Genomic DNA, 57,671 nt, shown 5'->3' with positions numbered 1-57,671 from the left:
ATTTTCATTCCGCAAAAAAAGGACACAAAAATGATGCCATAAAAAAAGACAGTAAAGTTTCCTTTACTGTTGTGGACCAAGATGAAATTGTACCTGAAAAATTTACTACGTATTTTCGCTCTGTTATTGGCTTCGGGAAAGCAAGACTCTTAGAGGGAGAGGAGCTTTATCATGCCTTGGATATTTTAGGAGAAAAATATTGGCCAGGACATATAGAGGAGCGAAAGGAAGAAATCAAAGGATCTCTAGATGCGGTGGCTTGTTATGAAATATCCTTTGATCATATTATGGGAAAAGAAGCCATCGAATTGGTTCGAATGGCTGAGCCTAAGGGAGAATAGATAAAATGTGGGAGAGAATTTTTTCTCCTACGGGGATTCCTGTGGCTTGTTGAAATCCTAGATAGCTTAGGTTGGAGTTGACTTCACAAACGAGAGGGCCTTGTTCTCCGTATAATAAATCCACACCAGAAAATTGGAGACCAAGGGCTCTATGGGCTTCTAAGGCTACGGATTTTTGTTCTTCGGTAAGGACAATGGGAGAAGAGGTTCCTCCCAAGGCAATATTGGCACGAAAATCTTTAGGATTTCTTCGTTCAATGGCCCCGAGAATTTCATCTCCCACAAGAACGACACGAATGTCTCGTCCAAAACTATGGGAAATATTCTCTTGAAATAAATAGGGACGGCCATTTATTTTAGAAAGAACGGCGTTCATTTCTTCGTAAGAGGAAATCGAATAGACTTGCTCTCCAAAAGAACCTTGGGCCTCTTTCAAAATAAAAGGAGAGCCAAGAGTAGAGACAACTTGATCATAAAATGGGCGAGAGAGAGGATAGAAGGAATATTGCATAGGACCAGGCAAAGTTTTTGCCATAGGAGAAATGGTTTTTAAGGCCTGCCAAGTGAGCAATTTGTTATCACAAATTTCAATGGCAGAGGGAGAGTTAAAAATGGGATAACCCATAGCTTCTAATCCCCTTGCTAAAACCAAGTCTTTGTCTAGAAATAAAACAAAATCGGGTTGGATTTTTTCCAAAATGGGATAGGAAACTTCCTTGTCTTTGTAATCGAGAACAAAATCTCCGTTCCCAATGGGTATACACTCTGTAGAAGCTTTTTTTCCCGCTTCCACTAAATTTTCTACGACGCCATAAAGGTTTTTGACCTTTTTCATGCCACTATTGTAAACGATAATTCCTTTTTTCATAAACTCGCCTCCTGTATTTATTGTAAGAAAGGCGAGGGAAAAAGTAAATAAGGAGAGCCTATGAACTTAGAAGAAGCAAGAAAAGAAATCAATGCAATTAATGATCAGATGTTAGAACTTTTTATTCGCCGATTGGAACTTTCAGAAAAAATTGGGGAAGACAAAAGAAAAAGAGGAATTGCTATTTTAGATGAAAACAGAGAAAAAGAAATCTTAGAAAAGATGAAGGGAAAATCGGAAAATTTTTCCAAAGAGGTGGAAGAATTTTTCCAGTTTCTTTTTAAGATATCAAAGAAACGGCAAACAAAAGGATAATAAGCCTGATTATATGCATATTTTGCTAAAAATGACGTATAGTAAATATATAGAAACGTAGAAATAAAAAACGAAATATTTTGAACGATTTTAATGAAATGTTTTAATGAAGTATTTTAAGGAGGATTTATGAAAAAATTAATACCGGTATTAGGATTAGGATTGATGCTTGTAGCGTGTACGCAAGGAGAACAACCGGCTGCAAATAATGCAGAAGTAACAAACAACGCACCAGCGGTAGAGACGACAAATAACGCAGCGACAAACAACGCGACAGTAAACACAAGTTTGACAGAAAATAACGCTTCAACAACAGAGGTGGCTATAAGCGGAGAGATGACCAATGGGAAATTGGCAGAAATTTTCTTAGGAGAATATCCCAATGCACAAATCACAGGAATTTCTTACGATTTCGATGACGGAAGAGATGAGTTCCAAATTGATGGAATTCAAGATGGGAAAGAAGTAGACTTGGAGATTGATGCAAAAACGGGAGAAATTATTAAAAAGGATACAGAGGATGACGATCGTACCAACGATACTCCATTGGATTTAGCGCAAGTAAAACCATGGGCTGAAGCCGTAGAAAAAGCAAAAGCAGAAGTAAACGGTGGACGCTTAGAAAGTTTTGACTTAGATGTAGAAAATGGAAAAGCGGAATACGAAGTGGAATTTGAAGGAAACGATCAAGAAGTTATTTTGGATGCAAACACTTTGGAAATTTTGCGTGTAGATCGATAAGAAAAAAAGAAAGGCTGGCGAGGGAGCCAGTCTTTTTTTGTGGACAAATGGGAAGAAAGAACCCCTTTTACCTTTCTTTCCATGATTTTTTTTGAATTGTGGTATAATAAGGCAAAGAAGAGGAGGGAACTTCATGAAAATATTGATTGTTGATGATGAAGCGGCCATTGCTGAAATCATTTCTTATAACCTAAAAAATGAAGGATTCGAAACGCAAGTTGCCTCAGACGGGGTGGAATGTTTAGAAGTACTAGATACTTTTTCTCCAGATTTGGTAATTTTAGATATTATGATGCCTAGAATGGATGGATTTGAAACATTACAAGAAATACGGAAGAAAAGCCGTTTGCCAGTTATTATGTTAACGGCCAAGGAGTCGGAAGCAGATAGAGTCCGTGGCTTAGAGCTAGGGGCGGACGACTATGTAGTAAAACCTTTTAGTGTAAAGGAATTGATTGCACGGGTGAAAGCCAATTTCCGTAGACAAGATTATGAAAACGAAGGCTACTTGCCTGATGAAGTCATAGAAGAAGCGGATTTATTTATTGATCCGGTAAAATATGAAGTGAGAAAACGCGGAAAAACCGTAGAGTTAACTTTACGGGAATTTGAGTTGTTGAAATTTTTAGCACAGACGCCTGGAACGGTTTATAGTCGAGAAGAGCTTTTGGAGCAAGTTTGGGGCTATGAATATTACGGGGATATTCGTACAGTAGACGTTACGGTTCGAAGATTGCGAGAAAAAATTGAAGATGAAGGAAAAGATTTTACCTACATTATGACCAAACGAGGAGTTGGATATTATTTTGGGGGCTAAATTCTTTTCAAGTATAAAATGGAGATTTATCGTTATTTATTTCCTATTGGTAATGGCCGTAATGGCGATTATTGGTGGATTTATTGTGAATCGCTTGGAAGATGCGCAATTGGAAAAAGTAAAACTCGATGTGGAGGAAACCTTAAATTCAATTGTAAATTCTTCTACTTATTTAACCGATGGAAATTGGGATGAAAGCAAAGAGCGGATTCAGAATACTTTGAATGAATGGCGATTTGGTAGTGAAGAGGCCGTATATGTGATTGGGAATGGAGAAGTCCCCCGTATTACGGCCTCTAGTGTTAATACTCGTGATTTAATTACGGGAGAAAATGCCTTAACCTATAAGGAGTTAAGCCCTAAATTGGTTTTAGCTGCCCTAGAAGGGGAGTCCACTTCTGCTTTGCGAGAAGACCCAGGAACGGGGGCAAGATATTATCATTACGTTATGCCTGTTCGATCTCAAGATGGGACCGTTCATGGAGTGTTTTATATGATCGTAAATTTGATGATGATTTATAGCGTAATAGAAGATGCGCAGATTATTTTAACCTACGCAACGGTAATCGCCCTTATTATCACATCTATTTTAGGATATTTTTTGGCCCAATCCATCACTGGGCCTATTCATGATGTAACAAAACAAGCGAGAGAAATGGCTGGAGGAAATTTCAATCAACGCGTTGTGGTAAAAAGTGACGATGAAATTGGCCAATTGGGAAGTATGTTTAACTTTTTGACAACGGAACTAGAAGAAACCATTGGGCGAATGGATACAGAACGTTCAAAATTAGAGACCATTTTTAGTTATATGGCAGAGGGCGTTATAGCCGTAGATCGCCGAGGACATTTGATTCATGCCAATCCAGTAGCTCGCGAAATTTTGGATCTAGGGGAAGAAGAAATGAGTGAAGATAAATATTGGGATTTGAAGAAACTCAATATTTTAGGGATCAATTATTTTGAAAAGTCTTCCCTTTCTGGAACCAGCCAAATTGAAATCAAAGAAGGGTTTTACAATGTTCGCTACGCTCCTTATAAAAACGAATTTGGAGGAGATATTGGGATTATCGTTGTATTGCAAGATATTACCCAAGAACATAATTTGGATATTTTACGAAAGGATTTTGTTGCCAATGTAGGGCATGAATTGAAAACACCAATTACAACGATAAAATCCTATACAGAAACTTTAATGAGTGCCAATATGGAACGAAGCACCGCCTTACGATTCTTAGAAATTATCAATCGAGAAAGCGACCGAATGAACCGACTGGTAACGGATTTGTTGCAACTATCCAATATGGATGCCAAACGTACCCGTTGGGAAATTAAGTCTTTGGACCCTTACGATGCCGTAACAACGGCAATGGAATCGGTTCAGCCTTTAATAAAGGAAAAACACCATCGTGTAATTTTGGATATTCCAGAAGATGTTCGTCCTTTTTTAGGAGACAGTCACGGAACCAATCAAGTAATCTTAAATATTCTATCCAATGCAGCAAAATATACCTCTTATGGAGGAAAAATTACCGTAAAAGCAAAGAATTTTGGAAGCCGTGTCCACATTGAGGTGGAAGATACGGGAATTGGGATTCCGAAACGGGATTTGGAACGAATTTTTGAGCGTTTTTATCGAGTAGAGAAAGGAAGAAGTCGCGCCAAAGGAGGAACCGGATTGGGTCTTGCCATTGCCAAGGATGTAATGGAATCTATGGATGGACGGATTCGAATCCGCAGTGAATTTGGCGTCGGGACAACGGTGCTTTTAAGCTTCCCAATGGATAAGGAGGCTCTATGAAAGAACATATAAAAACCGTAGTATTGGCGATGCTAGTTGCCTTGACTTTGTATATGGCCAATGTAGTATGGTTAAAAGCGCCTCCAGAAACAGAAATTCTGCTTTCTCCAGAAAGGGAAAGTCAAGGGATTTCTCAAGAATTAGAGGAGAGCATTAAGCCTTATAAGACCTTAATCAATTTTGGGGGAAAAGAGCACGCCATTGTATATCAAGTTGAAAATATGTGGCCCTTTTACCAAAATATGTTGAAGCAATCTTTCCCTGAAAATCGAGGAACTTCCATTGTTTGGAAGGAAATTTCTTCCAAAGAATACATTCGAATGCACCAAGAACCTTCCATTGTATTTGATTTTGGGAATGAGGTTTACTCCAATTTGTTTAAGGAAATTTATCATTTGGACAATAGCCAAGGAAAAGTAGGAAACGAAATTCAAGAAATTTATTTTTCGGCCAATGGTTCTTCTGTGGTGCTTGTTACAGAGGAAGGATATTTTCAAAATACTTTGTCAGATGTAAGTGTTCAAGGGGTGGAACGATATTTTCAAAGCTTAAAAGAAGAGCAGAAATACGTGCCCTATCGAAGTACCAATGAATTGTATGGTAGCGAAAATTTGGTGTATTTGCCTCAAGGACCTTTGCCTTTTACTTTGCGAAGAGTGTATGAAAATGGGATAAAAACCATGGAACCCAACAATGTAAATGAGATGGTGGAACGATTTTTAGGAAGTTCCTTTGACGAAATTCACGTAATTGAGGAAGAAAATTCTACTTTATATGTAAATGGGCAAAAGACGTTGCGAATTACAAATAATGGAGTCGTTATTTACCGAGACGAAAGCGAAAAAAGAAGCGTAGACACAAAGGGAATCGAAGCCATTGAAATTGCAAAGAATTTTATGGAGAGCAAAACAGGAATTACCAAAGAACTCTATTTGGATTCTCTAAAGGAAATCCGACGAAACGATAAACAAGGATATCGCGTGCGTTTTAATTATTTAGAAAACAATTATGTGGTATATCCTGTGGGAGAAGAGTCTGTGAAATCTTTTATAGAAGTGCAAGTGGTAGACAATTCTGTTGTCCAATTGATTTACGTTTTGCGAGGAAGTGTAAAGCTTGAAAATCAGCCCATTGACGTTCAGGCTTATAAGTCCATTCAGGAAATTATAGAGCAAAATCAAGAGGAAATCGGATTGCGTATTGGAAAACCGGGATCGGATGTAGAAGATATTTATAGAGAACTAAAAGGTTGGGATCTTTGTCTAATGGACGAATACCAAGAAGATGAATTTCCTTTAACCTATGTGTATTGTGTAGAGTTTGAAGGGATAACTTTTTATTATCATGGAATTACAGGAGAGTTGGTGATGATAAGATAGATGGATTGGTCAAAAGCAAAAAGTATTTTAATTATAATTTTGATTCTTTGTAATGCGGTAATGGCTGGCTCCTATTTCTTCGGACAGAGGATAATTCAACACGATGATTTTTCTGAAGATGCCAAGATGATTTTAGAGAATCAAGGAATTCAAGTCAAAACGGAAATTCCCTCAAGGAATGTAGAAATTCCTACGTTAAAAGTGGGATTCGAATCCAAACCAACGGCACAATGGAACGAAAAATTTTTCCATGGAGAAGGGGAGTTAATGGAAGACACGCTTTCTTCTGTGGTACTTGTAAGAGGGGAAGAAGAACTTACGATTACAGACAATAGCCGCCTAATGTATTCTTATACGGGAGAAATACCAGAAAAAAATCAGACCAAAGAGGAAGCCTTAGCCATTGGAGAAGAGTTTTTGCAAAAGCATGATTTTTCTTTAGAAGATATGGAATTGGTTCAAGCAATTCAAGAGGGGAAGGAATGGAAGATTTCCTATACCATGGTCTATAAAGATCGATATTTAGAAAGTACTTCTACCTATTTGTCCATTGAGGGAGACCAGGTGAAAATTATGGATCGTCAATGGCTCTATGTATTGGAAGAGGAAGAAATCGGAGAGGTTTTACTGCCTGCTTCAAAGGCGATTTTGGAATTGATGAATCATTCTCGCCTAAAGGGGAGAGCAATTGTAGAAATGGAACCAGCTTATTATTTTAATTGGGATGAACAATTGTTGTCGGAAGAATATTCTGGATTTTCACAGGGAAGGACCAAGGCGGCCTGGCGCGTTGTCATGGACGATGGAGAGGAAATTTTTCTTTCCAACTAAGGAGGCGCAATGAACCGAGAGGAATTAAAATTAGGGAAAATAGATGGAATGGATTTGAAAGAGTTGGCCAAAGAGTTTGGCACGCCTTTGTATATTTATTCCAAAAAACAATTGGAAGAAAATGTTCTAGCCTATCAAAAGGGATTTTTGGATCCTTATGAAAGAACCAGGGTGGCTTTTGCTTCGAAAGCTTTTTCTTGTAAAGCCCTTTACCAATTGATGGCTCAGAGAGGAATTGGCTTAGATGTTGTATCGGGAGGAGAAATCTTTACAGCAAAACAAGCAAAAATTCCCATGGAAACCTTGGAATTTAATGGAAACAATAAAGAAAAATGGGAGATCGAGTTGGCTTTGGAAGAGGGAATTGGACTATTTATTGTGGATTCTTTAGAAGAACTCTATTTTCTTGAAAAAATAGCCAAAGAAAAAGGGAAAGTAGCCAAAATCTTATTTCGTCTAAAACCCAATGTAGAAACCGATACCCACGCTCATATGTCCACGGGCCATAGCCGTTCTAAATTTGGGATTTCTAGGAAGGATTTTTTGAAAGCTTGGGAGTTTTCGCAAAAATCAAAAGAAATGGAATTTCGAGGAATCCATATTCACGTAGGTTCTCAGTTAAAAGAAAATACAAGTGTATTGGCGGGATTAAAAAACATTTTTTCCCTTTTGGAAGAAGGGGGAGAAAAAGTTCTATCCTCCATAAAAGAAATCAATTTAGGAGGCGGCTTAGGAATTTCCTATGTAGAGGGAGAAAAATCTATTTCTGTGGAAGAATTTTATAAAGAGCCCATGAAACAGATCGAAGAATTTTTCCAAAAGCACAAAAAAATTCGCCCATGGATTTCCATAGAACCCGGACGAAGCCTTGTGGGAGAGGCAGGAATCACCCTTTATGAAGTGGGAACGATAAAAGAAGAGGAATCCCAGACTTTTATGGCTGTAAATGGAGGAATGAGCGATAATCTTCGTGTGGCTTTGTATGGAGCAAAATACGAAGCCCTAGCCGTAAACAAATCGGGGGAAGAAAAAACCGTACAAATTGTAGGAAAGTGTTGCGAAACGGGAGACGTTTTAATTCAAAAGGCAAAGTTACCGGAAATGGAACGAGGAGATTTGTTGGTGATTTTGGCTACAGGAGCCTATCATTATTCCATGGCCAACAATTACAATAAAAATCCCATTCCTCCCGTTATTTGTGTCGAAGATGGTAAAGCAGAAATTTGGGTAAAAGGGCAGACAATGGAAGAATTGATTCAAAGAGAACAATAAAAAAGCCTCGGCTCTATGCCGAGGTTTTTCTTATTCTGATTTATTTTTTCCACCGTGTTTTGCCAATAAATCATCTTTCATCTTCCAAAGAGGATAGGACAAATCAACCACATATTCTTGAGGATTGCTAAGACGTTTTACCTCGTCCCAAAGGCTATCCAATTCTCTTACGGTATTTTCGCGGATGGATTCCAAAGAAGGTACATCGTAAACCAAATTTCCTTTGTCGTAAATTCGTTTTAACAACGGACGAACTTCGTAGTTGGAAATGGTCTTTCTCTTCCATGTAAATACAGGATGGAACAATTCGTATTCATCCTTAGGAATTTCTTCGTCATGTAAAGTAATTACATCGGCAATGGCTTTTCCGTGGTCTTTATCGTAGAAACGGAAGACATTTTTGAAGCCAGGCGTTGTAATTTTCGATACATTTTCTGAGATTTTAATGGTAGGGATAACTTCCCCTTCTCGCTCTGTGGCAACCAATTTATAGACGCCGCCAAAAACGGGATGGCTTTTAGAAGTAATTAAACGTTCCCCAACGCCAAAACTATCAATTTTGGCCCCTTGATTTAATAAATCTTCAATGACGTATTCATCCAAAGAATTAGAAGCCATAATGGTAACATCAGGGAAGCCGGCTTCATCTAGCATTTGTCTTGCTTTTTTAGAAAGATAAGCAATGTCGCCAGAATCAATGCGAACGCCTCTTCCTTCGTATCCCTGTTCTCTCAACTCCTTAAAGACTCGAATGGCATTAGGAATCCCTTGTTTCAACGTATCGTAGGTATCAATCAAAAGGAAACATTGGTCGGGATAAACTTTTGCATAGGCGCGGAAAGCTTCCAACTCCGTAGGAAACATTTGAACCCAACTGTGAGCCATAGTTCCCAAGGCAGGAACGCCATAGGAAAAATCAGCTAAAGTATTGGCTGTTCCGTTACATCCACCAATGTAGGCAGCTCTTGCCCCTAAATTGGCCCCAGAATATCCTTGGGCACGACGAGAACCAAATTCCGTAACGGGACGTCCTTCGGCAGAAGTAACAATACGGTTGGCTTTTGTGGCAATCATCGATTGATGGTTGATGGTTAATAGAACCATCGTTTCAATAAGCTGAGCTTGAATAACGGGTCCGCGAACCGTAACCAAAGGTTGTTGTGGAAAGACAACGGTCCCTTCAGGCATAGCCCAAACATCGCATTCAAATTTGAAATTTCGTAAATATTCTAAGAATTTTTCGCTAAAGATTCCCTTTCCTCGTAAAAATTCAATGTCTTCATCTGTAAAAGATAAAGTTTCTAGGTATTCAATCAGTTGTTCCAAACCGGCTAAGATGGCAAAAGAAGCCTCATCTGGAACCGTACGATAGAACATATCGAAATAGACAATTTGTTCTCCCATACCGTTTTCCAAATACCCATTCCCCATGGTAAATTCATAAAAATCCGCCAAAAGAGTATAATTGTTTTTTTCTCTAATATCCATTTTTCTCTCTTTCTCTTTCAAAGTATTTTTATTATTATATCATTTTCTTAGGAAAACGTATAATTATGTATTGGTATTCCTACCCATAAAGAAGGTTTACCAAAAATGTTCTGTGGCTCTTTTTAATAAAGGAAAAATCAAACCAGCAACGACAGCCCCAAAAATTCCTTGGATTCCATTAGGGATGATGGCTGCAATCGCCGCCGGATAATCGTATAGAATTAAATCGTATAAAAAATATCCCAAAGGCATAACAAAAGAAGCTAAGAAAAATGCCAAAATTCCAGGCAAATTTACTTTCTTATAAAGGACGGTAGCCAATAAGGCTTCCAAACTTTTTACGACCAATGTAGCAGGGGCATAAAAACTATAGCCCAATAAAAGATCTGCAATGGCGCATCCAAATCCACCGGCAAAAACGCCCAAAAAACCCGGAAGCAAACCAACAGACAAAAAGATAGCCGCCTCAGACGGATTCACAAAACCCTTTGTCCCAGGAATCGGGATGGCAATTACCATAGTAGAAACAACGACAATGGCCATACAAAGAGCGGTACGAGTTAAATTTTTAGTATTCATTCCAACCTCCTTGCCTATATTATAGTACAAATAAAAGAGGAAAAGCCCTTTTCCTAAAATTTCACATAAATAAGATAAAATAGGGTAAAATGGAAGTAACAGAAATTCAGGAGGGAAATATGGAAAAATACCAATGGGATCTAAGTCCTTTGTATAAAGGTACAGATGATGAAACGTTAATCAAAGACATAGAAAAAATGGAAAATTTGGTAAAAGGAAGCCAAGTTTTTTTTGATAAAGAAAAAGAAGAAGAAAAAATTTTAAGAGAAGGAATTTCTCTTATGGAAGAAATAGTAGAATTGGTAGAAAAGACCTTTGCCTATTTGCAATTTGTTTTGGCAGCAGATACATCCAATGGAAAGGCCTTGGGCCTATTGAATCGTGGTCGAAAAGTGTTGGCGAAATTCAATGGATTTGAAGTAAAATTCTCCCGAGTGTTAGGAGAAATGAATTTGGATTCTTATTTGGAAAAGGAAGAATTCAAACCCTATAGCTTTGTTCTAAAAGAAATGCAAGAAGGAGGAAAACATCTCCTTTCCGAAGCAGAAGAAGAAATTTTAGCCGAAGTGTCCATTTACGGAACCAATGCTTGGGAAAATTTATTTGACCAATTGACCTCAAAAGCATCGGCAGAATATCGAGGAGAAGAAAAAAATCTAACCGAACTTCGAAACCTTGCCTATGATCCAGATCCAAAAGTTCGAAAAGAGGCCTACGAAGCAGAATTAAAGGTCTATCCAAAAATTGAAGACTCTTTGGCTGTAGCTTTAACTTCCATTAAAGGCCATGTAAATACCATTGCCAGAAAAAGAGGATACAAAGACGCCATAGAGGAAACGTTGGACAAAAGTCGCATGGACCGGAAAACTTTGGACGCTTTAATCCAAGCCATGGAAGAAAACTTAGATATTTTCCATCGCTATTTTAAGGCAAAAGCCAAAGGATTGGGCAAGGAAAAATTGCCTTGGGAAGACTTGTTTGCCCCTATGGGAAAAGTCCCAGCGGGTTATTCCGTTCCCCTATCTCAACGAGCTTTAGTAGAAAGTTTTGAGGCCATTCATCCGCCCATTGCAAAATTAATGGACCAAGCCTATAACGACAATTGGATTGATTTCTTCCCAAGAAAAGGAAAAGTCGGCGGAGCTTTTTGTGAAAATTTAGGATCCATAAAACAAAGTCGTATCTTAACCAATTTTGATGGATCTTTTAACGCCGTTGATACCTTGGCCCACGAGTTGGGACACGCTTATCATGGCTATTTGATTGAGGACAAATCTCCCTTAAATCGCTCCTATTCCATGCCCGTAGCAGAAACGGCTTCAACTTTTAACGAATTCCATTTCTTGTTGGACACTTTGGAAAAAGCGAAAAATGAGGAAGATTATTTGGGATTGATTGAATCTTTCTTAATGGGAAACGCCCAAACCATTTGCGATATTCTAAGCCGCTATTTATTTGAAAAAGAAGTATTTGAGCGAGTAGATGATGAAATTTTATCGGCCAAAGAACTTTGCGACATTATGCATCGAGCGCAAGTAAAAGCCTATGGAGAAGGAGTCGAGGAGGAATCTTTGCATCCTTATATGTGGGCTTGTAAAGGCCATTATTATTCAGCGGCCCTTAGTTACTACAATTTCCCTTACGCCTTTGGCAGTCTCTATGCCATGGCTCTTTACACAGAAGCCAAGGAAAAAGGACCAGAATTTATGGAAAAATATGACGCCATGTTATCAGCAACTACGACCTCCACAGTAGAAGACGTAGGAGCCGTTGTAGATATGGATTTACGCAATCCAGAATTTTGGAAAAACGCCATGAAAACATTTGAACCCTATGTAAAGGAATTTGAAAAATTGGTAAAATAAAAAAAGCCGCCATTAAGGGCGGCTTTTTTTCTTGTCTTTATTTAATTCGCAACAATCCAAAGGCCCGGAGCCGAAAGAATCTTTATTGGCTTTTGAGATTTTTTCAATAAAATTTTCGTATTTATCCTTTAGACTTTTCTTTTTCTTCTTCATCCTTCTCATCTCCTAGAAGAATTTCTCTCCACTTGCTCAGTTGTTCCTTTTCTCCCTTTGGAAGTTCTGGGAATTGAGGATCCAATTCTTCCATAATTTCTAAAACAATTTCTGAAATTAAGTAACGTCCAAACCATTTTTTATCTGCCGGAATCACATACCAAGGGGCCTCTTTTGTAGAGGTGTTTTCTAACAAATCCTCATAGGCCTTTTGGTATTCATCCCAATATTCTCTTTCACTAATATCAGAACTTGAGAATTTCCAATTTTTATCTTCTCGATCAATTCGCTCCAATAAGCGTTCCTTTTGCTCATCTTTAGAAACGTGTAAGAAGAATTTTACTACTTTGATTCCGTTGTTGCCTAAATATTTTTCGAAACTAGAAATTTCCTTAAATCTCTGTTCCCAAATATCGTCAGAAACCAAAGATTGGGGAATTTGTTGCAAAGGCAAAAGGTTATGAACCCTTGTAACCAAAACGTCTTCATAGTGAGAGCGGTTAAAAATTCCGATATTTCCTCGAGCCGGCAAAGCCTTAGCGATACGCCATAAATAATCGTGATCCAGTTCCTCTGAAGAAGGCTGCTTAAAAGAGGTAACTTGTGTTCCCTGAGGGTTTAGGGCCGTAAAGACGTGTTTAATGATGCCGTCTTTTCCTGCCGCGTCCATGGCTTGCAAAACGATTAAAAGGCCCCGCTGATTTTCGGCATAAAACTTTTCTTGATACTCGGCCATTTTTCTTAAATTCTTTGGCAAAAGGGTTTCATATACTTCTTCTTTTGTTAAGTCACCGTCGTAGGTGGTTGAAAAATCTTTTAGATTTACTTTTTTCTGTGGTTCTACTTTATAGGATTTTGTATTCATAAAATCTCCCTTCCTTTCTAAAATGATTCCCTAAAATGGTTAGAATAATCAAAGAGTTTTGGAAAAAACATACAAAAAAAACTTTGGAATGGTACAATAAAAAGAAATGTAGAAAGAAAAGGAGAAAACTATGAATAGAAAATTACACAGAAGTAGTACCGATCGCGTAATTGCTGGCGTATGTGGTGGAATTGGAGAATATTTTGATATAGATCCAACATTGGTTCGTTTTGCCTGGGTGTTGTTTAGTTTGGCAGGGGGTTCTGGATTGTTATTATATATAATTGCGGCCCTGATTATGCCAGAAGCCTAATTGGAATGGATAATGAAGAATATTAAATATCTTATTGGAGGAGTTTGGGTTCTTGCCCTTGTATTTGTGGGGATGTATTTTAGTGGAGTGGATCTTTTCCAAGAAGAAAAAATACAAGAAAAAAAGATTCAAGAAGAGAAACAAGAGCCCATTACGGTGGATTTGGTTGCTTTTGGAGACTTTATGCTCCATCAACCCCAACTGAATGTAGGAAAAACCGAAGAGGGATATGACTTTAAGCCTGTTTTCCGCTATTTACAAGAAAATCATATTGAAAAAGCGGATTTGGCTTTGATCAATTTAGAAACAACCTTAACCGATGGATCTAGGGGATATACAACTTTTCCGGTTTTTACTTCTCCCAAAGAAGTGGCAAAAAATTTGAAAGACGTTGGATTCGACATTATATCCACTGCCAACAATCATTCTTTTGACGGAGGGTTATCTGGTGTGGAATTTACCATTGATGCCTTAAAAGAGCAAGGATTGGATGTAATCGGGTCTCAAAAAGAAGAGCCTCAACCCTTTGTAAAAGAAGTTAAGGGGATGAAAATAGGATTCTTGTCCTATACTTACGGGCTCAATGGTTTTGATCAAACCATGTTAAATGGCGAAAAACCTTATGCCGTTAATTTAATTAGCGATGAGAGAGTGGTTGAAGATACAAAAAAATTAAAGGATTTAGGCGTCGATGCCATGGTCGCTTTTGTTCATTGGGGGGAAGAATATCATCAAGCTCCAACAGAAGCCCAAGTTCACTATTTTAATCTTTTGGCAGACAATGGCGTAATTTTAACTTTAGGATCCCATCCCCATATTTCTCAAGGGGTGAGCTCCAAAAAAGTGGGGCAAGAAAATCATTTTGTGGCCTATTCCATGGGAAATTTCGTATCCAATCAACGAAGAGAATATATGAACAATCGTAGACCGGAATCTGGATTGATGGTGAAAGCGAGGTTGGAAAAAGGAATCGATGGAAAGACGAGAGTAACAGGATTTGATCCATCTCCAACCTATGTAGATAAATATTCTGACGGAAATGGACTACATTTTGAGGTAATTCCTGTGGAAGATGTATTAAATGGAGAAATTGAATTTCCAAGAAAAGAGTCCATTCAACAGCGGTTGGAAGAATCCATGGGAGATTTTCGAGAATTGATTCCCCCTGAAATGGTATTAGAAATGTAAAAAAACTATTGCTTTTTTGCTTTAGCGTAGTAAAATAGAGAAATAGTTTTATTTGGGAATCCTTCCCAAATCCCTCAATGAAAATTGAGAAAAAAATAAAGACAAAGGAGGAAATGCAATGAGAAAACTGGAGCATCTAGCCAATGCCATAGGAAAAACGCCTTTAGCAGAAATTCACATTCGCTACAAAGACGAACCTATGGTTATCTATGGAAAAGTGGAGTATTATAATTTATCCGGCAGCGTAAAAGATCGCATGGCTTATGGCGTGCTAAAAGACGCCTATGAGAAAGGTGAAATCCAATCGGGCGACACCATTGTAGAAGCCACAAGTGGAAATACAGGCATTGCATTTTGTGCCTTGGGAGCGTACTTAAATCATCCAGTGGTTATTTATATGCCAGATTGGATGAGCGAAGAGAGAAAAAAACTCATCGCCTCTTATGGAGCGGAAATCCGTTTGGTTTCTGCAGAAGAAGGTGGATTTTTAGGTAGTATTGCCAAAGCGGAAGAACTAGGAGCAGGGAAAGGATATTTCTTGCCAAAACAATTTGAAAATCCTGCCAATGCAAAGGGACAATATGAAAGCTTTGGAAAAGAATTGATAGAAGATTTGAAAAAATTAGGAAAGACTTGCGACGGATTTGTTGCCGGTGTAGGAACAGGCGGAGTTGTAATGGGAGCGAAAATGGCCATAAAAGAAGCCAATCCAGAAGCAAAAGTATACCCATTGGAACCAGAAGAATCTCCTACATTAAGTACAGGAAACAAAGTAGGCAAACATAGAATTGCTGGAATCAGCGATGAATTTATTCCAGACTTGTGCAAATTGGAAGAGCTAGACGAAGTGATTGGCGTAGCTGATGGAGATAGCATTATTATGGCACAAAAATTAGCAAAGGCAGGACTTGGAGTAGGAATTAGTTCTGGCGGAAACTTTATTGGCGCCGTAAAAGCCCAGTTAAAACAAGGAAAAGACGCAACCATCGCAACGGTATTTTCTGACGATAGCAAAAAATATCTCTCTACGGATTTAATGAAAGAAGAACCCGTAAAAGAAAGCTACTTAAGCAAAGACATAGAAATTGAAGAAATTATCATTCACAGATAATAAAAAGGCCATCCAAAAAGGATGGTCTTTTTTTAATTAAGATATAGCTCGAAGCTCAGATTCTTGGATGATACGCTCAGGGATGGGGTGTTCTAATTCCCAAATAAATTCAATAGGTTTTTCTCCTTTATGGGAGTGATATTTTGCATTTCCTAAGAAAATATAAGGAGAGGTTCCTCCTTCTGTTTTCTTGTAATCGCGGACAAATAATAAAATTTTGTGGGAATGGGAACGGTCTTCGATATACCTTCTACCCGTAGCGGAGTTTTGGGAAGTGATGCTTTGACTTTCCCAATTGAATAGATAATCATTTATGGCAAAATCCTTGTACATAGTAGAAGGCAAGTAATCTTTTTCGTTTTTGTGAATGGTGATAAAAAATAGATCTGTATTGAAATCAGAAATATAGTAGACGCCTTCCCGAATTTTTAATAATTTTTCTTCATTTGATAGTCCAAAAGCAGAAAAAATTTGACTTTGAGTATATTGGGCATGAATTTCTAAAGGAACATTTTCTCCTTCATAAGGAATGGTTAAATTTTTTGTCTTAGATAGATTCATTTCAATCAAATCTAACAATTCGTCGCGAATAGAAGTGTTCTTTAAGAGCAATTGTTTTCTAGAATCAGAAAAAGAAATAGAGGGGACTTCATCCCAAATAGTGTAATAGATCATAGATTCTAGCCGTTTTTCTCTCGGAGAAAGACAGGAAGGATCAAAATTGTCTTGTAAGTATTTATGAGCAAATAGAAGGAGTTCGCGAGAATCCATTTGACTAAAACGAAAGAGAGCGAGTTTAATTTTTTTATAATCCTCGGCAATATATTCTGAGAGCATTCCGCATTGGAAAAGCAAATTGCGAAAAGATTGAATACTTTGGGATAAATAAAATTTGCCCAAAGAAATCTCATAAATTTCTAAGAAATTTTTCAAGTTCAGATCCAAATCATGAAGTGTATTCCAAGTGAGAATATATTTTTTTAGTTTCTTTGCATTAAATTGACTAGAGGGGAGGTTTCTTAGTACGTGCTCCATGGCTTTTTTCTCTAAGCGGATGGAAGAGCCCAAGGGAAGTATCCAACGCTCTTCTTCGATTGTTTTTTTGATGGATTCTTTTGTTTTCCCAATAATGCCGCGGAATTTTTTGGAAAAATCATATTCGCTATTGGCAGCGCCAATAAAATCCAATACAGTAAGAGCGCTTTTATCTTTATATTTTCTAAGGCCACGACCCAATTGTTGTAAAAAAATAGTAGCAGATTCAGTTGGACGTAAAAATAGCACTGTATTTACCTCTGGAATATCCACTCCTTCATTGAATAAATCCACGGTAAAGATACACTTTACTTCTCCTGCGGCCAACTGGTTTCTTGCATTTTCTCTTTCTTCTTCAGTACTCTTAGAATGAAGCGCTATGGATGGAATGCCCATCTTTTGGAAAGATTCCGCCATTTCTTCTGCATGAGAAATGGAAGCGCAAAAACCCAAAGCTTTCATATCCTCCAGGTTGGTGATATATCGTTCCAATTTTGCTCCTATCATATTCATGCGAAGCTTTCCTGCAGGCGAATGTATAGAATAGACTTCTTCCAATTCTCTGATGGCGTATTTTCCTTTTGTAAAAGTAATTTTTGAAATATCCACATTATCAGCAATACCGTAATAATGGAAGGGACAGAGCAATTGTTCGTTAATGGCGTCAATCAAACGTATTTCCGAAGCCATTCGATAATTGAAAAATTCTAAAATATTACGTCCATCCATCCGCTCGGGAGTAGCAGTTAGTCCTAATAGAATCTGGGGATCAAAATATTGTAAAATGTTGTCGTAGGATTGTGCAGAACTATGGTGGCATTCGTCGAGAATAATATAATCAAAATAATCTTTTTCAAACTCTTTGTATTTTTCTCCGGAATTCATACTTTGGACTGAGGCAAATACATGATTCCAATCGGTAGGGGAATAGCCTCCTACAAATAGTTCTCCAAAGTTGGCATCGCGTAAAACTTGTTGGAAGCTCTGTAAAGATTGTTCCAGGATTTCTTTTCGATGAGCCAAGAATAACAAGCGAGGGCGATGGCCTTTTTCGCGACAAAATCTTTCATAATCAAAGGCGGATAAAAGAGTTTTTCCTGTTCCTGTGGCAGCAACAACTAAGTTGCGATAAGAGTTATGGATTTTCCGTTCCACTTCCAAATCCTCAAGAATCATTTTTTGATGCTCAAAAGGTTCTAAAGTATAGAAATTAGTAGGAGTTATTCTTTGAAAGGAATGTTTTTTCAAAGACTCTTTTAATTTTTTATTTTCTTCCGGAGTATTTGTATAATATTCAAAAGAGGAATGATTCCAATAACTTTTGAAAGCATTATCCATTTGGATAAAAATGTCTTTGGAAGTTTGTTCGGTAATTTTCAGATTCCATTCTAGCCCCGTATCTAAAGCCGGTTTGGATAGATTGGAAGATCCAATATAAGCGGTGGAAAAACCAGAATTCCGTTTGAAAATATAAGCCTTAGCGTGGAGGCGCGTAGTATCTTTATCGTAAGAAACTTTAATCTCTGTGTTATTTAACTGGGAAAGAAGTTCGACAGCTTTGGCATCTGTAGCGCCTACATAAGTGGTAGTAATAATTTTTAATGGTTTAGATGCTGTGAAATATTCCAAATCCTCATAAAGACTAAGAATAACGGGATGTTTAATGAAGGAAACTAACAATTGAATTTCGTCCGCCGTACGAATTTCTCTACGAATTTCATCCATCATTCGGTGTTCGCTAGAGCCTCCAATAAAAAGCGTACTAGAAGAAAGAGAAGTTCTAGGACGAAAATGTTCATACATGTATAAGTCCTCAGAGTTTTTGCCCAGTGCCAAAAGCTCGAGAAGGTCCCATTCAGAAGGTTCGTTGGAAGTGGTGGCAAAATTTTCTACCCCAAGAATTTCATTTAGCTTGGAGAGAAGGGGCCATTTTTCTTCTTTAGAAATAGAATTTAATTTTCTTCGAATAAGAGACTCATAGGCCAAGGAAACTTTCAAATCCAAATCGCTAGAATCTACTTTTCGGATTTTTTTATTTTTGAAGCGCTCTAATTCGCAAAGTTCGGAAATTTGTAAAATTTTTTCATGCAATCCTTTTTTCATAATTCACCTTTTTTTTTCATTATATCCAAAGGGAAAAATGAGATCCAGTAAGAAATTCTAATTCCCAAATAAAAATAGCCGTAGGTTTCCCTAGGGCTATTTCATTGCGTTTAATATTTCTTCTCGTAAGGTGAGAGCTTCTTCGTCATCTGGATAAATATCGATAAATTCTTCAATTTGTCCTAGGGCTCTGTAATATTCTCCTTCTTCTATTTGCGTCTTAATTTTTTTTAAGAATTCCTCTCGTAAAGTGGAGATCATAACTTGTGCGTTGTAATAATTTTCATGGTCGTCTGATAGAACCCGGGAGAAAGAACGGATAGCGGGCATATCTTTGCCTGCTATGGCAAGGGCGATTCCTTGGCTATAGTTATCTACCGATTGGATCAGCGTTTTTGTGTCTTGAATTTTTAGAGTAAGATCAATGTTTTCAATATTGGTAGGTAAATTTTCATAAATTTCTAAGGCTCTTTCGTATTCGCCTTGATCGATATAGAGTTGCGCTTGTTGCAATTGTTTTTCGTTAGAAAATTGGTTGTAAATAAATCGACCGATTTGAAAGAGAGCAAGAAACAATAGAATAAGTCCGACAACATAGAAAATCATTTTTTTTCGATTGATTTCAGGGCGGAGTTCCGTGTTTTCTTCTTCATTTCTTCGATGGCGTTCGTGTTCAGAAAGGGCCTGCCCCCTTCGAGAAACTTGGTGATGAAAAAGGGAAGGATCTAGCTCTTCTTCGGATTTTTTGTAAAGAGGTTTTAGGGTTTCGTTGATTTTGCTTTCGGTAAGGGTCGTCAATACAAAATCTTTGTTTCTAGCACAGTATTGGCAGGTAGGGAGGTCTTTTGGATTGAGGGCTCCACATACGCAGCGCCAAGCGTCTTTGCGCTTTCCTCCATAAGTAATCACATCAGAACCGAAGGTGTTTCGCAAAAGGGCTCGTTTTTTGTTGCTTACAATAGGTAGGACGTAGATATTTTCTTTTCGTTCGCTAAAATATTTTCTGGTTCCATCTTCAAAATGGATTTCAGCGACACGAATCAAAAGGCTTCGGGCCGTGTGATGCCTTTCGTCTAATTCCCAAGGTTCTAAATAATAGAGAGTATTAGGAGGAATGGATAAATCGATATATCGATGGCTAAAGGCGGTTTTATCGAAGATAAATTTTCCAAAGGAGTTAATAAAATATACGTCAAATTTTATAGCGTTAATATTTTGGTTGTATAGATTTAGAAAGTCTATGGTTAAAGCTAGACCAAGGTCGTTTTCTAATTCTACAAGAGTGGCATTTACAATTTGTCCTTTGGATTCAGGGTCCATAGAAACTCGTGTGGATTTATACATAGGGTTCCTCCTTTCTGTTCTTATTTCTATGCTTATTATATCGATTGGCCTATGGTTTTACAAGAAGAGGGGATTCTTTGTTTTTCTTCATGTTATAATAGATGGGAATTGAGGTGTTCTATGAAGGGAAGAAAAAATAAAATAGTACTATTTTTAGTGTCGGTTGTTATTGGCGGCTCACTAGGGGTTTTTTTGGGATTTTTATCCGATGTATTTCAAATGGAATCGACCTTGGATCGTGGGGTTGTATCTGTGATTCTTTTGCTGTTGGGCATGGGAATTTCAATTCCTTTGCATATTATTCTCCATGAATTGGGGCATTTGATTTTGGGAAAAATTAGCGGATTTGATTTTATTTCTTATCGTGTGGGAAGTTTTCACTTTCAAAAAGAAGAGGGAAAGTTGGTCCGTAAAAAGATTTCCATTCCAGGAACAGGAGGACAATGTATTATGAATCCGCCAGCGGATTGGGAACGTCCTCATTATCTTTTGTATTTGATTGGTGGAGGATTGTTTAATCTAATAACCGCTTTTGTGTTTTTGCTAATTACGTTTCTTCTAAAAGAGGGAAGAGGTTGGGAATTTTTCCTTGGGGCGGCCATTACGGGAATTTTTCTAGGAATTAGCAATTTAATGCCTTTGACTCTCAGTGGAGTTCCTACAGACGGGAAAAATGTGCAACAAATTCTAAAAGATCCTTTAGCCAAACGTGCTCTTTGGCTTCAGTTAAAATTGGCAGCGGAACTTTCTATGGGGAAATCTTGGGAAGATTTGCCAGAGGAATATTTTTATGATTTCGGGGAACGGTTTGGCTCAAAAGATTTGTATCGAGACGCGGGGGTCATGTCTGTAAGTTATTGGTTGGCGAAAGATCAAGTTTTCCGGGGAGAAAAAATTTTAATTAACCTTCGAAATTTTAAGGGTCGTTACCAAGGCGTTGGATTGGTCAATTATTATTTGGCGGAGTTGGAGCTTTTGGCTTATAAGGAAGATTGGGAAAATTTTGGTATTTTATATAAGGAAGTGCGTCCTACGCTAAAACTTATTTCTTCTTTAGAAGACGGAATTTATATGCGATATCTTTACCGAAAATATGTTTTGAAAAATGAAGAAAAAGCAGAAAAATCTTGGAATCTTTTGTTGGAAAAAGAAAAAACAACACCCTATAGTGGATTGATTGAGAGTATAATAAAAAAAGAGGAAATTCGTAGAAAATCCAGTATACATTAGGGAGAGACTATGAAAAAAATAAAAATCAATGAAAAAGAGACCATAGCTTATCGAGAGTTAGGAGAGGGAAAAAATCTTTTGCTCTTACATGGAAATCTTTCCTCCTCTTTTTTTATGGAACACATTATGGAATCTTTATCCGAATCTTTCTATGTGGTGGCTCCGGATATGCGTGGTTTTGGAGAAAGTACCTATGAACAAGAGGCAGACGATGTCCGATCTTATGCAGAGGATATGGTTGCTTTTATGGACAAGATGGGAATGGAAGAAGCGTATGTTATGGGTTGGTCCTTTGGAGGCGCTGTAACCTTGGAAATGTGCCGTATAGTAGGAGAGCGAATTCCTAAGGCCTTTTTGTTGTCTTCTGTGGGAATTCGAGGAACCAATTTTCAAGGAATCCAAGAGATTCTTTCGGACTTGGAAGAACAGGCAAAAAATGTGGTGGAATCTCCTTTAGACTATGTGAAAAATCGTTTGGGAGAGTTGGCCCATCGTTTCCGTGAAGGACAAGAGGACAAAGAAAAACAAGAGGAGCTAAAGGCGGAGATTCTTTGGGAAAAATACCGGGGAGAGAGCCCTGAGGGGGAAGATAAGAAACAGTATCTTTTGGAAATTATGAAACAGAGAAATCTTCTAGAAATTGCCCGTTCTTTGATCCGATACAATATTTCACCAGAGAAAATATTGGGAATTCAAGGGGATAATGGAATTGTAGAAATTCATCAACCAATATGTATTTGTCATGGGGAAGATGATTTGGTAATTCCCATTGAAGAGATAGAATATATTGCCCAATGTTTAGGAGAAAAAGCGATCTTTGAGAGAGTGGGAGAAACAGGGCATTTTATGTTGCTGGATAAACCAGAAAAAGTCGTTTCCTGTATTAAGGAATTTTTTGAAGCATAAAAAAAATACCAGCGCAGCTTTTCCGAGTTAGCGTTGGTATATTTTTTGGGGAAAATATGGTTTTAGTATTTTTTGGATAAAATATCCTATAATAAGGCCGATAAAATAGAGAAAAACATCATCAATATCGGCGGTTCTTCCAATAAAGAATTGGATGGTTTCGATTATAAGAGAGAGAATTCCCATCCATAGATAAAGGGGAAGGGGATTTTGAAATCTTCGCCATAAAATGGGAAAAAACAATCCTATAGGTACGGCAATCAAAACATTTCCCCAAATATTTGTAAACAAATGAAATCCAGAAAGATGTTTGGAAAAATTGGTGATGGTCTTAAAAGGAACAAGATTAAGAGACCATTCCTGATTTCGAATTATGGTAGGGTCGATTCCTAAAGAAATCCCCATTTTGTCCAAAGTCTGGTTGGAAATAAGTAAGAAAAATCCTAGCCAAAGAAGATAGGTAGAAATAAGTAGAAGAAGACGTTCTCTTTTTGGGTTACTTCTTCGCTTGTATTTCCGGAAGAAGTTGGTTCGAATAAAGGCCGTTCCAAAAAAACTAAAAAATAAAATTAGAGGAGAGGCCCAAAGGATGAATCGAATCAAAGAATTTCGCCTCCCAAGGTAAAGTCTTCCAATGCGTCAATTGTAATGGTAGAATATTTTTTTACTTCTTCCCATACATTTGCGTTGGACTGATCTTTTACGCCAATGGTGTAAAGGCCGGCTTCTTGGGCTGCTTTTAATGCATAAGGAGCGTCATCAAAGAAATAAATTTCCTTACAAGGGACGCCTAATTTTTCCGACAACAAATGATAAAAACGCACGTCTCCCTTTTGAATTCCGCAGTTGTCACAAGTTTGAATCCATTGGAAATACTTGCCAAGGTCAAATCGCTTTAAGGCGGGAGAAACAAAATCTTCGTTGGTGGCTGTAGCCAAAACCATTTGCAAATCCGTATTGTTAAATTGTTCCAAAATTTCAACGGCTCCATCTTTTAAGAGGAGTTCTTTGCTATATCCTCTATGGAGAATCGAAGCCATTTCGTTATAAATTTCTTGGGTAGGTTCTTCAAAGGAAAAATATTCCTTTAAGAAATCCACAGCCATGGCTAAACTCATGGCGGTAATATTTTTTTCTACTTCTTTTGTATAAGGAATTCCACGGTTAAGAAGATAATTTTTTCCTAAATTTCTCCACATTCCCATGGAATCAATTAATGTTCCGTCAAAATCAAAAGCAACGGCTTTCATGGAATCAACTCCTTTTCGTTCTTTTGATTATATAGAGGATTTTCTAGTGTGTCAAACGAAGGAAAGAATTCATTGATCAAAAAAACATTTTTTTTGAAAAAAAGCCTTGCATTTTTTGGGAAGAGACCCTATAATAGATAAGGTAGTGATTGACGGGGTGTAGCGCAGTTTGGTAGCGCACATGGTTTGGGACCATGGGGTCGAAGGTTCAAATCCTTTCACCCCGACCACTATTTTTTTGAGTCTAAGTTTTGTTTAAGCCTTTTCTTCGGAGAAGGCTTTTTATTTTGCCCAAATGAGGGTATAATTTTCTAGAAAGGATTGTATATTGTAGATTAAGGAGGCGATTCTTTTGGAAAAGATTCGTGAAGGGATTTATCATGTAACCATTCCTTTGAAGGGGAATCCTTTGAAGAGTATAAACATTTATATTTTTTCTTCTAAGGGAGAAAATATGATTGTAGATACAGGTTTTCATACAGAGGAAATTATTGAAGAAACCGAAAAATTTATTAAGGAATTGAATTTGGATTTGTCAAAAACGCGTTTGTTCTTGACTCATTTGCACTCCGATCATACAGGATTGGCCCATTATTATGACGAAAAAGATGTGCCTATTTTTATGGGAGAGGTAGACGGAAGACTTTGCCGAGAAATGCAGAATGAATTTGGTTGGTATTGGCAAGGCATTGGCGAACGTGCCTTAAAGCAAGGTTTGGCAGAGGATGAATTATCCATTCACGATCATCCAGGTTTCCGATTCCGTCCTAAAGTAGAATTTCGTTATACTCCCGTAAACCCAGGAGATAAGGTGGATGTAGGAGATTTCCATTTTACCGTAATTGACGAAGAAGGCCACACGCCCGGAATGGTGGGGCTTTATGAAGAAGAGAAAAAAATTCTTGTTTGTGGCGACCATATTTTAGGAAAAATTACGCCAAATATCACTTATTGGGGCGATCAATTTGGCGATAGTTTGGGCGTTTATTTGAAAAATATTGAGAAAATTAAAGATATGCCCATTGATTTGTTGTTGAGTTCCCATCGCTATTTAATCGACGATGTTCCAGCTCGTATTGAGGAGTTAAAAGGACATCATGAGTTCCGCTTGCAACAAGTACGTGAAATTATTCATAGAGAGGGCGAAGCAAACATTCGAACCATTACGAAAAATCTTTCTTGGGATATTTCTGCGAAAAATTGGGATGAGTTTCCAAAATCTCAAAAATTCTTTGCAGCAGGAGAAGCACAAGCCCATGTGGAACATTTGGTTGCCTTGGGGCAAGCTACTCGAGAAGAGGATGAAGAGGGAATTTATATTTTTCGTCTAACGGATTTAGGGGAAGAAATTCGGAAAAAGAATGAGAATGCGGTGCCAAAACACTGATTTTGCGATATAATAAATAAGGATGTTTTTACCATTCGTAAAAAACAATTTGAAAAAAGAAAGGATTTTATTCAAATGGATTTTATTGAACTACTACGTTCTAGATTATGTGATGAGAAAAAAACCATCGTATTCCCTGAAGGGGAAGATGCTCGTATTCTTTGGGCTGCTGTTGAGCACAAAAAAGAAGGATTGCTTGAGCCAATCGTAATTGGATACAAACGTGAAATCGAAAGAACAGCAGAAGAAAACAACTTAGATATTTCTGATTTACAAATTATCGAGTTAGGTTCTTATGAAGCAGACGCTGAATTGATCGATGCTTTTGTACAAAGACGTAAAGGAAAAATTGATGAAACTCGTGCACGTGCCATGTTAAAAGACCCTAACTATTTAGGAACTCTTTTGGTTTACACTGGCCATGCAGACGGATTGGTATCTGGTGCCGTTCATACAACAGGACAAACAATTTTACCAGCTCTTCAAATTATCAAAACAAGACCAGAATTTTCTCGTGTATCTGGATTGTTCTTTATGATTCGTGGAGACGAACAATATCTAATGGCAGATTGCGCCATCAATACAGATATGCCTGCTGAAACTTTGGCTGAAATCGCTGTGGCTACAGATCGTACAGGTCGTCAGTTCGGTTTCGATCCTAAGATTGCTATGCTTTCTTTCTCAACAAAGGGTTCTGCAAAATCAGACGATGTTAAAAAAGTAGAAAGAGCAACTGAAATTGTAAACGAAAACTATCCAGAGGTAGTTTGTGATGGTGAAATGCAATTTGACGCAGCTTTTGATCCTGACGTTGCTAAGAAAAAAGCGCCAGTTTCTGATGTAGCAGGTCAAGCAAACGCATTTATCTTCCCTAACTTAGAAGCAGGGAATATTGGTTACAAAATTGCCCAAAGATTTGGTGGATTTACTGCAATCGGTCCTGTTCTTCAAGGTTTGAATCAACCTGTAAACGACTTGAGCCGTGGTTGTACAAAAGAAGAAGCTTTCCAATTGGCTTTAATTACTGCTGTACAAGCTTGCATGAACTAAATATAAATAGAGGAGATGCTGAAACTCAGCGTCTCTTTTTTTATGGGAAATTTGGGGGATTTGGAAAAAATGGTTGCAAAATTAACAATTTTTGTTTAGAATTTATTTTGATAACAACTATCAAAGAAAAGGAGGGATTATGAAATACATTTGGCTAAACCCTGTAGTAAAAGCACAATATGACGAAAATATTTTAGAAAAATTTTTAACATCAAAAGGGTTTGTTGAAATTTTTCCTCGGGAAGATCACGCAAACATTGTGCGAGAAAAATATAAGAAGGTTCTTGAAACTAGTGAGTCCAATGTGTGTGATATGAGATGTCCTAAGTCGGTGGAAGTTTTTCAAAATCAAAATAAAGATTGGGTATTTCCTGAAATCGAACCTATATTAATCCATGTAGCTAGGGAATTGGCGGGAAGAGAAGACTTATTGGGTGTTGAAAAATGGATTGTAACCCCTTGTGCTTCTCTAAAAAATTTAGGCGAACGCTTAGAATTAAAGGACACCAAGTTTATTACCTGGAGAGAATTTATAGAAAGATTCTCTTTTACCGAAGAACCCAAAATACTACATAAGAGCCCTATCCCCATGGGATTTTTCAAAGATTTGGAAGAAACGCCAGAGGGGGAGAGTAAGGGAGATGGATTCAAGAATCCAACAAATTGGAGGATTGTTGAATCGATGTTCTGCAAAGACGGGTGTCACAATGGAGATGGCATAATCAATGAATAAAAAATTAAAAACAGGTATTGTATTTGCTGGATTTATTTTATTGTGGCAAATATTGACAATGACGGGAATCTGGAACACTTATATTTTGCCCACTCCCCTCCATGTGCTTTTTGTGGCAAAGGAGATGTTTTTGGATGGTAGCCTTTTTGTGGATTTGCTTATTAGTGTAAAGAGAGTATGTATTGGTTTTTCGATTTCCTTTTTACTTGCCAGTTTCTTTGCCATGGTATTTCATCTTTTCCCGCAGCTGAACGATTATTTTAATGGAGCCATTCAATTTATGAAAAATGTGCCTCCTCTTAGTTTGGTCCCTTTGCTGATTTTGTGGTTGGGAATTGGAGAGGTAACAAAAATTGCAATGATTGTTTTGGCCTCTTTCTTTCCCTTGTTTTTGAACATTCAAAAAGGGTTTATGATTGTGGATTCTCAATTATTGGAAGTGGGAGAGGTTTTTGGATATAGTAAGAGCCAAAGATTTTTCAAGATAACGGTCCCAAGTGCGTTAAAAGACATTTTTATAGGGATTCGTGTAGCCTTAGGATATAGTTGGCGTTCTATTATTGCGGCGGAAATGATTGCGGCCTCTAGTGGGCTGGGTTATATGATAAATTTTGCTCGCCAAATGTCGAGAACCGATCGCGTGATTGTGGGGATTTTTGTTATAGGAATGGTAGGATGGTTTACGGATTATCTATTTGTAAAGATTGCGACACGTTGTTTGAAAGGAGATTTACGAAATGAATGGTATAACTCTTAAAAATGTGAGCAAGATTTACTCCATTGCTGGCAAGCCTTTCCGAGCCGTTTCTGATTTGACTTTGAATCTGAATAGGGAGGAAAGAACGATTTTAATTGGAGAGTCTGGTTGTGGAAAGAGTACTCTATTAAAATTAATTTCGGGATTGGAAGAACAAACGGAAGGGGAAATTCTTTTTCATGAGATTGATCCTTCTATGGTATTTCAAAATCCTAGACTTTTTCCTTGGAAGAATGTACGTGAAAATATCGAGTTTTCTCTAAAGGATGAGGTAGAGAAAGAAGAAGTAGACAAGTGGATAAAAATGGTTAAATTATCGGGGTTTGAAACGGCCTATCCCTCCCAACTTTCCGGGGGGATGCAGAGTCGAGTTAGTTTGGCCCGGGCCATGGTGGCGAACAAGAACTACCTATTAATGGATGAGCCTTTTGCGGCCTTAGATGGATTTACCCGTTCGGAAATGCAAAAACAACTTTTGGAAATTGTGGATGTAACCAAAAGAGGATTTTTGTTTGTAACCCATTCCATTGACGAGGCATTTTTACTAGGGGAGAGAATTATTATTATGAAAAAAGGAGAGATTTTATCGGATTTTTATCTGAAAGATCAATCTTTAACGGAAGAAGAATTAAAAGAATATTTTTTGCATTTAATAAAAGGAGAAAAAAATGAAGAAACTATATAGTGTTTTATTATGTGTTCTTTCTTTGTTTGTTCTTGTGGCCTGTGGCAGCGGTCAAGAAAACGGAGAAAACAAAGAAGCTGTAGAGACAAACAACAATGGGGCGGCAACGGAAGCTTCAGGGGAAAAATTATCGGTGGATGAGTTAACGGTAACGTATGTTACTTCCCCTTTGAACGTGCCATCCATTGTGGAAAAAAACAAAAAGATTTTTGAAGAGACCATGCCGGGTGTGAAAATCAATTACGCAGAAATTACCAGTGGCGCAGAGCAAACCCAAGCTTTGGCCTCAGGAGATGTGCAAGTTCTCTACGCCTTAGGAGGATCTTCTGCCATTTTAGGAAAAGCCAATGGAGTGGATCTTAAGGTATTAAATATGTATTCAAGAGGTCCAGAAGCATTTGCTTTGTATTCAACAGATGAAGGAATTACCTCTCCAGAATCTTTGAGAGGCAAAAAAATCGCAGGACCGATTGGAACGAATTTGCATGAATTGTTACTTGCTTACTTAAAATCAGGAAATATGACCGTTGATGATGTGGAATATTTGGATATGTCTATTCCAGATGCTTTGGCCGCTTTGGAATCTGGCGCCGTGGATGGTGCTCTTTTAGGTGGTCCAGCGGGATATAAAGCACTAAGTGCGGGCAAACACCAAGTGGTAAATGGAAAAGGCTTAATTGATGCGATTATTTGCGTTGCCGTTTCGGAAGAATTTTATAATGAACATCCAGATGTAGTGGAAAAATTGGGTGAAGCCCAAGAAAAAATTCAAGAATATATGGACAACAATCCAGAAGAAACGAAAGAAATTGTTATGAAAGAGCTTTCTATTGACGAAAAATCTTATGAAGATATGGTAAAAATGTATGATTTTTCCACAGAAATTAAAGATAGCGATATAGAAGGTTTCAAGAGAACGGCTGATTTCATGTTGGAAACCAATATGATTGAAAAGGAATTGGATGTGGAGACTTTATTTGTAAAATAATGGAAAATTTAATCATTTACGAAAAAAATAAAAAAATAGAATTTTCTCACAAGGAATGTTTAGAAAACCACAAGGGAACTCTTTTTGCGGGGGTGGCTCTTTCCTATAAGATGTTGTCTTCTTTTCTTACAGAAGAAAATCGCCATGAAAGAGGCGGGTGGTATTTTTATACAGGAATTGGAAAAAATGGCCAGGCCATTATAGATACGGCGAAATTTGTTTTGGGCGAGGATACCGTTATTGATATGGCAGAAGAAGTATTGAGCAAGGTCCAAGCTCCAGAAGGGCCCAATGGAGGAAAGTATTATTTCCTATTTGAAAATAAGGAGCAAGGGAAAAGATATACATTCCAAGTAAAGGAAGGAATGGTTCCAGAAGAATTTTACATGTATAGCCGAAAATTAAAAAAGGCGGGGAGCAAAGCAGACGAAGAATTGATTCAAAAGACCAATGAAGTGAGAAATCAAGTAGCCCAAGAAATTTTGAAGGCAAAAGGTTCAGATATTTTCATTAGGAACGGAGAGATCGACTAGAGGATTCTAGTCGATTTTTTATTGGAACGAGTTTTTGGAAGGAAATATCTCCGAAAAATAGCAGTTTTTCCATTTTGTGGTACAATATCTATAATTAGGAATTTGGAAAGAAATTGAGGAGACTATGGATAAATTACAAGGCTTAAAAGAGCAATTGAAACAATTGAAACGCCTAGCCATTGCCTATAGTGGCGGGGTAGACAGCACTTTTCTAATGGCTGTGGCCAATGAAGTTTTGGGACCGGAAAATGTAAAAGGTTATTTTATAGTGAGTCCAATGAATCCGCAACGGGATGTGTATGAAGCCCATGCCATTGCAGAAATGAATCATTGGAATGTAAAAACAATAAAATCAGATCCTTGGGAAGAAGAGAAAATTTATCGAAACGAAGCCGATCGTTGTTATTTCTGTAAGCATTCTATTTTCGAAGATATTTTGGAAGAAACCAAAAAAGAAGGTTTTGCCTATTTGGCCGATGGATCCAATATAGACGATGAAGGGGATTATCGCCCTGGAATGAAGGCTTTAGAGGAATTGAAAGTTTTAAGCCCTTTGCGAGAAATGGGTTTAAGCAAGGAAGAAATTCGAAAATATTCCAAAGAATGTTACGATTTGCCAACTTGGAACAAGCCTTCAGCGGCTTGTTTGGCCAGTCGGATACCCTATGGAACGCCTTTGACAAAAGAGAATCTTTCCTTGGTAGATCAAGGGGAAAGTTTGCTTCAAGGGCTGGGGTATAAGAATTGTCGCTTACGCTATCATGGAAACTTATGTCGCATTGAATTGTTACCAGAAGATTTTGAACGCTTTATGGCCAACGACCGAGAACAAGTTTTTGAAGAGTTAAGAAAACTTGGATTTATATATGTAACGTTGGATTTGTTTGGCTATAAAACCGGATCGACCAATCTAGTTTTGGAGGCAGAATGAGAACTTTATTTGTAGAACCATTTAGTGGGATTAGTGGAAATATGTTTATTGGCGCCCTTTTGGATTTGGGAGCTGAGGGAGATGAATTTTTTTCTTGCTTGAAAGATTTTGGCTTGAATCGAGAAGATTTTCTATTGGAAAAAGTGAATCGTCAAGGCATTACAGCCACGTATTTTAACCTAAAAGGGGAAGAAGAAAAATTAGAAGATTCTTATCATTCTCATGGTAACGATCACAATCATCATCACGATCATCATCATGCTCATCATCACGATCATTCTCACTTTCATGACCACGACCATACCCATACACACTCTCATCATGAACACAGAGGGATAAACGAAGTGTTTCACATAATTGACCATTCTTCTTTTGAAAAAAAGGTAAAGGAAACGGCTAAAAAAATTTATTTGGAGTTGGCAGAGGCGGAAGCTTTTGTTCACGGCTCTACCATAGAAGAAGTGCATTTCCACGAAGTGGGAGAATTGGATAGTATTGTAGACGCTTTGGGAGCGGCCTATTTCTTTCATGTATTTGAAATTGACAAGGTAGTATTTTCTATTATCAATACAGGTGGGGGAATGGTTCACTGCGCCCATGGGGATTATCCTGTTCCTACCCCTGCGACTACAAAAATTTTAGAGAAAATCCATGCACCAATTGGTGGAATTTATCAGGAAAAAGAATTAACGACTCCAACGGGAGCGGCGATTGTGGCTGCTTTGTGTGATGAATTTTCCACTCATGGAAAGGGGCGAATTCTAGCTACCGGTTATGGAGCTGGAACGCGGGACAATGAACTTCCCAACGTTCTTCGAGTATCTATTTTGGAAGAGGAAGAGGAGACATTGCCGGTTTGGTATTCTTGCAATGTAGATGATATGACGGGAGAGGAATTGGGGTTTTTAATGGAAAAACTCTTTGATTCTGGTGCGCGAGATGTAACCTTTACACCAATTTTTATGAAGAAAAATCGTCCAGGTCATCGTATTGACGTATTGACGGATTTACCAAACCAAGAAAAAATGAAGGAAATTTTATTTTTGCATACGACAACTCTTGGGTTGAAAAAAATTCCTTTAGAAAAAGTTGAATGGGAAAGAAACTTTTCGCAACACTCCTTAAAAGGAGAAGAATTTCACGTAAAACGAGGCCTTTGGGAAAACCATGCGAAGGAAAGTTTTGAATACGAAGATTTGAGAAAAATTGCGTTAAAAGAAAATTGGACACTGCGTCAAACTTTGGATCAGGCAAAAAAATCTCTTTGTGAAGGGGGAGAATGAAGGTGAAGAAAAAATTTTATGCCGTAAGAAAAGGTCATAAAACGGGAATTTTTCATTCATGGGACCAATGCAAAGAGCAGGTACATGGTTTTAAGGGAGCAGAATACAAATCTTTTCCAACCGAGGAAGAAGCCCAAAATTATATGGGGGGAGGAATTGGAACCACCCTAAAGGGCAAAGAGGATTTGTTAGAGGGAGAATGTATTGCCTATGTAGATGGCTCCTTTGATGCAAGCAACCATAGTTTTAGTTACGGAATGGTCTTAGAGGGAAAAGATTGGAAAGAAGAAGATTCCCTTCGCTTAAAAGAGGAAGACATGAGCTCCATGCGAAATGTAGCAGGGGAAATTTATGGAGCGATGGCCGCGATGAAACGGGCCTTAGAATTGGGGATGAAAAAACTTTATCTTCATTATGACTATGCTGGAATTGCCCACTGGGCCAAAGGGGAATGGAAGCGCAACAAAAAAGGCACCATAGAATACAAAGCATACTATGATACCATTTCGGATCGTTTGGATGTGGAATTTATAAAAGTGGCGGCTCACACGGGAATTGAAGGAAATGAGCGAGCCGATCAATTGGCAAAAGAAGCCGTAGAGAAAGCCTAAGGGCTTTCTTTTTTTTATATTTTTCGATAGACAATATGATTTTTTTCCAATAATTCAATGGCGTAAGGATCGATTCGATAATCGTTTCGGTAAATAATTTCCCGAATTCCTGCTTGAATTAAAGCTTTGGTGCAATTTAGACAAGGGAAATGGGTGACATATGCCCGAGTGTCCTTAACGGGGATTCCTTCTTTGGCACAATACAACAAAGCGTTCATTTCTGCGTGAATAGTAGCAATACAATGGCCATCTCGCATGGTGTGACCAATATCGTTACAGTGAGGATTCCCAGCGACGGACCCATTGTATCCAGTAGATACGATTCGATAGTCCTTGTTTACCAAAACGCAACCAACAAAAGCGCGATCACAAGTGGAACGGCTGGCAACCATCTCTGTAATTTCCATAAAATATTCATCCCAAGTTTTTCGCATAAGAACCTCCTTTTTTTAATATTATAGCATGATTGGGAAAAATCTTTAAGAAAATAAAAAAACCTACTAGAATTATGAATAATGTAAAGGAAAAGGGGTATATACTTTATAGAAATTATAAAATATTTAAGGTATGAGGTGTATTATGAAAAGTACTATGCAAGAGTTCAAGGAATTCATTGCCCAAGGGAATGTCCTTGACTTAGCTGTTGGTGTAATCATTGGGGGAGCCTTTGGTAAAATTGTTACTTCCTTGGTAAATGACATTATTATGCCAGTTATAGGTTTGGCCATGGGTGGAGTAGATTTCACTGGTCTGTTTGTAGCTTTAGACGGCAATGATTATCCAACATTGGCCGCGGCACAAGAAGCGGGCGCAGGTGTAATTGCCTATGGTTCTTTTATTCAAAACATCATTGATTTCTTAATTATTGCTTTTGTTATTTTTATGGTAGTGAAACAAGTAGCAGGATTGAGAAGTCGTTTTGAGAAAAAAGAAGAAGCAGAAGAGGCAGCTACAACAAAAACTTGTCCATTCTGTAAATCAGAAGTGGATATTGCAGCCACTCGTTGCCCACACTGTACAAGTGAATTAGCAGAAACCGTTTAAGTTTCTGTAGGTTGAATTCAACCAAGCTACGGCGCCAACGGAAGCACAAAAGGGTTTCCTTGGCGCCTTTGTTGCGTTAGGAAATGGAATTTCTTCCCGTTTTGTTAGGAGGTTTTATGAATATAGACCAAATTCGAGATAAAATTGTTGGCCGAGAGATTTCGGCAGTGGGTTTGCGCCATTTATTCAGCGTTCTCATTCCCATTATTGATATAGATGAAGAGCCCCATGTTGTATTTGAAAAACGAGCCAAAACTCTTAGAAATCAGCCCAATGAAGTAAGTTTTCCAGGGGGGAAAATTGAGCCCGGGGAAACGCCGGAAGAAGCAGCTTTTCGAGAAACCATTGAAGAACTAGTTATCGATCCAAAACATTTGGAAATTATTCAAGAATTGGATTATTTGGTAACGAGAGATTCCAACGCCATTCATAGTTTCGTAGGTTATATTAAAGATATAGAAATGGGAGAAATTAAAGGGAATCCAGGGGAAGTGGCCTATTTATTTACCGTTCCTCTCCAGTATTTTTTAGAAAACGAGCCCTTACAATATACGTTGGAATTTACCAGTGTAGAAAGCGAAGACTTTCCCTACGAATGGATTCAAAATGGGAAAGATTACAATTTTACAAAAGTGCGAGATACAGTTTATTTTTACATTTATGAAGAGCGGATTATTTGGGGATTTACAGCAAAAATGATGCGGTCCTTTGTAGAAACACTAAAGGAAATGTAAAGAATTTGTAACACTCTTTAATATTTTACTGAAAGCGAGAAGACAAGCCATGTTCATAGGTTTTTCTTCTCCTTTTTTCTTTTTTTCTTTTTTGACAAAAATGACAAAATAGGTTATACTAAAGAGCGAAAAGTTTACAAAGTGTTAACAAAAAGGAGATTTAGATGGAAGTTTCAATAAAAAAATCCATTGTAACAATGGGTTTAAGCCTTTCTTTGTTTGTAACAATGGGAGCAGCAGTAGAGAAAGAAGTGGTCCTAGAAAATGGATTTACAAATAAAACCTACACAACCCAAGCGGAAACCGTAGGTGCTTTTTTAGACGAAAATCAAATTGAATTGAAAGAAGGGTATGTTGCCTTTCCAAGTGAAGATACAAATATGAAAGATGTATCTGAAGTGAAAATTAAAAAAGGTTACGAAATTACCATTAAAGATCGCGGAGAGAAGAAACAATATTCTGTTTCTTCTCTAAAGGTAGGAAAAATTTTAGAGGAATTAAATATTGAACTTGGTGGATTGGACTCTCTATCTCAAGATGTAAATAGTGATTTAGATGAAGAACATATTTTGGTAATCCATCGTGTAGAAGATAAAGAGACAACAGAAGAAACTGTATTGGAATTTCAGACAGAAGTTCGCCAAAACCCAGATTTGTATCAAGGGGAAAGCCGCGTAATCCAAGAGGGAAAAAATGGTTCTCGCATGGATACAATCCTTTCTCGTTCCGTAGATGGAGAAGTGGTTCAATCTTTTGTGGTAGCTTCTCAAATTCTATCAGAACCAGTAAATAAAATCGTAGAGGAAGGAACGAAGGTTCCTGAAAATATGATTCATGGAAAAAAATACGTAAAGAAAATTGTAATGCAAGGAACAGCGTATGATCCTTCTGCTGGAAGCCGTACGGCCATGGGAACTCGTGCAAGAGTCGGAGCTGTAGCTGTAGATCCTCGTGTAATTCCATTGGGAACAAAATTATACATTGAGTCAGCCGATGGATTCCCAACGTACGGATTTGCTGTAGCTGAGGATACAGGGGGAGCAATCAAAGGAAATAAAATTGATTTATTTTACAATACTCGTTCTGAAGCGTATCGCTTTGGAAGAAGAAATGTAGTTGTATACATTCTAGATGAAAATCAATAAGAAAAAGCACTGTCATAAAATGACGGTGCTTTTTTTGTGCCATGGCATAAAAAATAAAAAATGTAAAAAAAGTTATTGATAACTATTGTCAAAAAGGCAGCATACGGATATAATAATGATATCGATTATCAAGTAAATTTAAGGAGGTTCAAATGAAACAAAGAAAAAAATATCTATCGAGTGCTGCTATGGCATTGGCTTTAAGTCTTGCTTTACAAAGTGGAATTCAGGCGGCGAGTTATCAAGATATGCCGGGGGAAAATCACTGGTCCTATAAGGGATTAAATTATTGCATACAAAAAGAATACATAAAAGGCATCGATTCTCTACATATTTCGCCAAATTCTTTATTAACAAGAGCACAAATGGCAACCATTATGAATCGTGTAAAAGAAACCAAGGAAACAACCGATATTTCTCGTTTCAAAGACGTAAAAGTGGAAGATTGGTTTTACAATGAAATTGAAAAAGCCGTAAAAGCGGGATTTATCAATGGGCGTTCTCAAACAGAGATGGCTCCAAATGAAAACATTACTCGAGAAGAAGCCTTTACAATTTTGGCTCGTGTGTTGGGAGAAAAAACAGCAGGAGATAAAATATCTCAATACAAAGATGGAAGCGTTGTGTCCTCTTGGGCAAAATCTTCTGTGAATCAACTGATTGAAGCAAAAATTGTAACAGGGGATGAAAATGGATTGCGTCCAAAGGAAAATATAACCCGAGCAGAGTTTGCACAAATTGTATATAAGGCGTTTGCAGGGAAAGAAGAGACAAAGGAAGAGAATGGCAAGGAAAAAGAAAAAGCGCCTTCTGCTCTTTCTACTCCAGAAACAAAACCAGGATTTCCTGGGAAACCTTCAAAACCAGAAGGAAAAGAAAAAACAGTTTACGGCGATGCCAATGTGGATCAGCAACAATATCCCGTTGTGAAACCATTTATTCATCCGCCATTCTATAATGTACGAGTAAAAGTGGATTTGGATAAAGAAGGAAAAATCAAATCCGTAACGGATAACGAAACGGCTACCAAAGGTTTGGCACCAGGAAAAACAAGTCTAGGGAAAAACGAAGCTTATTTTCAAAGACTGGATCAAAAAGTCTATGATAAATTCAAAGGATTAGATCGTGCTGGTGTGGTTGCATTGAAAATGGAAACGGGAGAAGCCGATGTGGTATCGGGAGCAACTGAAACAGGAAAAGCGTTAAAACAAGCGGTACTAAACGCTTATGATGGAAAAGCAGGAAAGAAATTCTTAGAAAACGATCAAACTTTAGTGGCGGGTCCAGTAGAAAAAACAGAAAAAGGCTATGAAGTGTTCTTTAAGAACAATTTGCCGAAAGATTTCAAAGTAAAATATTTAAGCGTAAACCAAGGAATCTATAATGGAGAAAATTATGTAGACAATTCCAAAGTGGAATGGAAAGCAGAAAAAGACGGTTTCCGTTTGATTGTAAAAGATGCCAATGCAATAACAGGAAAATATTTTGTAAACATTGTAGATGAGAACGGTAATTACCGTTCTCCCGACTTTGAATCCGGCCATGGATCCCCAAGAAAATATCCTTACCTTGTAATTGAAGGAGGAAGTTTAAGCTACGAAAATGGAAAAGTAAAAGTATCAGACAATAACTTTGAAAACTTCCAAAAAAATATAGAAGAAATTATCATCCAAGAATGGGATGTTACAGAAGATAAAGCCGTAGAAGGAAGCAAAGCCGTAGAAGTAGAACCAGTAGGACACCATGGAAACAAAGGAAGTTATGCAGATGCTCCAATGATTAAAGCCGATGGAACCATTGATGGTGCCGCCGTAGCTGGTCGAAACAAAGCGCCTGTTTTTGCCGAAGGAAAAATGTACAAGATTACCGTAGAAACATTTGGATATGGTAGTGTAGAGTTTCTGTATCAAGGAGCAAAGGAAGAGTCAGAAGTGACGCCAGAGCCGGGAGAAAAAGTTTACGAAGGCTCAAGTCCTGTAGGGCATTTGGGTTATGATTATGTTGTGAAAATAAAGATGAAAGGCGGCGTAATCACAGGAGTAGATGATTCTGAAACGCGTGCTTCCCAAGGAAGTGAAGGGTATTTAGAGAACTATAGAGGGGCTAAGAAGTTAGATTATTTTAGAGGTAAAACAAAGGCAGAATCTCTAGCTAGAGTGAAGCAAAATACAGAGGAAAAAATAGAGAAAAATAGAATTGACACTGTATCCAATGCTACGGAAACGTCGGTAGCAGCAATTTCGGCTATGGAGGAGGCGTTAAGTAAAGTAGAATAATTCTTAAAAAACCAAATCATTTCCTATATCGACCAATAAAAAAGGGATGCTAAACAGCATCCTTTTTTTTGTGTTTTTATTTTTCTGTCAAACGTCCATCTTCATAGAGAGAAGCGAGAAATTTTAAGTCTTCGATATATTTTTTCACTTCTTTTCCTTTGTCGGTATCTTCAGCAAGTCTTCTGTGGTCGTATTCCAGAATGAATTCCAAAGAAGAGGTGATGTCGAGATTTTCTTGAATCAAAGGTTCTTCCCCAGGAAGAGGGGTATGGGTAGCTAGTAACAGTCCATAGGAATTGGAAATTAGAGTGTATCCAGCGGTACCTGTACTTTTCCGATAAGCAGGAGCGAATCCACCGTCAATTACCACCACTTTACCATTGGCTTTAATGGGAGATTCTCCTTTGATTTTCTTTACTGGTGTGTGGCCATTTACAATCATTCCTCGAGGATCTTGAATTCCAAACTCTTCCAAAATTTTCAAGGCAATGTCTTCTTTTTCTCGATGGCGATAATAAGGGTCTTTGTTTTCTATGTGGGTTTCTTTGTTCTCAATAAAGTACCGGTTGAAAGTAGTAATTAAATCTTTTCCAAAAAGAGGAGAATCTTTTCCGCACCATAGATAGAATAGCAAATCTTGAGACCATTCCCGTAATTTGGGGCGTTTTTCATAAAAGGCAGAACGAACGGTTTCGCTTAAAGAATCCAGTAATTTTTTTCCGCTTAGAACTTCTCCTGTAAAATCCGTAGTGCGAAACTCTCCGTGTTCGGTCATAGGAATGCATCCGTGAAACAGAAGATTTCCATTGGAAATTTTGTACATAGCTCCACGATCTACAAGAAAACGAATGTGTTTTTGAAGTCGTTGGCTAGATAAAAAAGACTTCGTTAAGCGATCCATTACTTCTTTTTCTTTAGGAGTGTAGGCGAAAGGATTTAGAGGGTCTACTGTTGGGAAATAATCATCCAAAAGGGGATATGTCATCCCATTGTATTCTATAGTAGCCGTCTTATCGTCCCAGTCTATTTTGTCCATTAAAAGCATATGGTCCAATTGAAAAGAAGGATTTCTTTGGATAATCTGTCCCTCTGCTTTGAATTGTAAAATGGCAAGGGCTTTGTGCATTTTTGCCAAAAGTTCATTGCGATCTTGACTAGAATCTGGAACCTTTGGAAGAAAAGCAGAAGAAACCTTGTATATATCCATAGAAAATTGAACCAAAGGCATAAGGTTGATCCCGTAGCCGTCTTCTAAGGTATCTAGCTCATTATATCTTGTAGCAATACGCAAGACATTGGCAATTAAAGCATGAGATCCTGAAGCAGCTCCTACCCAGGCAATATCATGGTTTCCCCACTGAATATCTACGCCAGGGTGGTCCATTAAAAAGTCCATAACTTTTTCTGCCTCATCTCCACGATCGTAAATATCTCCAATAACATGAAGATTTTCAATGGCAAATCGGCTAGTAAGATTGGCAATGTCTTGGATATATTTTTCCCCTTGGTTGCTTTCTAAAATTTGGTCCAAGAGTTCAGAAACGTAACGACCTTTGTGGCGAAATTCCTTTTCTTCTAAAAGCAAAGAATCAAGAACTGGGCGAGTATCTTCTGGCAAGACGTCATAGATGATTCTGTGATCGTATTTTGTTGCCACGCGTTTGGCCACAATAATGGCATCAGATAGAGCCAAAGCTAGGCGGTTTTGGTATTCTTCTTTGGATAAAGTTTCTTTTAAGTGGGCTAATTTTTTTTCGGGATAATACAAAATCGTAGCAAGTTCCTGTTGCTCTTGGGCGGATTTGTGAGGAAAAAGTTCCCCAATATAACGACGAATAACCCCAGAGGCATTTCGCAATACGTGGGTGAAAGCATTGTATTCTCCATGAATATCACTTAGAAAATGTTCTGTAGGCTTGGGAAGTTTTAAGGAAGCCGAAAGAAGCATAGCCTCTGAAAGGGCATTTCGCGCGTTGGGATATTTTTCTCCAAGGAGCTTATAATAGTCCATGGATTCGGACTGTGTAAATGTATTTTTCTCTTTCATAAATTCCTCCTATTTTTATAGTATAACAGAAGATTGTTTCTTTTGAGTAAAAGACAAATAAACTATATATGTGCTATACTTAAGATATATTGAGAAAAAAGGGGAAACAGATATGGACTTAAAACAAGCAATTCGTTCAATTGAAAATTATCCAATTGAAGGGGTGACATTTCGTGATATAACGCCTGTTTTACAAGATGCAGATACTTTTCGCGATGCAATTGATCAGTTGGCGAAGGCAGTAAAAGATTTAGAAATAGACAAAGTTGTAGGAATCGAAGCCAGAGGATTTATTGTTGGGGCGCCTTTGTCTTTGGCGTTGGATTGTGGATTTATCCCGATTCGTAAACCAGGGAAATTGCCTTTTCACAAAATCAAAGAAGAATACGATTTAGAATATGGAACAGACGCCATTGAAATACATGAAGACGCCATTGAAAAAGGAGAAAAAATCCTAATTGTAGACGATCTATTGGCCACAGGAGGAACGTCCAAAGCAGCGGCCAATTTGATTGAAAAAATTGGAGGCAAAATTAGTGGATTTTTGTTCTTAATTGAATTGGACGATTTAGGCGGAAGAAAAAAATTAGAAGGTTACGAAGTACGTTCTTTATTGCACTATGAATAGGAGAGGGTCTTATGGGAAGAATATCAACTTATGAAGAAGCTTATGAAATCTTAAAAGAATACAACAAGGAAGAATTTCACTTAGTGCACGGAAAAACCGTTGGGGAAGTTATGGCTTATTTCGCCAAGGAAAGAGATCCGGAAAATGTTGAATTTTGGCGAATTGTAGGCTTGTTACACGATGTGGATTTCGAAATGTATCCAGAGGAACACTGTGTGAAAGCCGTAGAGATTTTGGAAAAAAATGACGTAGACGAAGAAATGATTTACGCTATTACAAGCCATGGATTTGGTATGACAGAAACGCCCAACGAACCCAAAAAAGAAATGGAAAAAGTTTTGTATGCAGTGGATGAATTAACGGGAATTATTGGAGCGGCAGCTCTTATGCGTCCAAGTAAATCCACTTTGGATATGGAGCTAAAAAGTGTAAAGAAAAAATTCAAAGACAAAAAATTCGCCGCTGGATGTGACCGAGAAGTCATTAAAAAAGGAGCGGAAAATCTAGGAATGTCTATGGATGATTTAATGGCAGAAACCTTAAAAGGTATGCAAGAAATGGAAGAAAACGCATAAAAAAAGAGAGGGGATGGCCCCTCTTTTTTCTTGAAAGGATGTAAAAAAGCTTCGTCTATGACGAAGCTTTTTGCTTTTATTGTTTTGCTGGTTTTTTCAAACGAACAGCTGGTTCTGCTGGCATTTTGAACAATGGAACGAAACGATCCAAACCAGTTAAAGTCAAAATTAAGATACTGAATACAGCAATATAGGCTGTGAAGTTGTATTTGATAATATCCATACCAGTAAAAGCGTGTAGTGGATAAACGGCAGCGGCCATAGATACATAATAAGAAATGTATACATGCCATGGAATCAACTGGGAACCAAATACTCCCAATGCATCAGAGAACGTTGCGTTTCTTAGGTGAAGAGTGTACATGTCTTCTTCAGAACCTTCTACGTTTTCATCAACCAATTGACCAATAATTGGACCTACGGTTACGATTTGTGCCATTTCATCTGCCAATAAAGCATTTCCCGCCAAAGAAAGAACACCGTTCCAGAACATCAATTGACGTACGCTGTTGGAAAGTTTAAGAGCTAAAATAGACAATGGTTCAAAGGCGTGCATACGATTCATAACCCCGCCAAAGAACGAAATCCACATCATCATGATGATAACCCATGCACCAGCTTCTTCGAAACCGCCATAGATTGTTTCGTTTAAGAAAGTATTTACAGAGTCTACAGTACCAGTGAATAATCCCAATACCAAAGACAATATGATACCCAAGCCCAAGCACATAAGAGTAGGAGTTCCCATAACAGCAGAAGCAATTACAGCAATTAAAGGAATTACCATAATGTAAGAAACACCGCTGCTGATTTGGTTTAATAGAGTAACGGCAGCAGGACGTTCTTCTTCTAAGAAAGCAAAAGTATCTGGGCTAATTTGAGCAATGGCATCTGCCCCTGTTGCAGAAACATTTGCAAAATTCATACTCATTACAAAGAAAACGATGAATGAAAGAATTAAGCAAGATAAAGACCAAACCCCTTGATGACGAACACGGTCAATAACTTCTACACGTTGGATACCAGAACTTACTACCGTTGTATCGGAAATCAAGCCGATATTGTCTCCAAAACATGCCCCACCAGCAATGGCTGCTGTTGTTAATAAAATATCTCCCCCAACAATGTGGTTTAACCACAAAAAGATAGGAGCGCAAGCAGCGAATGTTCCCCAAGAAGTACCAGTGGCTACGGACAATATAGCAGTAACCAAAAGTCCAATAGGAGCAATGGTACGAGCCGTCATACCAGCGTTAAGAGCGATGTTTACAACCGCAGCGCCTACGCCAGTTTCCATAAAGGTATTTGCCATGGCAGCGGCCATCATCAAAATAAAGAATACCAATTGGATTTGTCTTACGTTTTCCACCCCAACCTCGATACATTCTGTTGGACGGACACCCTCTGTGATGAAAGCAACAATACAAGCGTAAACGGCAGCCAATGGAGCAGCGATCAACACGTCGTATCCAGCTCCCTTAAGTACAACGGGGCCGATTTCGATTTCACCAATCATTAAATAAGCCAATAAAATAATTGGAGTTAGCTTTAGAATCGATTTCCAAAGGCTAAACTGTCTTTGATTTTCCATTTCTCTCTCCTTTGTTATAAAAAATAAATAAAATGAATTTTACGCTTGTCTGATATTTATTAAACACAAGCGTGTTCATTAATGATATCTCAAAAGAAAAATGTTTTCAAGGGGAAAAAAATTGAGAAAACTGGGCTCTTTACTAGGCTAAAGAGAAAAGGTGGAAGATGAATGCATTTACAGTTAGGCATATATAATAGGTAAAGAAAGTAGAATTTACAGATAAATTTTTCTTCAGTATAATAAAATCATAAAAAAACATGAACAAATTTTGTAAATTTTACAAGGGCATTTCAAAACGCTGTTGCGAAATTTATAAAATTCATTTTCTAAGGGAACCGATTGCAGAAAATGGCTTGCATAAATTTTAACGGTGTGATATTTTAGAACAAGCCAATAGGTCTGGCTATAATTTTATAAAGGGAAATGCAAAATAGAGGTGCATTCGTAGGGTAGCCAAAGAGGTGAAGGTTGCGGATGCCGACGGGATCTTTTGATCTCAGGTTGATGTGGAGTAGGGTCTGCACGACTGTCCTATCTATTCGATTAGGGAGAGCTATTTTCTTGACTTTGTTGAGGTTAAGAAATGGCTCTTTTTTTATACTTTTATAAAAGAGTCATTCCTTAGAATTCCCTTTAGAAAATCGTATCAATGTGAGGAAACCAAAAATTAGGAATGAAAGGGGTTTTAGCATGGAAAAAGTAATGATACGTTTAAGAATGAGTTCAGGAGATGCCCATTACGGCGGAAATCTTGTAGACGGAGCCCATATGTTGGCTTTGTTTGGGGATGTTGCTACTGAACTATTAATTCGCAACGATGGTGATGAGGGTTTGTTTGTAGCGTATGATGATGTTGAATTTTTAGCTCCTGTATACGCTGGAGACTATATCGAAGCCGTTGGGGAAATCGTAGAAACAGGAAATTCTTCTCGTAAGATGAAATTTGAAGCTCGCAAAGTAGTGGTAGCTCGTACAGACATTAGCGCTTCTGCAGCAGATTTCTTAGAAGAACCAATCGTGGTAACTCGTGCTTCTGGTACTTGTGTAGTGCCTAAAGATTGTCAAAGAAAGTAGGGCTAGGGTGGAAAAAGTAATTATCACAGCGGCCATTTGTGGCGCAGAAGTTACAAAAGAGCAAAACCCAGCGGTTCCTTATACGGTAGAAGAAGTTGTTCGTGAAGCAAAATCTGCTTATGACGCAGGAGCGGCCATCATTCACTTACATGTAAGAGAAGATGATGGTACTCCTACTCAATCCAAAGAACGTTACAAAGTTTGTATGGATGCCATTCGTGAAGCTTGTCCAGATGTAATCATCCAACCATCAACTGGTGGTGCGGTAGGCATGACGGATTTAGAAAGACTTCAACCAACAGAATTACATCCAGAGATGGCAACCCTTGATTGTGGCAGTGTAAACTTTGGTGGCGATGAAGTTTTCTTAAATTCTGAAACAACAATCCGTAATTTTGGAAAGATTTTGAAAGAGAGAGGCGTTAAGCCTGAAATCGAAGTTTTTGATAAAGGAATGGTTGATTTAGCGATTCGTTATCAAAAAGAGGGATATATTGATAAACCAATGCACTTTGACTTTGTCTTGGGTGTTCAAATGGCTGCAACAGCTAGGGACTTAGCTTTTATCTCAAGTTCTCTTCCAGAAGGTTCCACTTGGACGGTAGCAGGACTTGGACGTCATCAATTTAACATGGCTGCTTTAGCGATTGTTATGGGCGGACATGTTCGTGTAGGTTTTGAAGACAATTTATATCTTGAAAAAGGTGTATTGGCTAAGAGTAATGGAGAAATGGTAGAAAAAGTTGTAAAATTGGCGAACCTATTGGGTCGTGAAGTAGCAACTCCAGCAGAAGCTCGTGAAATTCTATCTTTGAAACCATTGGAAAAATAAGAGGTATTGAATCATGAAAAAAGGAAATCGTTACGGTACACACCGTGTTATTGAGCCAAAAGGAATTTTGCCTCAACCAGCTGTAAAAATCAGCAATGATATGGAAATATATGACAACGAGATCTTAATTGATGTTCAAACTTTGAACATTGACTCTGCATCTTTCACTCAAATCTATAATCAAGCAGAAAAAGATTTGGCGAAAACAGAAGAAATTATCAAAGGAATCGTTGAAGAACGTGGAAAACACCAAAACCCAGTAACTGGTAGTGGCGGGATGTTAATCGGTACAATCGAAGAAATCGGAGAAGGAATTAAAGATACAACGGATCTAAAAGTTGGCGACAAGATCGCGACTTTGGTATCTCTTTCTTTGACTCCACTTCGCATTGATAATATCAAAGAAATTCGTCCAGAAATCGACCAAGTAGACATCGATGGTAAAGCGATTCTATTTGAATCTGGTATCTATGCTGTAATTCCTGATGACCTTCCAGAAAACTTGACTCTTTCTGTATTGGACGTAGCAGGAGCTCCTGCACAAACGGCTAAAATCTGTAAATTTGGCGATACAGTTATGGTTATTGGTGGTCCTGGTAAAGCCGGTATGCTTTGTTTATACGAAGCAAAACGTCGCGTAGGTCCTACTGGAAAAGTAATTTGCGTGAACTATGATGAAACTCGTTTTGAAGAAATCAAAGAAATGGGCATCGCTGATGTATGTATCGCTGCCGATGCTACTGATGCGGTAGGTTTGTTACAAAAAATCGAAGAAGTTACAAATGGCGAACTTTGCGATGTTGTAATTAACTGTGTAAACGTAGAAAATACCGAAATGGCCTCTATCCTTTGTACAAAAGATGAAGGTTTAGTATATTTCTTCAGTATGGCAACAAGCTTTACAAAAGCAGCCTTAGGTGCTGAAGGGGTAGGTAAAGATGTGAACATGATGATTGGTAATGGTTATACAAAAGGCCATGGCGAATTGACCATTCAAATTATGCGTGATTCAGATTCTATGAGAGAGCTTTATACGAAACTATTTGCTTAAAAAATTTGGAGGAAAACAAATGAGAAATTACAAAGATATCCCATTGTGGGCAGATGTAACAGAAGAACAGTGGAATGACTGGCATTGGCAAGTACAAAACCGTATCCAAGACATTGAAACTCTTGAAAAAATTGTTAAATTAACAGACAAAGAAAAAGAAGACATTCAATCTGTATTGGATAAATTCCGTATGGGTATTACTCCATACTATGCAAGCTTAATGCATCCAGAAGATCCTAAAGATCCAGTTCGTTTGCAAGCAATCCCAGCTGGTTTTGAAACTCATATTGCAGCTTCTGACTTGGAAGATCCATTGCATGAAGATGAAGATTCTCCAGTTCCAGGATTGACTCATCGTTACCCAGACCGTGTACTTTTACTAATCACTGATATGTGTTCTATGTACTGCCGTCACTGTACAAGACGTCGTTTTGCAGGTAGCAAAGACAGCGGCGTTGGTAAAGATCGTATCGATGCATGTATCGAATACATCCGTAACACTCCAGTAGTACGTGACGTATTATTATCTGGTGGGGACGCTTTAATGGTTGGTGACGAACGTTTGGAATACATTATTTCTGAGCTTCGTAAAATCGAACACGTTGAAATCATTCGTATCGGTAGCCGTACTCCAGTAGTATGTCCACAACGTATTACAGATGATTTAGTAAACATGTTGAAAAAATACCATCCAATTTGGCTAAACACTCACTTCAACCATCCAAACGAAGTAACTCCAGAAGCTGTTGAAGCTTGCCGTAAGTTAGCAGACGCTGGTATTCCTTTAGGAAACCAATCTGTACTTCTTCGTGGAGTAAACGACAGCGTTGGAATTATGAGAAAATTGGTTCATGAATTAGTAAAAATGCGTGTTCGTCCTTACTACATCTACCAATGTGACCTTTCTCTTGGTATCGAACACTTCCGTACAAAAGTTTCTAAAGGTATCGAAATTATCGAAGGTCTTCGTGGCCATACTTCAGGATACTGCGTACCAACTTTCGTTGTAGATGCACCAGGTGGTGGAGGAAAAACTCCAGTTATGCCTCAATACATCATCTCTCAATCTCCAAACAAAATTGTATTGAGAAACTACGAAGGTATCATTACAACTTATACAGAACCAAACTACGTAGTAGACGAAGATCCATACCACGCAGCAGACGTGAAAGATCACGGTGTATTCGAATTGCTTAAAGGCGAAGATGTTCGCAACATGGAACCATCTAACTTAGCTCGTCACGAAAGAAGCAAACACTAAGAATAAGCTGTAGATAATTGACCATATAATATAATAGAAGGAAAAAGGAGGCATCTGTGTCACTAATCGATAAAGTCTACCCTAAATACAACGTCATGAGCATAATTGGCATGTCTAAAAATGCAGGTAAAACTTTTACGTTAAACCATCTAATTGATGAAATGGATATGAGGGGTGTATCTATTGGCATCACTTCCATTGGAAGAGATGGGGAAAGAATCGATGTAGTTACCGACACAGATAAGCCGACCATTTTCTTGCCACAAGGCAACTATGTAGCGACCACAAAGAAACTGTTGGAGCTTAGTGAAGCGACTGTATCTATTGAAGAAATTACTCCTTTCGATACTCCTTTGGGGGAAGTGATTATCGGAAAGGTAATTTATGATGGACACGTACAAATTTCAGGACCACAAACGTTAAAAGAAACAAAAATGGTTTCGGACCGTATGTTGGAACTGGGAGCTGAATTCTCCATCATTGATGGTGCTTTGGACAGAAAGTCATCAGCGGCTCCAGAAATTACACAGGCAACCATCTTGGCCAGTGGAGCGAGCTTTGATCGAAGCATGGATCGAGTAGTAGAGGAAACAGCACATATAGCGAAACTATTTACCTTGCCCACAGTGGAAAAATATCGAGCGGAAATTGAAGGACTTCTGCAAGAGAAAACCTACGCTACTATAGATAAAGAAGGAAATATTCATAGGTTGGATTTAGCAACAGGGCTAGGTGCTGGTCGTAAATTGGCAGATGCCGTGGGGGAAGATACAGAGTATCTAGTTTTTCCTGGTGCTTTAACCTCCTCTGTCGCAGAAGATTTTTTACGTTTTTCGCCCTATGGAAAAGACATTCGCGTTATTGTAGCCGACGCAACGAAAGTTTTTATAGAGGCAAAACCGTACAAACGTCTTTTGCGCCGAGGTTTGTATATTGAGTTATTGCATCATTCTGAATTGGTAGCTATAACTCTTAACCCATACGCTCCAGAGGGATATCAATTTGATGGGAAAGCTTTTAAGGAAGCCATGGTCGAAAAGATACCCAATGTGGAGATTGTGGATTTAATGATGGGAGGTTGAAATGTTTGATTTTATGGATCGTCAAGTGCGAGAAGTAATAGACCTAGATTTTATTTTAGAAAAATTGCAACCTAGGACACCTTATGGTGTGGAATATAAGAAAAACATTCGTGCCTATCCCGTTGGAACAGAAAAATATTTAATCCAAGATTTAGAGAACTTGGAAGCTTTTATACAATGGATCGAAGAGCATGAGGGGGTTGGTGAAGCGAAAAAAATGCTTCACTCTGTAAAGGATGTACGATACTCTTTGCAGCGTGCTCGAGGGGATTCCATCTTATCAGAAGTAGAACTCTATGAGATAAAAGCCATTGTATTTACAGTGAAAAATTTATTGGAACTTTTTAAGGATAGCCAGTTATTAAGTTTTCAAAAAACAGAACTTGTTCCCATTCCGGCTTTAGAAGAAGTCCTGAACCCAGAAGGGGAAAATACAACGAGCTTTTATCTCTATGATTCTTATTCCAAACGGCTAGCCGATTTTCGTCGGACTCGCAGCCAATTGGAAAATGAACAAAGAAGAGATTTACGCAATCTTCGCTTAGAATTAAAACAATCATACGATTTATCTCTTAGTGCTGACTCCACTGTTTTATTATCCAAACAAGATAAAGAAAGCTTGGAGAGGGCTAATCAATGTCCTTTGTTGGTATTTCAGTCAGAAACGTTTAATGCTATTGTCTTCTCACTCAAACAAACGGACGAAATGCTTTCAATAAAAGAGGAAATTGAATATTACAAAGCCCAAGAGCATGAAGAGGAACAAGTGGTTTTGCGAAAACTCACTCGTGAGGTAGCAAAACAATACAAAATATTAAAAAAGAATATCCATAGTTTGGCAAATTTGGATTTGTATATTGCCAAAGCCGATATGGCGATTCAAATGGATGCAGTTAAGCCAACAATTGTAGAGGAACATGTAATAGAAATTGAGGATGGACGATATCCGAAGATTCAAGAGAATCTGAAGAAACAGGGGATGGAGTTCACCCCCATTTCTATCTCTTTAGAAAAAGGGGTTACCTGTATAACAGGAGCAAACATGGGCGGAAAGACCATTAGCCTAAAAATTGTAGGATTATTAAGCGTAATGGCTCAGATGGCACTTTTTGTGCCAGCGAAACAGATGACCGTTGGACTCAATGAATTTGTGCGAACTTCCATAGGAGATTTTCAATCGACATCATCAGGGCTCTCCACTTTCGGTGGTGAGATTGAAAATGTCACCTATGCGATTGGACGGGCAGAGGAAAGAGGCCTGCTTCTCATCGATGAGCTTGCTCGTGGAACCAATCCACAAGAAGGATATGCAATCAGCCTAGCCATTGCAAAACATTTACAGGATAAACCCTCAATCACCTTAATTACAACCCATTTTGATCAAATTACTCGCCTTGAAGGAGTAAAACATCTTCAAGTGATTGGACTGGCCAATATCAATATGGAAGAATTGGATTTTGATTCCAATTCTACGGCTTTGAAGAGAATCAACCAATATATGGATTATCGATTAAAAGAAGTATCACAATTTACAGAAGTACCAAAAGATGCAATCCAAATTGCAAGAATGATGGGATTACCGGAAGAAATCACACATTATGCTGAGGATGCCTTAAAGAATGGATGGTGAAACATGGGGAAATTAAATCTTGATCAAAGTGTCATTGATAAATCTCGTGCTTCCGCTCGTGCCATTGCAGAGCAAGTACAAGAATTCATCGACACCCATACAACCGTATCTACAGAACGTGCTGTATTGCGTTTGTTAGGAATCGATGGACAAGATGACGCAGAAGTACCAATGCCAAATGTAGTAGTGGAACAAATCCACGAAGCTGGCGAATTAAATAAAGGGATTTCTTACTGGATCGGTAACGCAATGATCGAAACAGGAATGAAACCACAAGAAATCGCTGAAGAAGTAGCTGCTGGAACATTAAATCTAGTAGATCTACCACGTCATGACTTAAGCGAAATTCAAAATGTTGTTATGTCCGAAGCAAAAGAACGCATGAAAGTCGTAGACAACACAGTGGCAAAACGTAACGAATACCTAGAAACACTAGGAGAAGGTCCTCGTCCTTATCTATATGTAATTGTAGCAACAGGGAATATCTACGAAGATATCGTTCAAGCAAAAGCTGCCGCATTACAAGGAGCAGACATTATCGCTGTAATCCGTACAACAGGACAATCTCTATTGGACTTTGTTCCCTATTCCGCTCCAACAGGAGGATTTGGTGGAACGTATGCGACACAAGAGAACTTCCGTTTAATGCGTGCTGCCTTGGATGAAGTAGGGGAAAAAGTAGGACGTTATATCCGTCTTTGTAACTACTGTTCTGGATTGTGTATGCCTGAGATTGCAGCAATGGGAGCAATGGAACGTTTGGACGTAATGTTAAACGACGCATTGTACGGTATCCTATTCCGCGATATCAATATGCAAAGAACTTTGGTTGACCAATACTTCTCACGTGTAATCAACGGTTACGCAGGAGTTATTATCAACACAGGAGAAGACAACTACTTGACTACAGCTGATGCAGTAGAAGAGGCACATACTGTATTGTCTTCTCAATATATGAACGAACAATTCGCTTTAATGGCAGCATTGCCAGAAGAGCAAATGGGATTGGGTCACTGTTTCGAAATGGATCCAGATACAACCAACGGTTTCTTATATGAGTTGGCGCAAGCACAAATGGCTCGCCAAATCTTCCCTAAGGCACCATTGAAATACATGCCACCAACAAAATTCATGACAGGAAACATTATGAAAGGTCATGTACAAGATGCATTGTTTAATGCCGTATCGATTATGACTCACCAAGGATTGCAATTGTTAGGTATGATGACAGAAGCGGTTCATACACCTCACTTGCAAGACCGTTATTTAGCCATTGAAAACGCACAATATGTCTTCAATAATATGAAAGATTTCGGCGACGATATCGAATTCAAAAAAGGCGGAATCATGGAAACTCGCGCAAACGAAGTTGTGGAAAAAGCCCAAGTATTATTGGAAGAAATTGAAGCAGAAGGAATCTTCAAAACAATCGAAGAAGGTAAATTCGGTGGCGTAAAACGTAGCCGTACAGGCGGTAAAGGTTTGGAAGGCGTTGTAGAAAGAGCAGAAGAATACTTCAACCCATTCATTCCATTGATGACAGAAGGGAGGGAATTAGTATGAGCGCAGGTATGAGCCAAAATACAAACAACAATTTGTACGCAGAAAAAGTTGATTTAACGAAAGTAAAGCCATACGGTGATACGCTAAACGACGGAAAAGTTCAACTTTCCTTCACTTTACCAGTTCCATCCGGCTTAGAAGCAATGGAAGCGGCAAAACAAATCGTTTTGAAACAAGGGTTCAAAGAACCATCTGTAATCTACTCTAAAGACTTAGGCATCGACTACACATACTTTGTAGTTTATGCAGAAATGAATGTAGACATTGACTATACGCAAATCAACGTGCCAAAAGTTGATGTAGATACAATGAGCCGTGAAGAAGTAGAAGATTTCATTAAAGAAAACATTGGTAGAGATGTAGTAGTTGTTGGTGCTTGTACTGGTACTGACGCCCACACTGTAGGTATCGATGCGATTATGAATATGAAAGGTTTTGCCGGTCACTACGGCTTGGAACGTTACGAAGGAATCGAAGCCATTAACATGGGTTCACAAGTTCCAAATGAAGAATTGATTGCCAAAGCGATTGAAGTAAACGCAGACGCAATTTTGGTTTCTCAAGTTGTAACACAACAAAACGCACATATTCCAAATATGACACAATTGATCGAATTGGCTGAAGCAGAAGGAATCCGCGACAAGATGTTAATCTGTTGTGGTGGTCCTCGTGTATCTTATGAGTTAGCGAAAGAGCTAGGATACGATGCCGGTTTTGGTCCAAACACATTTGCAGAAGATGTTGCGACTTTCGTAGTAGAGAAAGTTGCTAAGGGCAAATAAATAAAAAAGGAGCCAGAAGATGTTCGAGACTCTTCTGGCTTTTTTATGAATAAGAAGAAATCCTTTTAGTCAGTAGAAGGAATGGGTATCAAACCACTAGAGCGAGAAAGTAGAAAAAATTGTCTAAAAAAAAACGTTAATTTTTTTTCAAAATCTTTGCTTTTTATATTGACGAAAATTTATCGATGTCATATAATGATGGTACGAAGTGAAAGGGTTTGCAAGAAGCAAACCGAGAGAATTTTTTTAGAAAAAAGGAGGCTTTATGAAAAAAGTAATTATTGCAAGTGCAGCGAGAACACCTGTTGGTTCTTATGGTGGTATGTTCAAAAATGTTAGTGCGGTAGAACTAGGAGTTGCTGCTGCAAAAGGTGCAATTGAAAGAGCTGGTATTAAAGCCGAAGATATAGATGAAGTTATCATTGGTAATGTATTGCAAGCTGGTTTGGGCCAAAACGTGGCTCGTCAAATTGGCGTTCATGCAGGTATTCCTCTGACAACTCCAGCCATGACAATTAATAAAGTTTGTGGTTCTGGTCTTCGTGCGATTTCTTTGGCAGCTCAAATGATCAAAGCAGGCGATGTAGATGTTGTTTTAGCAGGTGGTGCTGAATCTATGAGCTCTGCTCCATTCATTTCAAAAGAAATGCGTTGGGGTGCTCGTATGGGTAATGTGTCTTTCGAAGATGAAATGATCAAAGATGGTCTTTGGGATGCTTTTAATGATTACCACATGGGTATTACTGCTGAAAATGTAGCAGAACAATTTGGAATCACTCGTGAAATGCAAGATGAATTGGCTGCAGTAAGCCAACAAAGAGCTTCTAAAGCACGTGCGGAAGGAATCTTTGCAGAAGAAATCGTTCCTGTAGAAGTAAAAGGCCGCAAAGGCGCTGTAACAGTTTGCGATACAGACGAATACATTCGTGATGGTGTAGAAGCTGCTGGTTTAGCTGGTATGAAACCTGCTTTCAAAAAAGGTGGTACTGTAACAGCTGCGAACGCTTCTGGTATCAATGATGGCGCTGCCATGGTATTGGTTATGAGCGAAGAAAAAGCAAAAGAATTGGGCGTTACTCCATTGGCAACAATCGTATCTTACGCTTCTGCCGGTGTAGATCCAACAATCATGGGAACAGGTCCTATTCCTTCTTCTTTGAAAGCTTTAGAAAAAGCTAATTTGAAAGTAGAAGATATCGATTTAATCGAAGCAAACGAAGCTTTTGCTGCTCAAGCTGGTGCTGTAGCAAAAGAATTGAACTTAGATATGGATAAAGTAAATGTAAACGGTGGTGCGATTGCAATTGGTCACCCAATTGGTGCATCAGGAACTCGTATCTTCACTACTCTTGTATACGAAATGGCTAGAAGAGATGCGAAAAAAGGTCTTGCTACATTATGTATCGGTGGGGGACAAGGTACTGCTTTAATCATTGAAAGAGACTAATTGTACGAATTCCCACATCCTTTGGAGGTTATGATGGATTTTGTAAATATTTTGTTAGAGAAGAAAGACGATGGAATTGCCATTGTTACCATCAATCGTGAAAAAGCATTAAATGCTTTGAACAGCGATGTATTGGACGAATTGGCAGTGGCATTTGATGAATTGGATAAAGATGACAGCGTAAAATGTGTTATTTTAACGGGGGCTGGTCGCTCTTTTGTGGCTGGTGCTGATATTTCAGAAATGGCACCTTTGGAAGCTGCCCAAGGCTACAAATTCGGGAAAAAGGGCATGGATACTTTCATGAAAGTGGAAAAATGTTCCAAACCTGTAATTGCTGCCGTAAATGGTTTTGCCCTAGGAGGAGGATGTGAGTTGTCCTTATCCTGTGACATTCGACTTGCTTCAAGTAAGGCGAAATTTGGTCAACCAGAAACGGGTTTAGGAATTACTCCAGGATTTGGTGGTACACAAAGATTGATTCGTACAGTTGGATCCGGTATGGCAAAGGAAATGATTTATACAGCAGGAATTATTGGAGCAGAGGAAGCTCTAAGAATTGGCTTGGTAAATCATATTTACGAACCAGATCAACTGATGGATGAAGCTATAAAATTGGCTACTACTATTGCTAAGAATTCCGCTTCTGCTGTTCAATATTCTAAGTCTGCTATTAACAATGGCGTACAAACAGATATTGAAACAGCCATGGAAATTGAGCGTTCAGCCTTCGGTTTATGTTTTGCAACAGAAGACCAAAAAGAAGGAATGAAAGCTTTCTTAGAAAAACGTAGCCCAGAGTTTAAGTAACACTTTTTAGTTATAGTATGGAGGTACTAGAATGAATACAGTAGGTATTTTAGGTAGAGGTACAATGGCGGGCGGAATCGCTCAAATTTGCGCACAAAAAGACATGAACGTATTTATGTGGGTAAGAAATATTGACCCAGAAAATCCAAGAGCTAGTGTTAAATCTGTAGAAAAATCTTTGTCTCGTCTTGTAAAAAAAGAAAAGATGACACAAGATGAAATGGATGGAATTTTAGGAAGAATTACCATTACTACAGAACATGCTGACTTAAAAGATTGTGATCTAATCATCGAAGCCATCGCAGAAGATATGGAAGTGAAAAAAGAACATTTTGGTAAATTGGAAGAAATCTGTAAACCAGAAACTATTTTCGCTACAAATACTTCTTCTCTTTCTATTACAGAAATCGCAAGCTGTACAAAAAGACCAGATCGCGTAATCGGTATGCATTTCTTCAATCCAGTTCCAGCGATGAAATTGGTAGAAGTAATCAAAGGAATTGCAACTTCTGATGAAACAAAAGATGCTATCTTTGCATTGTCTGAAAAATTAGGCAAAACTCCAGTTGAAGTAGAAGAAGCTCCAGGTTTCGTAGTAAACCGTGTATTGCTTCCAATGATCAACGAAGGAATTGGAATCTATGCAGACGGCGTAGCTTCTGTTGAAGATATTGATACAGCTATGAAATTAGGTGCGAACCATCCAATGGGACCATTGGAATTGGGCGACTTAATCGGTTTGGATGTTTGCTTAGCCATTATGGAAGTACTTTATAACGAGTACGGCGACAGCAAATATCGTCCACATAACTTACTACGTAAAATGGTACGTGGCGGATTGCTTGGTAGAAAATCTGGTAAAGGTTTCTACGATTACAGCAAATAAAAGAAAAGAAAAAGCTCCCCAAGAGGGAGCTTTTTTTGTTGCGCTTAGATTATAAATTTAAGACATAAAAAAGCGAAGCCAAAAGCCTCGCCTTTTTTATAGGAAGCTAGCCCAAAGGAAGAATCCTAAGGAAATAATAATTCCTACATACAATAGAACAATAACGCAGTATCCCATAATGTCTTTTGCACTTAATTTTGCAATACCTAAAGCAGGAAGAGCCCAGAATGGTTGCAACATATTGGTCCAAGCATCTCCCCAAGCAACGGCCATAGTTGTAATGGCAGGGTCAAGTCCCATTTTTACAGCAGCTGGCATAGCGATAGGTCCTTGAACGGCCCATTGGCCACCACCAGATGGTACAAAAACATTGATAAGGCCTGCACTCCAGAAAGTAAACATATTAAATGTTTTTGGAGTGGAGAAGCTTAGGAATAACTCCGTAATATTGGAAGCAAGACTTACCCCTTCCGCATTGGCTCCTGTCATAAGTCCCATAATTCCAGCATAGAATGGGAATTGCAATAAAATTCCTCCCGCTCCTTTTACGGCTTCATTAATGGCACGAACGTAGCGGATAGGCGTTCTATGGAAGGCAACACCTAGGACTAAGAAAATTAGATTTACAATGTCCAAATTCAAATCGAATCCGTTGTTGACAAAATGTAGAACTAAGAAAGCGCCCCCTAATACAACAACCAATAGGGATAAAATGCTATTGTTTTCCAATTTGTCAGCTGGAGTCATAGCATCTTTATGTATTTCTATTTCTTCCTCTTCTTCTACCAAAAGGGCTGGATCCACAACAATTACTTTGTCCGCGTCAGGTTGCATAGCTCGGTTAATGAAAGGAAGGGTTAAAATAATAAGCCAACTCATAATTAAGTTTGGCAAAGAGAATAATGTACGAGAAACGGGAATGGTATCATTTACTGCTCCTAAAGTTACTTTTGATACCTCTGCAGCATCAGAAGCAATGGTCAATGGTACAGATCCAGAAATCCCAGCGTGCCATACAACGAATCCGGAGTAAGCAGCGGCAATCAATAGGCGGTAGTCTACATTTGGCACTCGTTTTGCAAGCTCTTTAGCCAATAGAGCACCAACAATCAATCCGAATCCCCAGTTGAACCAGCAGGCGATCGCTGAAACAAAAGAAACAAGCATAATAGCTTGGGTTGGTGTATTGGCAATACTAGCAATACGAATCAATAATTTTTTTACAGGTTTTGAACTTGCCAAAGCGTTTCCTAATACCAATACCAAAGCCATTTGCATGGTAAATCCTAACAAGGACCAGAAACCGTTTCCCCAATGTTGAACAAGGGCTAGAGGCGTTTGGCCTGTACTAATCATACTAAGTACAAAAGTAAGGATTGTAAGCAAAATGGCGAAGATATATGCATCAGGCAAATATTTTTGCACGAGAGAAACGCAAGCGGCGGTAAATCTCTTAAACATATATAACCTCCATCAATATATAAATACAACGTACAAAGCAACTCTAACATATAAGAAAAAAAAAAGATATAGAGGGGATAAAATTTTGTAAAATAAACAATATACTTGTGAATACCATGAATGACTATTAAAACACTAAGGAAATAAAAAAGAGAATAAAAAAGAGACCCTATTTACAGAGTCTCTTTCCTTATAAGAATTTCTTCTTAGAATTCGTCAATGTGTAATTTTTCGTCAATTTCAAAAGGTTTACGTTTTTTTGTACGTTCGTCTTTTTTTCCAAATGGAATCAACGCCAATACCCCATAATTGTCAGGAATATTAAAGATTTCTCTTAAAATTTCTTCGGAATCTTTTCCTTCAGCGTTGGTTTGTTCCCGAATGTTAATCCAAGTAGAACTAAATCCTTCTTCCTCCAATAGCAATCCAAGGTAAGCAGCAGCAATAGATGCTTCTTCTACCCAAGTCGTATCGATGGCCATATCTCCTAAAACGGCAATAATTTGAGGAGCTTCCCCTAAGAATTTTGTTCCAAAACGTTTCAATTCTGCCAAAGCTTTTTTCTTTTCTGGATCTTCAATCAACAAAAATTCAACAGGATGAGCATTGGCTTTACTAGGTCCCATGGAAGCGTACATTAAAAGTTCTTTTAATGTTTCCAAATCCATTTTTTCGTCTGTGTACTTGCGAGTTGCTCTACGTTCAATAATTCTTTCTTTTAAGTCCATTCTATCCTCCTAAAATTATAAGATAAATTCTTCTCCATCTCCCTTAATGGAGTGGATGTTGCTATTTGAAAACTCCTTTTGAAACCGTTTTGCAAAAGTTTCAGATAAGGCGAAGTCTTCCCAAAGGTGTAAAGGAAAAAAGTGCTTGGGGGTAAGAGTTTTTAAGAAATATTGTCCGGTTAAATGGTAATAATCCCCCATTCTAGGGTCCACAACGGCCATTAATACATCAATAGGGGCAAAATCCTTTGCTTTGTCCACCTCTCCC

The 57,671-nt window shown here is 38.2% G+C and carries 56 protein-coding genes and 1 tRNA gene (2 of these 57 cut by a window edge); 42 read left to right on the top strand and 15 right to left on the bottom strand.

Annotation, left to right across the window (positions count from 1 at the left end; genetic code table 11):
- Positions 1-341: the 3' portion of a pyridoxamine 5'-phosphate oxidase family protein gene (locus tag LQU94_RS06075; protein WP_230696807.1), read on the top strand. Its footprint begins 157 nt before the window's first position; 341 of the gene's 498 nt are visible here — the last part of the coding sequence; its start codon lies beyond the left edge, outside the window; it ends in the stop codon at positions 339-341.
- Here LQU94_RS06075 and LQU94_RS06070 read toward each other — a convergent pair.
- Complete coding sequence (locus LQU94_RS06070) at positions 328-1,209, bottom strand: RimK family alpha-L-glutamate ligase (protein WP_230696806.1); 882 nt, start codon at positions 1,207-1,209, stop codon at positions 328-330. The two genes, LQU94_RS06075 and LQU94_RS06070, sit on opposite strands and share 14 nt — an antisense overlap.
- Before the next feature lie 60 nt (positions 1,210-1,269).
- Here LQU94_RS06070 and LQU94_RS06065 point away from each other — a divergent pair, with 60 nt between their 5' ends.
- The 7 genes from LQU94_RS06065 (at position 1,270) to lysA (ending at position 8,365) form a co-directional block, all read left to right on the top strand.
- A complete protein-coding gene (locus tag LQU94_RS06065; RefSeq protein ID WP_230696805.1) occupies positions 1,270-1,524 on the top strand; it encodes a chorismate mutase in 255 nt (84 codons plus the stop codon).
- Positions 1,525-1,653: 129 nt separating this feature from the next.
- Positions 1,654-2,265, top strand: a complete 612-nt coding sequence (locus tag LQU94_RS06060) for a PepSY domain-containing protein (protein ID WP_230696804.1) — start codon at positions 1,654-1,656, stop codon at positions 2,263-2,265.
- A gap of 133 nt (positions 2,266-2,398) precedes the next feature.
- Complete coding sequence (locus LQU94_RS06055; RefSeq protein ID WP_230696803.1) at positions 2,399-3,082, top strand: response regulator; 684 nt, start codon at positions 2,399-2,401, stop codon at positions 3,080-3,082.
- Positions 3,072-4,883: an ATP-binding protein gene (locus LQU94_RS06050; RefSeq protein WP_230696802.1), complete on the top strand. Its 1,812-nt coding sequence runs from the start codon at positions 3,072-3,074 to the stop codon at positions 4,881-4,883. The genes LQU94_RS06055 and LQU94_RS06050 overlap by 11 nt, the downstream gene beginning before the upstream one ends.
- Positions 4,880-6,262, top strand: coding sequence for a hypothetical protein (locus tag LQU94_RS06045; RefSeq protein WP_230696801.1), 1,383 nt, complete (start codon positions 4,880-4,882; stop codon positions 6,260-6,262). Before LQU94_RS06050 ends, LQU94_RS06045 begins: the two co-directional genes overlap by 4 nt.
- A complete protein-coding gene (locus tag LQU94_RS06040; RefSeq protein WP_230696800.1) occupies positions 6,263-7,093 on the top strand; it encodes a hypothetical protein in 831 nt (276 codons plus the stop codon).
- 9 nt (positions 7,094-7,102) lie between these two features.
- Entirely contained in the window at positions 7,103-8,365 is a 1,263-nt protein-coding gene (lysA, locus tag LQU94_RS06035) for a diaminopimelate decarboxylase (RefSeq protein WP_230696799.1), read from the top strand.
- Positions 8,366-8,395: 30 nt separating this feature from the next.
- Here lysA and LQU94_RS06030 read toward each other — a convergent pair whose 3' ends face one another.
- A complete protein-coding gene (locus tag LQU94_RS06030; RefSeq protein WP_230696798.1) occupies positions 8,396-9,853 on the bottom strand; it encodes a nicotinate phosphoribosyltransferase in 1,458 nt (485 codons plus the stop codon).
- 96 nt (positions 9,854-9,949) lie between these two features.
- Entirely contained in the window at positions 9,950-10,432 is a 483-nt protein-coding gene (locus LQU94_RS06025; RefSeq protein ID WP_230696797.1) for an ECF transporter S component, read from the bottom strand.
- A gap of 119 nt (positions 10,433-10,551) precedes the next feature.
- On the opposite strand from LQU94_RS06025, the gene LQU94_RS06020 reads away from it, so the two are divergent.
- A complete protein-coding gene (locus LQU94_RS06020) occupies positions 10,552-12,297 on the top strand; it encodes a M3 family oligoendopeptidase (protein ID WP_230696796.1) in 1,746 nt (581 codons plus the stop codon).
- 12 nt (positions 12,298-12,309) lie between these two features.
- Here LQU94_RS06020 and LQU94_RS06015 read toward each other — a convergent pair whose 3' ends face one another.
- Together LQU94_RS06015 and LQU94_RS06010 are read right to left on the bottom strand one after the other, a co-directional pair.
- Positions 12,310-12,450: an LDCC motif putative metal-binding protein gene (locus LQU94_RS06015; RefSeq protein ID WP_230696795.1), complete on the bottom strand. Its 141-nt coding sequence runs from the start codon at positions 12,448-12,450 to the stop codon at positions 12,310-12,312.
- Entirely contained in the window at positions 12,419-13,315 is an 897-nt protein-coding gene (locus LQU94_RS06010; protein ID WP_230696794.1) for a polyphosphate kinase 2 family protein, read from the bottom strand. The genes LQU94_RS06015 and LQU94_RS06010 overlap by 32 nt, the downstream gene beginning before the upstream one ends.
- 130 nt (positions 13,316-13,445) lie before the next feature.
- Between LQU94_RS06010 and LQU94_RS06005 the strand changes: the two genes are divergently transcribed.
- The 3 genes from LQU94_RS06005 to LQU94_RS05995 all read left to right on the top strand — a co-directional run bounded on the left by LQU94_RS06005 (position 13,446) and on the right by LQU94_RS05995 (position 15,927).
- Positions 13,446-13,628: a PspC domain-containing protein gene (locus tag LQU94_RS06005; protein WP_230696793.1), complete on the top strand. Its 183-nt coding sequence runs from the start codon at positions 13,446-13,448 to the stop codon at positions 13,626-13,628.
- Positions 13,629-13,640: 12 nt separating this feature from the next.
- Positions 13,641-14,816, top strand: a complete 1,176-nt coding sequence (locus LQU94_RS06000) for a CapA family protein (protein WP_230696792.1) — start codon at positions 13,641-13,643, stop codon at positions 14,814-14,816.
- Between the two features lie 118 nt (positions 14,817-14,934).
- On the top strand, positions 14,935-15,927 hold the full coding sequence (locus LQU94_RS05995; protein ID WP_230696791.1) for a PLP-dependent cysteine synthase family protein: 993 nt from the start codon (positions 14,935-14,937) through the stop codon (positions 15,925-15,927).
- Between the two features lie 36 nt (positions 15,928-15,963).
- Here the strand turns inward: LQU94_RS05995 and LQU94_RS05990 are convergent, their stop codons facing one another.
- Together LQU94_RS05990 and LQU94_RS05985 are read right to left on the bottom strand one after the other, a co-directional pair.
- The gene (locus LQU94_RS05990) at positions 15,964-19,065 is read right to left on the bottom strand and encodes a DUF3427 domain-containing protein (RefSeq protein WP_230696790.1); all 3,102 of its coding nucleotides are present in this window, start codon (positions 19,063-19,065) and stop codon (positions 15,964-15,966) included.
- 96 nt (positions 19,066-19,161) lie between these two features.
- Positions 19,162-20,409, bottom strand: a complete 1,248-nt coding sequence (locus LQU94_RS05985; protein WP_230696789.1) for a hypothetical protein — start codon at positions 20,407-20,409, stop codon at positions 19,162-19,164.
- 120 nt (positions 20,410-20,529) lie between these two features.
- Between LQU94_RS05985 and LQU94_RS05980 the strand changes: the two genes are divergently transcribed.
- Positions 20,530-21,639, top strand: coding sequence for a hypothetical protein (locus LQU94_RS05980; protein WP_230696788.1), 1,110 nt, complete (start codon positions 20,530-20,532; stop codon positions 21,637-21,639).
- 9 nt (positions 21,640-21,648) lie between these two features.
- Positions 21,649-22,545, top strand: a complete 897-nt coding sequence (locus LQU94_RS05975; protein WP_230696787.1) for an alpha/beta fold hydrolase — start codon at positions 21,649-21,651, stop codon at positions 22,543-22,545.
- A 27-nt stretch (positions 22,546-22,572) separates the two neighbouring features.
- Here LQU94_RS05975 and LQU94_RS05970 read toward each other — a convergent pair whose 3' ends face one another.
- Together LQU94_RS05970 and LQU94_RS05965 are read right to left on the bottom strand one after the other, a co-directional pair.
- Complete coding sequence (locus tag LQU94_RS05970; protein WP_230696786.1) at positions 22,573-23,148, bottom strand: VanZ family protein; 576 nt, start codon at positions 23,146-23,148, stop codon at positions 22,573-22,575.
- A complete protein-coding gene (locus tag LQU94_RS05965) occupies positions 23,145-23,795 on the bottom strand; it encodes an HAD family phosphatase (RefSeq protein WP_230696785.1) in 651 nt (216 codons plus the stop codon). Before LQU94_RS05965 ends, LQU94_RS05970 begins: the two co-directional genes overlap by 4 nt.
- A 153-nt stretch (positions 23,796-23,948) precedes the next feature.
- Between LQU94_RS05965 and LQU94_RS05960 the strand changes: the two genes are divergently transcribed.
- The 11 genes from LQU94_RS05960 to LQU94_RS05910 all read left to right on the top strand — a co-directional run bounded on the left by LQU94_RS05960 (position 23,949) and on the right by LQU94_RS05910 (position 32,753).
- Positions 23,949-24,025: transfer RNA gene (locus LQU94_RS05960), tRNA-Pro, on the top strand.
- 122 nt (positions 24,026-24,147) lie between these two features.
- Positions 24,148-25,182 (top strand): MBL fold metallo-hydrolase, encoded by a 1,035-nt coding sequence (locus tag LQU94_RS05955; protein ID WP_230696784.1) that lies wholly within the window; start codon positions 24,148-24,150, stop codon positions 25,180-25,182.
- Between the two features lie 75 nt (positions 25,183-25,257).
- Positions 25,258-26,232 carry a phosphate acetyltransferase gene (gene pta / locus LQU94_RS05950; protein ID WP_230696783.1) on the top strand — a complete coding sequence of 325 codons (975 nt, stop codon included), beginning with the start codon at positions 25,258-25,260 and terminating at the stop codon, positions 26,230-26,232.
- Between the two features lie 139 nt (positions 26,233-26,371).
- Complete coding sequence (locus LQU94_RS05945) at positions 26,372-26,965, top strand: hypothetical protein (RefSeq protein WP_230696782.1); 594 nt, start codon at positions 26,372-26,374, stop codon at positions 26,963-26,965.
- Positions 26,958-27,722 carry an ABC transporter permease gene (locus tag LQU94_RS05940; protein ID WP_230696781.1) on the top strand — a complete coding sequence of 255 codons (765 nt, stop codon included), beginning with the start codon at positions 26,958-26,960 and terminating at the stop codon, positions 27,720-27,722. The genes LQU94_RS05945 and LQU94_RS05940 overlap by 8 nt, the downstream gene beginning before the upstream one ends.
- Positions 27,703-28,407, top strand: a complete 705-nt coding sequence (locus LQU94_RS05935) for an ABC transporter ATP-binding protein (protein WP_230696780.1) — start codon at positions 27,703-27,705, stop codon at positions 28,405-28,407. The genes LQU94_RS05940 and LQU94_RS05935 overlap by 20 nt, the downstream gene beginning before the upstream one ends.
- On the top strand, positions 28,391-29,395 hold the full coding sequence (locus LQU94_RS05930) for an ABC transporter substrate-binding protein (RefSeq protein ID WP_230696779.1): 1,005 nt from the start codon (positions 28,391-28,393) through the stop codon (positions 29,393-29,395). The genes LQU94_RS05935 and LQU94_RS05930 overlap by 17 nt, the downstream gene beginning before the upstream one ends.
- Positions 29,395-29,928 (top strand): hypothetical protein, encoded by a 534-nt coding sequence (locus LQU94_RS05925; protein ID WP_230696778.1) that lies wholly within the window; start codon positions 29,395-29,397, stop codon positions 29,926-29,928. The genes LQU94_RS05930 and LQU94_RS05925 overlap by 1 nt, the downstream gene beginning before the upstream one ends.
- Positions 29,929-30,052: 124 nt before the next feature.
- Positions 30,053-30,859 (top strand): ATP-dependent sacrificial sulfur transferase LarE, encoded by an 807-nt coding sequence (gene larE, locus LQU94_RS05920; protein WP_230696777.1) that lies wholly within the window; start codon positions 30,053-30,055, stop codon positions 30,857-30,859.
- Entirely contained in the window at positions 30,856-32,142 is a 1,287-nt protein-coding gene (gene larC, locus LQU94_RS05915) for a nickel pincer cofactor biosynthesis protein LarC (protein WP_230696776.1), read from the top strand. The genes larE and larC overlap by 4 nt, the downstream gene beginning before the upstream one ends.
- A gap of 2 nt (positions 32,143-32,144) precedes the next feature.
- A complete protein-coding gene (locus LQU94_RS05910; protein WP_230696775.1) occupies positions 32,145-32,753 on the top strand; it encodes a ribonuclease H family protein in 609 nt (202 codons plus the stop codon).
- 14 nt (positions 32,754-32,767) lie between these two features.
- On the opposite strand, the gene LQU94_RS05905 is transcribed toward LQU94_RS05910, so the two are convergent.
- Entirely contained in the window at positions 32,768-33,187 is a 420-nt protein-coding gene (locus LQU94_RS05905) for a deaminase (RefSeq protein ID WP_230696774.1), read from the bottom strand.
- A gap of 145 nt (positions 33,188-33,332) precedes the next feature.
- Between LQU94_RS05905 and mscL the strand changes: the two genes are divergently transcribed.
- From mscL to LQU94_RS05880, 4 genes are all read left to right on the top strand, one after another.
- Complete coding sequence (gene mscL, locus LQU94_RS05900) at positions 33,333-33,797, top strand: large conductance mechanosensitive channel protein MscL (protein ID WP_230696773.1); 465 nt, start codon at positions 33,333-33,335, stop codon at positions 33,795-33,797.
- A gap of 116 nt (positions 33,798-33,913) precedes the next feature.
- Positions 33,914-34,531, top strand: coding sequence for a CoA pyrophosphatase (locus LQU94_RS05895; protein WP_230696772.1), 618 nt, complete (start codon positions 33,914-33,916; stop codon positions 34,529-34,531).
- 164 nt (positions 34,532-34,695) lie between these two features.
- A complete protein-coding gene (locus tag LQU94_RS08090) occupies positions 34,696-35,676 on the top strand; it encodes a 3D domain-containing protein (protein ID WP_304622581.1) in 981 nt (326 codons plus the stop codon).
- Positions 35,677-35,828: 152 nt separating this feature from the next.
- A complete protein-coding gene (locus tag LQU94_RS05880; RefSeq protein ID WP_230696771.1) occupies positions 35,829-37,952 on the top strand; it encodes an S-layer homology domain-containing protein in 2,124 nt (707 codons plus the stop codon).
- Between the two features lie 76 nt (positions 37,953-38,028).
- Here the strand turns inward: LQU94_RS05880 and LQU94_RS05875 are convergent, their stop codons facing one another.
- On the bottom strand, positions 38,029-39,999 hold the full coding sequence (locus LQU94_RS05875) for a fructose-1,6-bisphosphatase (protein WP_230696770.1): 1,971 nt from the start codon (positions 39,997-39,999) through the stop codon (positions 38,029-38,031).
- Between the two features lie 112 nt (positions 40,000-40,111).
- Here LQU94_RS05875 and LQU94_RS05870 point away from each other — a divergent pair, with 112 nt between their 5' ends.
- Positions 40,112-40,627: an adenine phosphoribosyltransferase gene (locus LQU94_RS05870; protein WP_230696769.1), complete on the top strand. Its 516-nt coding sequence runs from the start codon at positions 40,112-40,114 to the stop codon at positions 40,625-40,627.
- An 11-nt stretch (positions 40,628-40,638) separates the two neighbouring features.
- A complete protein-coding gene (locus LQU94_RS05865; protein ID WP_230696768.1) occupies positions 40,639-41,202 on the top strand; it encodes an HDIG domain-containing metalloprotein in 564 nt (187 codons plus the stop codon).
- Positions 41,203-41,278: 76 nt separating this feature from the next.
- Here the strand turns inward: LQU94_RS05865 and LQU94_RS05860 are convergent, their stop codons facing one another.
- Complete coding sequence (locus tag LQU94_RS05860; protein WP_230696767.1) at positions 41,279-42,793, bottom strand: Na+/H+ antiporter NhaC family protein; 1,515 nt, start codon at positions 42,791-42,793, stop codon at positions 41,279-41,281.
- A gap of 693 nt (positions 42,794-43,486) precedes the next feature.
- On the opposite strand from LQU94_RS05860, the gene LQU94_RS05855 reads away from it, so the two are divergent.
- The 11 genes from LQU94_RS05855 to LQU94_RS05805 all read left to right on the top strand — a co-directional run bounded on the left by LQU94_RS05855 (position 43,487) and on the right by LQU94_RS05805 (position 55,214).
- Entirely contained in the window at positions 43,487-43,870 is a 384-nt protein-coding gene (locus tag LQU94_RS05855; RefSeq protein ID WP_230696766.1) for a hotdog fold domain-containing protein, read from the top strand.
- A gap of 7 nt (positions 43,871-43,877) precedes the next feature.
- A complete protein-coding gene (locus LQU94_RS05850) occupies positions 43,878-44,702 on the top strand; it encodes a 3-keto-5-aminohexanoate cleavage protein (RefSeq protein WP_230696765.1) in 825 nt (274 codons plus the stop codon).
- 13 nt (positions 44,703-44,715) lie between these two features.
- Positions 44,716-45,753: a zinc-binding dehydrogenase gene (locus tag LQU94_RS05845; RefSeq protein ID WP_230696764.1), complete on the top strand. Its 1,038-nt coding sequence runs from the start codon at positions 44,716-44,718 to the stop codon at positions 45,751-45,753.
- 19 nt (positions 45,754-45,772) lie between these two features.
- The gene (gene ablA / locus LQU94_RS05840; RefSeq protein ID WP_230696763.1) at positions 45,773-47,014 is read left to right on the top strand and encodes a lysine 2,3-aminomutase; all 1,242 of its coding nucleotides are present in this window, start codon (positions 45,773-45,775) and stop codon (positions 47,012-47,014) included.
- 56 nt (positions 47,015-47,070) lie between these two features.
- Positions 47,071-48,096: a hypothetical protein gene (locus tag LQU94_RS05835; protein ID WP_230696762.1), complete on the top strand. Its 1,026-nt coding sequence runs from the start codon at positions 47,071-47,073 to the stop codon at positions 48,094-48,096.
- Between the two features lies 1 nt (position 48,097).
- A complete protein-coding gene (locus LQU94_RS05830) occupies positions 48,098-49,726 on the top strand; it encodes a DNA mismatch repair protein MutS (RefSeq protein WP_230696761.1) in 1,629 nt (542 codons plus the stop codon).
- A 3-nt stretch (positions 49,727-49,729) separates the two neighbouring features.
- Positions 49,730-51,289 carry a lysine 5,6-aminomutase subunit alpha gene (locus LQU94_RS05825; protein ID WP_230696760.1) on the top strand — a complete coding sequence of 520 codons (1,560 nt, stop codon included), beginning with the start codon at positions 49,730-49,732 and terminating at the stop codon, positions 51,287-51,289.
- Positions 51,286-52,071, top strand: coding sequence for an OAM dimerization domain-containing protein (locus tag LQU94_RS05820; RefSeq protein ID WP_230696759.1), 786 nt, complete (start codon positions 51,286-51,288; stop codon positions 52,069-52,071). The genes LQU94_RS05825 and LQU94_RS05820 overlap by 4 nt, the downstream gene beginning before the upstream one ends.
- Positions 52,072-52,336: 265 nt before the next feature.
- Complete coding sequence (locus LQU94_RS05815) at positions 52,337-53,518, top strand: acetyl-CoA C-acetyltransferase (protein ID WP_230696758.1); 1,182 nt, start codon at positions 52,337-52,339, stop codon at positions 53,516-53,518.
- 33 nt (positions 53,519-53,551) lie between these two features.
- Entirely contained in the window at positions 53,552-54,328 is a 777-nt protein-coding gene (locus LQU94_RS05810; RefSeq protein WP_230696757.1) for an enoyl-CoA hydratase-related protein, read from the top strand.
- Between the two features lie 31 nt (positions 54,329-54,359).
- Positions 54,360-55,214: a 3-hydroxybutyryl-CoA dehydrogenase gene (locus tag LQU94_RS05805; RefSeq protein WP_230696756.1), complete on the top strand. Its 855-nt coding sequence runs from the start codon at positions 54,360-54,362 to the stop codon at positions 55,212-55,214.
- A 96-nt stretch (positions 55,215-55,310) separates the two neighbouring features.
- Here the strand turns inward: LQU94_RS05805 and LQU94_RS05800 are convergent, their stop codons facing one another.
- The 3 genes from LQU94_RS05800 to LQU94_RS05790 all read right to left on the bottom strand — a co-directional run.
- Positions 55,311-56,675, bottom strand: a complete 1,365-nt coding sequence (locus tag LQU94_RS05800; protein ID WP_230696755.1) for a short-chain fatty acid transporter — start codon at positions 56,673-56,675, stop codon at positions 55,311-55,313.
- A gap of 206 nt (positions 56,676-56,881) precedes the next feature.
- Positions 56,882-57,403, bottom strand: a complete 522-nt coding sequence (locus LQU94_RS05795) for a nitroreductase family protein (RefSeq protein WP_230696754.1) — start codon at positions 57,401-57,403, stop codon at positions 56,882-56,884.
- A 15-nt stretch (positions 57,404-57,418) separates the two neighbouring features.
- Positions 57,419-57,671 carry the 3' portion of an MBL fold metallo-hydrolase gene (locus LQU94_RS05790; protein WP_230696753.1) on the bottom strand. The gene runs 422 nt beyond the window's last position, so 253 of the gene's 675 nt are visible here — the last part of the coding sequence; its start codon lies beyond the right edge, outside the window; the stop codon is at positions 57,419-57,421.

Origin of the sequence: Peptoniphilus sp. KCTC 25270, assembly GCF_021012875.1 — a bacterium.
Classification (GTDB): Bacteria; Bacillota; Clostridia; order Tissierellales; family Peptoniphilaceae; genus JAJMZJ01.
Note: the sequence above shows the minus strand (reverse complement) of the source record. Positions and strands in the feature narration are given on the sequence as shown.

Excerpts from the sequence above, each read along its gene's own strand:
- LQU94_RS06070 (WP_230696806.1), bottom strand. The coding sequence starts at position 1,209 with ATGAAAAAAGGAATTATCGTTTACAATAGTGGCATGAAAAAGGTCAAA.
- LQU94_RS06065 (WP_230696805.1), top strand. The coding sequence starts at position 1,270 with ATGAACTTAGAAGAAGCAAGAAAAGAAATCAATGCAATTAATGATCAG.
- LQU94_RS06060 (WP_230696804.1), top strand. The coding sequence starts at position 1,654 with ATGAAAAAATTAATACCGGTATTAGGATTAGGATTGATGCTTGTAGCG.
- LQU94_RS06055 (WP_230696803.1), top strand. The coding sequence starts at position 2,399 with ATGAAAATATTGATTGTTGATGATGAAGCGGCCATTGCTGAAATCATT.
- LQU94_RS06045 (WP_230696801.1), top strand. The coding sequence starts at position 4,880 with ATGAAAGAACATATAAAAACCGTAGTATTGGCGATGCTAGTTGCCTTG.
- LQU94_RS06040 (WP_230696800.1), top strand. The coding sequence starts at position 6,263 with ATGGATTGGTCAAAAGCAAAAAGTATTTTAATTATAATTTTGATTCTT.
- lysA (WP_230696799.1), top strand. The coding sequence starts at position 7,103 with ATGAACCGAGAGGAATTAAAATTAGGGAAAATAGATGGAATGGATTTG.
- LQU94_RS06030 (WP_230696798.1), bottom strand. The coding sequence starts at position 9,853 with ATGGATATTAGAGAAAAAAACAATTATACTCTTTTGGCGGATTTTTAT.
- LQU94_RS06025 (WP_230696797.1), bottom strand. The coding sequence starts at position 10,432 with ATGAATACTAAAAATTTAACTCGTACCGCTCTTTGTATGGCCATTGTC.
- LQU94_RS06020 (WP_230696796.1), top strand. The coding sequence starts at position 10,552 with ATGGAAAAATACCAATGGGATCTAAGTCCTTTGTATAAAGGTACAGAT.
- LQU94_RS06015 (WP_230696795.1), bottom strand. The coding sequence starts at position 12,450 with ATGAAGAAGAAAAAGAAAAGTCTAAAGGATAAATACGAAAATTTTATT.
- LQU94_RS06010 (WP_230696794.1), bottom strand. The coding sequence starts at position 13,315 with ATGAATACAAAATCCTATAAAGTAGAACCACAGAAAAAAGTAAATCTA.
- LQU94_RS06005 (WP_230696793.1), top strand. The coding sequence starts at position 13,446 with ATGAATAGAAAATTACACAGAAGTAGTACCGATCGCGTAATTGCTGGC.
- LQU94_RS06000 (WP_230696792.1), top strand. The coding sequence starts at position 13,641 with ATGAAGAATATTAAATATCTTATTGGAGGAGTTTGGGTTCTTGCCCTT.
- LQU94_RS05995 (WP_230696791.1), top strand. The coding sequence starts at position 14,935 with ATGAGAAAACTGGAGCATCTAGCCAATGCCATAGGAAAAACGCCTTTA.
- LQU94_RS05990 (WP_230696790.1), bottom strand. The coding sequence starts at position 19,065 with ATGAAAAAAGGATTGCATGAAAAAATTTTACAAATTTCCGAACTTTGC.
- LQU94_RS05985 (WP_230696789.1), bottom strand. The coding sequence starts at position 20,409 with ATGTATAAATCCACACGAGTTTCTATGGACCCTGAATCCAAAGGACAA.
- LQU94_RS05980 (WP_230696788.1), top strand. The coding sequence starts at position 20,530 with ATGAAGGGAAGAAAAAATAAAATAGTACTATTTTTAGTGTCGGTTGTT.
- LQU94_RS05975 (WP_230696787.1), top strand. The coding sequence starts at position 21,649 with ATGAAAAAAATAAAAATCAATGAAAAAGAGACCATAGCTTATCGAGAG.
- LQU94_RS05965 (WP_230696785.1), bottom strand. The coding sequence starts at position 23,795 with ATGAAAGCCGTTGCTTTTGATTTTGACGGAACATTAATTGATTCCATG.
- pta (WP_230696783.1), top strand. The coding sequence starts at position 25,258 with ATGGATTTTATTGAACTACTACGTTCTAGATTATGTGATGAGAAAAAA.
- LQU94_RS05945 (WP_230696782.1), top strand. The coding sequence starts at position 26,372 with ATGAAATACATTTGGCTAAACCCTGTAGTAAAAGCACAATATGACGAA.
- LQU94_RS05940 (WP_230696781.1), top strand. The coding sequence starts at position 26,958 with ATGAATAAAAAATTAAAAACAGGTATTGTATTTGCTGGATTTATTTTA.
- LQU94_RS05935 (WP_230696780.1), top strand. The coding sequence starts at position 27,703 with ATGAATGGTATAACTCTTAAAAATGTGAGCAAGATTTACTCCATTGCT.
- LQU94_RS05930 (WP_230696779.1), top strand. The coding sequence starts at position 28,391 with ATGAAGAAACTATATAGTGTTTTATTATGTGTTCTTTCTTTGTTTGTT.
- LQU94_RS05925 (WP_230696778.1), top strand. The coding sequence starts at position 29,395 with ATGGAAAATTTAATCATTTACGAAAAAAATAAAAAAATAGAATTTTCT.
- larE (WP_230696777.1), top strand. The coding sequence starts at position 30,053 with ATGGATAAATTACAAGGCTTAAAAGAGCAATTGAAACAATTGAAACGC.
- larC (WP_230696776.1), top strand. The coding sequence starts at position 30,856 with ATGAGAACTTTATTTGTAGAACCATTTAGTGGGATTAGTGGAAATATG.
- LQU94_RS05905 (WP_230696774.1), bottom strand. The coding sequence starts at position 33,187 with ATGCGAAAAACTTGGGATGAATATTTTATGGAAATTACAGAGATGGTT.
- mscL (WP_230696773.1), top strand. The coding sequence starts at position 33,333 with ATGAAAAGTACTATGCAAGAGTTCAAGGAATTCATTGCCCAAGGGAAT.
- LQU94_RS05895 (WP_230696772.1), top strand. The coding sequence starts at position 33,914 with ATGAATATAGACCAAATTCGAGATAAAATTGTTGGCCGAGAGATTTCG.
- LQU94_RS08090 (WP_304622581.1), top strand. The coding sequence starts at position 34,696 with ATGGAAGTTTCAATAAAAAAATCCATTGTAACAATGGGTTTAAGCCTT.
- LQU94_RS05880 (WP_230696771.1), top strand. The coding sequence starts at position 35,829 with ATGAAACAAAGAAAAAAATATCTATCGAGTGCTGCTATGGCATTGGCT.
- LQU94_RS05875 (WP_230696770.1), bottom strand. The coding sequence starts at position 39,999 with ATGAAAGAGAAAAATACATTTACACAGTCCGAATCCATGGACTATTAT.
- LQU94_RS05870 (WP_230696769.1), top strand. The coding sequence starts at position 40,112 with ATGGACTTAAAACAAGCAATTCGTTCAATTGAAAATTATCCAATTGAA.
- LQU94_RS05865 (WP_230696768.1), top strand. The coding sequence starts at position 40,639 with ATGGGAAGAATATCAACTTATGAAGAAGCTTATGAAATCTTAAAAGAA.
- LQU94_RS05860 (WP_230696767.1), bottom strand. The coding sequence starts at position 42,793 with ATGGAAAATCAAAGACAGTTTAGCCTTTGGAAATCGATTCTAAAGCTA.
- LQU94_RS05855 (WP_230696766.1), top strand. The coding sequence starts at position 43,487 with ATGGAAAAAGTAATGATACGTTTAAGAATGAGTTCAGGAGATGCCCAT.
- LQU94_RS05845 (WP_230696764.1), top strand. The coding sequence starts at position 44,716 with ATGAAAAAAGGAAATCGTTACGGTACACACCGTGTTATTGAGCCAAAA.
- ablA (WP_230696763.1), top strand. The coding sequence starts at position 45,773 with ATGAGAAATTACAAAGATATCCCATTGTGGGCAGATGTAACAGAAGAA.
- LQU94_RS05830 (WP_230696761.1), top strand. The coding sequence starts at position 48,098 with ATGTTTGATTTTATGGATCGTCAAGTGCGAGAAGTAATAGACCTAGAT.
- LQU94_RS05825 (WP_230696760.1), top strand. The coding sequence starts at position 49,730 with ATGGGGAAATTAAATCTTGATCAAAGTGTCATTGATAAATCTCGTGCT.
- LQU94_RS05820 (WP_230696759.1), top strand. The coding sequence starts at position 51,286 with ATGAGCGCAGGTATGAGCCAAAATACAAACAACAATTTGTACGCAGAA.
- LQU94_RS05815 (WP_230696758.1), top strand. The coding sequence starts at position 52,337 with ATGAAAAAAGTAATTATTGCAAGTGCAGCGAGAACACCTGTTGGTTCT.
- LQU94_RS05810 (WP_230696757.1), top strand. The coding sequence starts at position 53,552 with ATGGATTTTGTAAATATTTTGTTAGAGAAGAAAGACGATGGAATTGCC.
- LQU94_RS05805 (WP_230696756.1), top strand. The coding sequence starts at position 54,360 with ATGAATACAGTAGGTATTTTAGGTAGAGGTACAATGGCGGGCGGAATC.
- LQU94_RS05800 (WP_230696755.1), bottom strand. The coding sequence starts at position 56,675 with ATGTTTAAGAGATTTACCGCCGCTTGCGTTTCTCTCGTGCAAAAATAT.
- LQU94_RS05795 (WP_230696754.1), bottom strand. The coding sequence starts at position 57,403 with ATGGACTTAAAAGAAAGAATTATTGAACGTAGAGCAACTCGCAAGTAC.